The sequence below is a fragment of the Desulfovibrio sp. 3_1_syn3 genome (assembly GCF_000145315.2).
Taxonomy (GTDB): Bacteria; Desulfobacterota; Desulfovibrionia; order Desulfovibrionales; family Desulfovibrionaceae; genus Desulfovibrio; species Desulfovibrio fairfieldensis.
In genome coordinates this window covers 2366075-2419967 of record NZ_ADDR02000001.1, presented here as the reverse complement: position 1 = coordinate 2419967, position 53893 = coordinate 2366075, and the positions used below count along the sequence as shown (strand labels likewise).

The 53893-nt window shown below is 56.3% G+C and carries 62 protein-coding genes and 1 other RNA gene (1 of these 63 only partly in view); 31 read left to right on the top strand and 32 right to left on the bottom strand.

Annotation, left to right across the window (positions count from 1 at the left end; all coding sequences use genetic code 11):
* The 3 genes from HMPREF0326_RS10275 to HMPREF0326_RS10265 all read left to right on the top strand — a co-directional run.
* A protein-coding gene (locus HMPREF0326_RS10275; protein WP_008683993.1) for a 30S ribosomal protein S1 crosses the window boundary here: on the top strand, nt 1-1115 show its 3' portion. It extends 352 nt beyond the left edge of the window; the window shows 1115 of its 1467 coding nt (coding positions 353-1467); its start codon lies beyond the left edge, outside the window; it ends in the stop codon at nt 1113-1115.
* Between the two features lie 14 nt (nt 1116-1129).
* A complete protein-coding gene (locus HMPREF0326_RS10270) occupies nt 1130-2560 on the top strand; it encodes a DegQ family serine endoprotease (protein WP_008683995.1) in 1431 nt (476 codons plus the stop codon).
* Nucleotides 2561-2805: 245 nt separating this feature from the next.
* Complete coding sequence (locus tag HMPREF0326_RS10265; RefSeq protein WP_008683997.1) at nt 2806-4455, top strand: phosphoglucomutase; 1650 nt, start codon at nt 2806-2808, stop codon at nt 4453-4455.
* A gap of 456 nt (nt 4456-4911) precedes the next feature.
* Here the strand turns inward: HMPREF0326_RS10265 and HMPREF0326_RS10255 are convergent, their stop codons facing one another.
* Entirely contained in the window at nt 4912-5646 is a 735-nt protein-coding gene (locus tag HMPREF0326_RS10255) for a pseudouridine synthase (protein WP_008684003.1), read from the bottom strand.
* 441 nt (nt 5647-6087) lie between these two features.
* Here HMPREF0326_RS10255 and rdgC point away from each other — a divergent pair, with 441 nt between their 5' ends.
* From rdgC to HMPREF0326_RS10215, 9 genes are all read left to right on the top strand, one after another.
* Complete coding sequence (gene rdgC, locus HMPREF0326_RS10250) at nt 6088-6711, top strand: recombination-associated protein RdgC (RefSeq protein WP_008684004.1); 624 nt, start codon at nt 6088-6090, stop codon at nt 6709-6711.
* Between the two features lie 168 nt (nt 6712-6879).
* Complete coding sequence (locus tag HMPREF0326_RS10245) at nt 6880-7407, top strand: hypothetical protein (protein WP_008684006.1); 528 nt, start codon at nt 6880-6882, stop codon at nt 7405-7407.
* A 15-nt stretch (nt 7408-7422) separates the two neighbouring features.
* Nucleotides 7423-8460 (top strand): ABC transporter permease, encoded by a 1038-nt coding sequence (locus HMPREF0326_RS10240; RefSeq protein ID WP_008684008.1) that lies wholly within the window; start codon nt 7423-7425, stop codon nt 8458-8460.
* Nucleotides 8460-9296, top strand: a complete 837-nt coding sequence (locus tag HMPREF0326_RS10235) for an ABC transporter permease (RefSeq protein ID WP_008684010.1) — start codon at nt 8460-8462, stop codon at nt 9294-9296. Before HMPREF0326_RS10240 ends, HMPREF0326_RS10235 begins: the two co-directional genes overlap by 1 nt.
* A gap of 109 nt (nt 9297-9405) precedes the next feature.
* Nucleotides 9406-11001: a DNA repair protein RecN gene (locus HMPREF0326_RS10230; protein WP_008684011.1), complete on the top strand. Its 1596-nt coding sequence runs from the start codon at nt 9406-9408 to the stop codon at nt 10999-11001.
* Nucleotides 11002-11368: 367 nt separating this feature from the next.
* Complete coding sequence (locus HMPREF0326_RS10225; RefSeq protein WP_020990507.1) at nt 11369-11908, top strand: hypothetical protein; 540 nt, start codon at nt 11369-11371, stop codon at nt 11906-11908.
* A gap of 49 nt (nt 11909-11957) precedes the next feature.
* Nucleotides 11958-12336: a transfer-messenger RNA gene (ssrA, locus tag HMPREF0326_RS16160) on the top strand.
* 104 nt (nt 12337-12440) lie between these two features.
* Nucleotides 12441-12797: an Arm DNA-binding domain-containing protein gene (locus tag HMPREF0326_RS10220; RefSeq protein WP_008684013.1), complete on the top strand. Its 357-nt coding sequence runs from the start codon at nt 12441-12443 to the stop codon at nt 12795-12797.
* Between the two features lie 70 nt (nt 12798-12867).
* A complete protein-coding gene (locus tag HMPREF0326_RS10215; protein WP_020990505.1) occupies nt 12868-13830 on the top strand; it encodes a tyrosine-type recombinase/integrase in 963 nt (320 codons plus the stop codon).
* 13 nt (nt 13831-13843) lie between these two features.
* Here HMPREF0326_RS10215 and HMPREF0326_RS16835 read toward each other — a convergent pair whose 3' ends face one another.
* Nucleotides 13844-14086: a hypothetical protein gene (locus HMPREF0326_RS16835; protein ID WP_147568414.1), complete on the bottom strand. Its 243-nt coding sequence runs from the start codon at nt 14084-14086 to the stop codon at nt 13844-13846.
* A 344-nt stretch (nt 14087-14430) separates the two neighbouring features.
* Between HMPREF0326_RS16835 and HMPREF0326_RS16155 the strand changes: the two genes are divergently transcribed.
* Nucleotides 14431-15185 (top strand): IS5 family transposase gene (locus HMPREF0326_RS16155; RefSeq protein ID WP_147568413.1). Its coding sequence is split into 2 segments (ribosomal slippage): nt 14431-14755 and nt 14755-15185, totalling 756 coding nucleotides; the frame shifts between segments, so codons are not numbered across the junction.
* On the opposite strand, the gene HMPREF0326_RS16830 is transcribed toward HMPREF0326_RS16155, so the two are convergent.
* Nucleotides 15152-16213 carry a hypothetical protein gene (locus HMPREF0326_RS16830; RefSeq protein ID WP_008684017.1) on the bottom strand — a complete coding sequence of 354 codons (1062 nt, stop codon included), beginning with the start codon at nt 16211-16213 and terminating at the stop codon, nt 15152-15154. The genes HMPREF0326_RS16155 and HMPREF0326_RS16830 overlap by 34 nt on opposite strands.
* A gap of 72 nt (nt 16214-16285) precedes the next feature.
* On the opposite strand from HMPREF0326_RS16830, the gene HMPREF0326_RS10205 reads away from it, so the two are divergent.
* Nucleotides 16286-17017, top strand: a complete 732-nt coding sequence (locus HMPREF0326_RS10205; protein ID WP_147568412.1) for a hypothetical protein — start codon at nt 16286-16288, stop codon at nt 17015-17017.
* Between the two features lie 49 nt (nt 17018-17066).
* On the opposite strand, the gene tnpA (HMPREF0326_RS10200) is transcribed toward HMPREF0326_RS10205, so the two are convergent.
* Nucleotides 17067-17522 (bottom strand): IS200/IS605 family transposase, encoded by a 456-nt coding sequence (gene tnpA / locus HMPREF0326_RS10200; protein WP_008686514.1) that lies wholly within the window; start codon nt 17520-17522, stop codon nt 17067-17069.
* Nucleotides 17523-17844: 322 nt separating this feature from the next.
* On the opposite strand from tnpA (HMPREF0326_RS10200), the gene tnpA (HMPREF0326_RS10195) reads away from it, so the two are divergent.
* Nucleotides 17845-18297, top strand: a complete 453-nt coding sequence (gene tnpA, locus HMPREF0326_RS10195) for an IS200/IS605 family transposase (RefSeq protein ID WP_020990503.1) — start codon at nt 17845-17847, stop codon at nt 18295-18297.
* A 70-nt stretch (nt 18298-18367) separates the two neighbouring features.
* Here the strand turns inward: tnpA (HMPREF0326_RS10195) and HMPREF0326_RS10190 are convergent, their stop codons facing one another.
* The 9 genes from HMPREF0326_RS10190 to HMPREF0326_RS10155 all read right to left on the bottom strand — a co-directional run bounded on the left by HMPREF0326_RS10190 (nt 18368) and on the right by HMPREF0326_RS10155 (nt 23938).
* Nucleotides 18368-18781: a hypothetical protein gene (locus HMPREF0326_RS10190; RefSeq protein ID WP_020990502.1), complete on the bottom strand. Its 414-nt coding sequence runs from the start codon at nt 18779-18781 to the stop codon at nt 18368-18370.
* Nucleotides 18782-18930: 149 nt separating this feature from the next.
* A complete protein-coding gene (mobV, locus tag HMPREF0326_RS15575; protein WP_008684024.1) occupies nt 18931-20229 on the bottom strand; it encodes a MobV family relaxase in 1299 nt (432 codons plus the stop codon).
* A 2-nt stretch (nt 20230-20231) separates the two neighbouring features.
* Nucleotides 20232-20900 (bottom strand): DUF6475 domain-containing protein, encoded by a 669-nt coding sequence (locus HMPREF0326_RS10180; protein WP_008684025.1) that lies wholly within the window; start codon nt 20898-20900, stop codon nt 20232-20234.
* Nucleotides 20887-21396 carry a hypothetical protein gene (locus HMPREF0326_RS15570; protein ID WP_008684027.1) on the bottom strand — a complete coding sequence of 170 codons (510 nt, stop codon included), beginning with the start codon at nt 21394-21396 and terminating at the stop codon, nt 20887-20889. Before HMPREF0326_RS15570 ends, HMPREF0326_RS10180 begins: the two co-directional genes overlap by 14 nt.
* Before the next feature lie 112 nt (nt 21397-21508).
* A complete protein-coding gene (locus HMPREF0326_RS10170; RefSeq protein ID WP_008684029.1) occupies nt 21509-21961 on the bottom strand; it encodes a hypothetical protein in 453 nt (150 codons plus the stop codon).
* Nucleotides 21954-22175, bottom strand: coding sequence for a helix-turn-helix transcriptional regulator (locus HMPREF0326_RS10165; protein ID WP_008684032.1), 222 nt, complete (start codon nt 22173-22175; stop codon nt 21954-21956). The genes HMPREF0326_RS10170 and HMPREF0326_RS10165 overlap by 8 nt, the downstream gene beginning before the upstream one ends.
* A gap of 163 nt (nt 22176-22338) precedes the next feature.
* Entirely contained in the window at nt 22339-23274 is a 936-nt protein-coding gene (locus tag HMPREF0326_RS16825) for a hypothetical protein (RefSeq protein WP_008684034.1), read from the bottom strand.
* 126 nt (nt 23275-23400) lie between these two features.
* Nucleotides 23401-23706 carry a type II toxin-antitoxin system RelE/ParE family toxin gene (locus tag HMPREF0326_RS10160; protein WP_008684035.1) on the bottom strand — a complete coding sequence of 102 codons (306 nt, stop codon included), beginning with the start codon at nt 23704-23706 and terminating at the stop codon, nt 23401-23403.
* Nucleotides 23693-23938, bottom strand: coding sequence for a CopG family ribbon-helix-helix protein (locus HMPREF0326_RS10155; protein WP_008684036.1), 246 nt, complete (start codon nt 23936-23938; stop codon nt 23693-23695). Before HMPREF0326_RS10155 ends, HMPREF0326_RS10160 begins: the two co-directional genes overlap by 14 nt.
* A 154-nt stretch (nt 23939-24092) precedes the next feature.
* Between HMPREF0326_RS10155 and HMPREF0326_RS16820 the strand changes: the two genes are divergently transcribed.
* Together HMPREF0326_RS16820 and HMPREF0326_RS16815 are read left to right on the top strand one after the other, a co-directional pair.
* Nucleotides 24093-24701, top strand: a complete 609-nt coding sequence (locus HMPREF0326_RS16820; RefSeq protein ID WP_020990500.1) for a hypothetical protein — start codon at nt 24093-24095, stop codon at nt 24699-24701.
* 19 nt (nt 24702-24720) lie between these two features.
* A complete protein-coding gene (locus HMPREF0326_RS16815) occupies nt 24721-24945 on the top strand; it encodes a hypothetical protein (RefSeq protein WP_147568410.1) in 225 nt (74 codons plus the stop codon).
* Between the two features lie 304 nt (nt 24946-25249).
* Here HMPREF0326_RS16815 and HMPREF0326_RS10150 read toward each other — a convergent pair whose 3' ends face one another.
* Nucleotides 25250-25597 (bottom strand): hypothetical protein, encoded by a 348-nt coding sequence (locus tag HMPREF0326_RS10150; protein ID WP_008684037.1) that lies wholly within the window; start codon nt 25595-25597, stop codon nt 25250-25252.
* 28 nt (nt 25598-25625) lie between these two features.
* Between HMPREF0326_RS10150 and HMPREF0326_RS16810 the strand changes: the two genes are divergently transcribed.
* Nucleotides 25626-25946, top strand: a complete 321-nt coding sequence (locus HMPREF0326_RS16810; RefSeq protein ID WP_147568409.1) for a hypothetical protein — start codon at nt 25626-25628, stop codon at nt 25944-25946.
* A gap of 171 nt (nt 25947-26117) precedes the next feature.
* Here HMPREF0326_RS16810 and HMPREF0326_RS10145 read toward each other — a convergent pair whose 3' ends face one another.
* Nucleotides 26118-26297 carry a hypothetical protein gene (locus tag HMPREF0326_RS10145; RefSeq protein ID WP_009301618.1) on the bottom strand — a complete coding sequence of 60 codons (180 nt, stop codon included), beginning with the start codon at nt 26295-26297 and terminating at the stop codon, nt 26118-26120.
* A 298-nt stretch (nt 26298-26595) separates the two neighbouring features.
* On the opposite strand from HMPREF0326_RS10145, the gene HMPREF0326_RS10140 reads away from it, so the two are divergent.
* On the top strand, nt 26596-27036 hold the full coding sequence (locus tag HMPREF0326_RS10140) for an acyl-CoA thioesterase (RefSeq protein ID WP_008684039.1): 441 nt from the start codon (nt 26596-26598) through the stop codon (nt 27034-27036).
* A 23-nt stretch (nt 27037-27059) separates the two neighbouring features.
* Here the strand turns inward: HMPREF0326_RS10140 and pdxR are convergent, their stop codons facing one another.
* Nucleotides 27060-28484, bottom strand: coding sequence for a MocR-like pyridoxine biosynthesis transcription factor PdxR (gene pdxR / locus HMPREF0326_RS10135; protein WP_020990499.1), 1425 nt, complete (start codon nt 28482-28484; stop codon nt 27060-27062).
* A 160-nt stretch (nt 28485-28644) separates the two neighbouring features.
* Between pdxR and HMPREF0326_RS10130 the strand changes: the two genes are divergently transcribed.
* Nucleotides 28645-29592 carry a DMT family transporter gene (locus HMPREF0326_RS10130; protein ID WP_008684041.1) on the top strand — a complete coding sequence of 316 codons (948 nt, stop codon included), beginning with the start codon at nt 28645-28647 and terminating at the stop codon, nt 29590-29592.
* 36 nt (nt 29593-29628) lie between these two features.
* Here HMPREF0326_RS10130 and HMPREF0326_RS10125 read toward each other — a convergent pair whose 3' ends face one another.
* Entirely contained in the window at nt 29629-30009 is a 381-nt protein-coding gene (locus tag HMPREF0326_RS10125; protein ID WP_008684042.1) for a carboxymuconolactone decarboxylase family protein, read from the bottom strand.
* A 105-nt stretch (nt 30010-30114) separates the two neighbouring features.
* Here HMPREF0326_RS10125 and HMPREF0326_RS10120 point away from each other — a divergent pair, with 105 nt between their 5' ends.
* On the top strand, nt 30115-31041 hold the full coding sequence (locus tag HMPREF0326_RS10120; protein ID WP_008684043.1) for a LysR family transcriptional regulator: 927 nt from the start codon (nt 30115-30117) through the stop codon (nt 31039-31041).
* A 44-nt stretch (nt 31042-31085) separates the two neighbouring features.
* Here the strand turns inward: HMPREF0326_RS10120 and HMPREF0326_RS10115 are convergent, their stop codons facing one another.
* Nucleotides 31086-32189 (bottom strand): FAD-binding protein, encoded by a 1104-nt coding sequence (locus HMPREF0326_RS10115; protein WP_008684044.1) that lies wholly within the window; start codon nt 32187-32189, stop codon nt 31086-31088.
* A 322-nt stretch (nt 32190-32511) separates the two neighbouring features.
* On the opposite strand from HMPREF0326_RS10115, the gene HMPREF0326_RS10110 reads away from it, so the two are divergent.
* From HMPREF0326_RS10110 to HMPREF0326_RS10100, 3 genes are all read left to right on the top strand, one after another.
* Nucleotides 32512-35574, top strand: coding sequence for a bifunctional diguanylate cyclase/phosphodiesterase (locus HMPREF0326_RS10110; RefSeq protein ID WP_020990498.1), 3063 nt, complete (start codon nt 32512-32514; stop codon nt 35572-35574).
* A gap of 169 nt (nt 35575-35743) precedes the next feature.
* Entirely contained in the window at nt 35744-35953 is a 210-nt protein-coding gene (rpmB, locus tag HMPREF0326_RS10105) for a 50S ribosomal protein L28 (protein WP_020990497.1), read from the top strand.
* Between the two features lie 57 nt (nt 35954-36010).
* The gene (locus HMPREF0326_RS10100) at nt 36011-36985 is read left to right on the top strand and encodes a rhomboid family intramembrane serine protease (protein WP_008684048.1); all 975 of its coding nucleotides are present in this window, start codon (nt 36011-36013) and stop codon (nt 36983-36985) included.
* A gap of 69 nt (nt 36986-37054) precedes the next feature.
* On the opposite strand, the gene HMPREF0326_RS10095 is transcribed toward HMPREF0326_RS10100, so the two are convergent.
* The gene (locus tag HMPREF0326_RS10095) at nt 37055-38395 is read right to left on the bottom strand and encodes a UDP-glucose dehydrogenase family protein (protein WP_008684049.1); all 1341 of its coding nucleotides are present in this window, start codon (nt 38393-38395) and stop codon (nt 37055-37057) included.
* A 151-nt stretch (nt 38396-38546) separates the two neighbouring features.
* On the opposite strand from HMPREF0326_RS10095, the gene HMPREF0326_RS10090 reads away from it, so the two are divergent.
* The 5 genes from HMPREF0326_RS10090 (at nt 38547) to tnpA (HMPREF0326_RS10070) (ending at nt 43106) form a co-directional block, all read left to right on the top strand.
* Nucleotides 38547-38918 (top strand): holo-[acyl-carrier-protein] synthase, encoded by a 372-nt coding sequence (locus HMPREF0326_RS10090; protein WP_008684050.1) that lies wholly within the window; start codon nt 38547-38549, stop codon nt 38916-38918.
* Complete coding sequence (locus tag HMPREF0326_RS10085) at nt 38918-40549, top strand: NAD(P)H-hydrate dehydratase (protein WP_020990496.1); 1632 nt, start codon at nt 38918-38920, stop codon at nt 40547-40549. Before HMPREF0326_RS10090 ends, HMPREF0326_RS10085 begins: the two co-directional genes overlap by 1 nt.
* Nucleotides 40537-41019, top strand: a complete 483-nt coding sequence (gene tsaE / locus HMPREF0326_RS10080; protein WP_008684053.1) for a tRNA (adenosine(37)-N6)-threonylcarbamoyltransferase complex ATPase subunit type 1 TsaE — start codon at nt 40537-40539, stop codon at nt 41017-41019. The genes HMPREF0326_RS10085 and tsaE overlap by 13 nt, the downstream gene beginning before the upstream one ends.
* A gap of 59 nt (nt 41020-41078) precedes the next feature.
* Nucleotides 41079-42305, top strand: a complete 1227-nt coding sequence (locus HMPREF0326_RS10075) for an aspartate kinase (protein ID WP_035060242.1) — start codon at nt 41079-41081, stop codon at nt 42303-42305.
* A gap of 345 nt (nt 42306-42650) precedes the next feature.
* Complete coding sequence (gene tnpA / locus HMPREF0326_RS10070) at nt 42651-43106, top strand: IS200/IS605 family transposase (RefSeq protein WP_008686514.1); 456 nt, start codon at nt 42651-42653, stop codon at nt 43104-43106.
* Between the two features lie 132 nt (nt 43107-43238).
* Here the strand turns inward: tnpA (HMPREF0326_RS10070) and HMPREF0326_RS10065 are convergent, their stop codons facing one another.
* On the bottom strand, nt 43239-43901 hold the full coding sequence (locus HMPREF0326_RS10065; RefSeq protein WP_008684059.1) for an HAD-IA family hydrolase: 663 nt from the start codon (nt 43899-43901) through the stop codon (nt 43239-43241).
* A gap of 211 nt (nt 43902-44112) precedes the next feature.
* Between HMPREF0326_RS10065 and HMPREF0326_RS10060 the strand changes: the two genes are divergently transcribed.
* Nucleotides 44113-45300, top strand: coding sequence for a hypothetical protein (locus tag HMPREF0326_RS10060; RefSeq protein ID WP_009301631.1), 1188 nt, complete (start codon nt 44113-44115; stop codon nt 45298-45300).
* 70 nt (nt 45301-45370) lie between these two features.
* On the opposite strand, the gene HMPREF0326_RS10055 is transcribed toward HMPREF0326_RS10060, so the two are convergent.
* From HMPREF0326_RS10055 to HMPREF0326_RS17410, 3 genes are all read right to left on the bottom strand, one after another.
* A complete protein-coding gene (locus tag HMPREF0326_RS10055) occupies nt 45371-47275 on the bottom strand; it encodes a methyl-accepting chemotaxis protein (protein WP_008684063.1) in 1905 nt (634 codons plus the stop codon).
* Between the two features lie 915 nt (nt 47276-48190).
* Entirely contained in the window at nt 48191-48784 is a 594-nt protein-coding gene (locus HMPREF0326_RS17415) for a hypothetical protein (protein ID WP_008684065.1), read from the bottom strand.
* Nucleotides 48735-49220: a hypothetical protein gene (locus HMPREF0326_RS17410; protein WP_020990495.1), complete on the bottom strand. Its 486-nt coding sequence runs from the start codon at nt 49218-49220 to the stop codon at nt 48735-48737. Before HMPREF0326_RS17410 ends, HMPREF0326_RS17415 begins: the two co-directional genes overlap by 50 nt.
* Nucleotides 49221-49466: 246 nt before the next feature.
* Between HMPREF0326_RS17410 and HMPREF0326_RS10045 the strand changes: the two genes are divergently transcribed.
* A complete protein-coding gene (locus HMPREF0326_RS10045; protein WP_008684069.1) occupies nt 49467-50813 on the top strand; it encodes a tyrosine-type recombinase/integrase in 1347 nt (448 codons plus the stop codon).
* A gap of 1 nt (nt 50814) precedes the next feature.
* Here HMPREF0326_RS10045 and HMPREF0326_RS10040 read toward each other — a convergent pair whose 3' ends face one another.
* From HMPREF0326_RS10040 to HMPREF0326_RS10010, 9 genes are all read right to left on the bottom strand, one after another.
* Entirely contained in the window at nt 50815-51081 is a 267-nt protein-coding gene (locus tag HMPREF0326_RS10040) for a hypothetical protein (protein ID WP_008684070.1), read from the bottom strand.
* Nucleotides 51082-51181: 100 nt separating this feature from the next.
* The gene (locus HMPREF0326_RS10035; protein ID WP_008684072.1) at nt 51182-51412 is read right to left on the bottom strand and encodes a hypothetical protein; all 231 of its coding nucleotides are present in this window, start codon (nt 51410-51412) and stop codon (nt 51182-51184) included.
* Nucleotides 51413-51414: 2 nt separating this feature from the next.
* Nucleotides 51415-52242 carry a DNA adenine methylase gene (locus tag HMPREF0326_RS10030; RefSeq protein ID WP_008684073.1) on the bottom strand — a complete coding sequence of 276 codons (828 nt, stop codon included), beginning with the start codon at nt 52240-52242 and terminating at the stop codon, nt 51415-51417.
* Between the two features lie 2 nt (nt 52243-52244).
* Nucleotides 52245-52586: a hypothetical protein gene (locus HMPREF0326_RS10025; protein ID WP_008684074.1), complete on the bottom strand. Its 342-nt coding sequence runs from the start codon at nt 52584-52586 to the stop codon at nt 52245-52247.
* Between the two features lie 2 nt (nt 52587-52588).
* Nucleotides 52589-53098, bottom strand: coding sequence for a hypothetical protein (locus tag HMPREF0326_RS10020; protein WP_020990494.1), 510 nt, complete (start codon nt 53096-53098; stop codon nt 52589-52591).
* A complete protein-coding gene (locus HMPREF0326_RS16805; protein ID WP_020990493.1) occupies nt 53095-53259 on the bottom strand; it encodes a hypothetical protein in 165 nt (54 codons plus the stop codon). The genes HMPREF0326_RS10020 and HMPREF0326_RS16805 overlap by 4 nt, the downstream gene beginning before the upstream one ends.
* Nucleotides 53256-53528 carry a hypothetical protein gene (locus HMPREF0326_RS10015; protein ID WP_020990492.1) on the bottom strand — a complete coding sequence of 91 codons (273 nt, stop codon included), beginning with the start codon at nt 53526-53528 and terminating at the stop codon, nt 53256-53258. Before HMPREF0326_RS10015 ends, HMPREF0326_RS16805 begins: the two co-directional genes overlap by 4 nt.
* On the bottom strand, nt 53518-53652 hold the full coding sequence (locus HMPREF0326_RS17520; RefSeq protein ID WP_020990491.1) for a hypothetical protein: 135 nt from the start codon (nt 53650-53652) through the stop codon (nt 53518-53520). The genes HMPREF0326_RS10015 and HMPREF0326_RS17520 overlap by 11 nt, the downstream gene beginning before the upstream one ends.
* A complete protein-coding gene (locus HMPREF0326_RS10010) occupies nt 53649-53864 on the bottom strand; it encodes a hypothetical protein (protein ID WP_020990490.1) in 216 nt (71 codons plus the stop codon). Before HMPREF0326_RS10010 ends, HMPREF0326_RS17520 begins: the two co-directional genes overlap by 4 nt.
* Nucleotides 53865-53893: the final 29 nt, after the last annotated feature.

Sequence of the window (53893 nt, the reverse complement as noted above, 5' to 3'; positions counted from 1 at the left end):
TGGACGGCAGGGTGACCGCCGTTTGTAAGGGCGGTTACACGGTGGAAGTGCTGGGCAAGACGGCTTTCTGTCCCGGCAGCCAGATGGACGCTTCCTCGGGCGACGCCGACTCCCTGGTGGGGCGCGGCATGCAGTTCCTGATCATCCGGGTTGAAAACCGGGGCCGGAACGTCGTGGTTTCGCGGCGTGCGCTGCTGGAACGCGAGCGCCAGGAAAATCTGGACAAACTGCTGGAAACCCTCAAGGAAGGCGACACCGTGGAAGGGCGGATCACCCGCCTGGCTCCCTTCGGCGCGTTCATGGAGCTGGCTCCGGCGGTGGAAGGCATGATCCATCTTTCCGAGCTGTCCTGGTCCCGCGTGGGCGCGGCGGACGAAGCGGTGTCCCCCGGCGACCTTGTCCGGGTCAAGGTGCTCGGCATCAGCAAAAACGACAAGGGCCAGATCCGAATTTCTCTTTCGCGCAAGCAGGCCGAGGGCGATCCCTGGCTGGATGCCCCGGAACGCTTGAGCGCGGGCGCCGTGGTGCAGGGCAAGGTGGTGCGCCTGGCTCCCTTTGGCGCCTTCGTCGAGCTGCTGCCAGGCGTGGAAGGCCTGATTCATGTTTCCGAAATGTCCTGGGCCAAGCGGGTTAACAAGCCCGAGGAAGTGCTCAGCGCGGGCGAGACCGTCTCCGTCAAGATCAAGGACGTCAACACCGAGACGCGGCGCATTGCCTTGAGCCTGCGCGACGCCGAGGGCGACCCCTGGCAGGACGCGGCCCAGCGCTTTGCCGTGGGCTCCACGGTGACCGGCACGGTGGAAAGCCGCACCCAGTATGGCCTGTTTGTGACCCTGGCCCCCGGCATCACCGGTCTGCTGCCCGCAGGCGTGATCAAGAACGCCAAAAACGCCGCTCAGTTCAGCAAGCTGGATAAGGACGACAACGTGACCCTGATTGTTCAAAATCTGGACAGTGCCGCTCGCCGCATCAGCTTGGCCCCGGAAGGCTCCGAAGCCGCCGCGTCCGCCGAGGACAAAGCCTGGAAGCAGCATGCCTCCGCCGGGTCGTCCTCTTCCGGCAACGGAATGGGCATTATGGCACAGGCTTTGCAAAAGGCCATGCAAAAAAAGTAACGAGGAGTGGTTCCATGATTGTAAAAAAATACCTCGCCGCACTGCTTACCGTGGCCTTCCTGGCCTCGGCACAGCTTTCGCAGGCGGCGGATCTGCCCGACTTCAGCGAGCTGGCGGCGAAAAGCGGCCCGGCTGTGGTCAATATAGGCACGGAACGCAAGGCCTCCGGGGGCGGCCCTGAAGATTTCTTCGGTGAAATGTTCCGCAATATGCCCCCCGGCTTTGAAAAGTTTTTTGACCAGTTCGGCGGCAAAGGGCGCGGCGGCAAGCGGCCCCAGCAGAAGCAGAAATCGCTGGGTTCCGGTTTTCTCGTGTCCGCTGACGGCTACATTGTGACCAACAACCATGTGGTGGCCGACGCCGACGTGATCCACGTCACTCTGGATGAAGACAACGGCAAAAGCGAAACCCTCAAGGCCACGCTGATCGGTTCCGATGAGGAAACCGACCTGGCCCTGCTGAAAGTGGACGCCAAAAAGCCCCTGCCGTTCCTGACCTTCGGCGATTCCGACGCGCTCAAGGTGGGTGAATGGCTGCTGGCCATCGGCAATCCCTTCGGCCTGGACCACACTGTGACCGCGGGTATCCTTTCGGCCAAGGGCCGCAATATCCGTTCCGGGCCGTTTGACAACTTCCTCCAGACCGACGCCTCCATCAACCCCGGCAACAGCGGCGGTCCGCTGCTGAATATGGCTGGGCAGGTGGTGGGCATCAACACGGCCATCATCGCCAGCGGCCAAGGTATCGGCTTTGCCATTCCCAGCAATATGGCCGCCAAGATTATCAATCAGATCAAGAGCGGCAAAAAGATCAGCCGCGGCTGGATCGGCGTGAGCATCCAGGACATGGATGAAAACACCGCCAAGGCTCTGGGCATGAAAGAGCCCTCGGGTGCCCTGGTGGGCAGCGTCATGGAAAATGAGCCCGCCGCCAAGGGCGGCGTGCAGGACGGCGACGTGATCATCGCCGTGGACAAGAAGGATGTCGAAGACGCCGCGGCCCTGTTGCGCGCCATTGCCGACAAGGCCCCGGGCAGCACCGCTGTGCTGACCGTGTGGCGCGACGGCAAGAACTTCGACCTCAAGGTGACGCTGGGCGAACGCAAGAGCGGCCAGAACGACGGTCGTCCCGGCATGGGCCAGAAGCAGCAGGACGAAGGCCTTCTGGGCCTCTCGGTGCGCCCCCTCAAGGAGGAGGAACGCCGCGAGATGAAGCTCAGCAAGGATGAAGGGCTGCTGATTGTGGACGTCGATCCCGACAAGCCCGCCGCCGAAGCGGATCTGCGCCCCGGCGACGTGATCCTCAAGGCCAACCTGAAGCCCGTGAACAGCGGGGAAGCCCTTTCCAAGATCGTCAAAGAAGTGGGCGTGAAGCGCGGGGCCATTATGCTGCAGATTGAACGGCGCGGAGATGTGTACTTCCGCACCATCCCCCTCGGCAAGTAAGCGCCCTTCCAATGACAACCAGGGCTGTCTCCCAGTGAGACAGCCCTTTTTTTATGATCGAAAACTCCCCGCTTAGCGGGGAGTTTTCGATCATAAAAATCAAACCGCCCCTTGAAGGGGCGGTGCTGATTATCCATACGTAAAAAAGTGCGGGGAAAGGCAAAGGTCCGTTTGAGCGCTCGCCCAAGGATTGCAGCGCGCTTCGTTCCGGCGTAGAGATAACGTATCTATGCCGGAGGTTCTTTATGGCTGTTGTCCATTGCGACGCGGGGCATTTGCCCGCTCCTGAAAAGCTGGAACGCATCCCCGCGCTGATGAGCGCCTATTACACCGAATTTCCCAATCCCAAGATCCCGGCTCAGCGCGTGTCGTTCGGCACTTCCGGGCATCGCGGCTCATCGGTGCTTCATACCTTCAACGAAGAGCATATTTACGCCATCACTCAGGCCGTCTGCGACTACCGCAAAGCCAAGGGTGTTGACGGCCCGCTTTTTCTGGGCGGGGATACGCATGCCCTGTCCGAGGCTGCCTTCCGCTCGGCCCTGGAAGTGCTGGTGGCCAACGGCGTGAGTGTGCGCATCGCCAGAAACGGCGAGTTTACCGCAACCCCAGCCGTCTCGCACGCCATCTTGCGCTGGAACGCCGGACGGAGCAGCGGTCTGGCCGACGGTATTATTATCACCCCATCTCATAATCCGCCGCGCGACGGCGGCTTCAAATACAATCCTCCGCACGGCGGCCCGGCCGAAACTGAAGTCACGGCCTGGATTGAAAAAAGCGCCAACGCCTATCTGGACAGCGGCAACCGCAACGTCCAGCTCGTGCATTTGCGCGCGGCGCAGAGATCCTCCCTGGTGGAGGAGTACGACTTTACCCGCGCCTATGTGGAAGATCTGCCCAAGGTGTTGGACATGAAGGCCATTGCCGCTTCCGGCCTCAAGCTGGGCGTGGACCCTTTGGGCGGGGCCAGCCTGCCGCTTTGGGAACCTATTGCCGAGACCTATGGCCTGGACCTGACCGTGATCAACAAGAAGGTGGACCCCACCTTCCGTTTTGTGCCCTGCGACAAAGACGGCTTAATCCGCATGGATTGTTCCTCGCCCTATGCCATGAGTCGCCTGCTGGAGATACGCGACGACTTTGATCTGGCCTTTGCCTGCGATCCGGATTCCGACCGCCACGGCATTGTGACCCGTCAGGAACTGATGAACCCCAATCACTATTTGACTGTGGCGGCTTGGCACCTTTTCCGTACCCGTACGGGCTGGCCAAAGGATTGCGGCATCGGCAAAACCCTGGTGACCAGCGCCATGCTGGACAGAGTGGGGAAGGAGCTGGGGCGGCCCGTAGTGGAAGTGCCCGTGGGCTTCAAGTGGTTTGTGCCCTATCTGCTCAACGGGCGGTGCGGCCTGGGCTGCGAGGAGAGCGCCGGGGCTTCCTTCCTCTGTTTTGACGGCTCCCCCTGGAGCACGGACAAGGACGGTCCCTTGATGTGCCTTCTGGCCGCTGAGATCATGGCCAAGGAACAGGCATCTCCCAGTGAAATCTACCAAAAGCTGACCGAAAAGCTCGGCGCACCGGTCTATCAGCGTCTGGACGCGCCCGCCGACGACCGCACCCGCGCGCTGCTCAAGGCTTTGACGCCGGAGAGCGTGCATCTGAAAACCTTGGGCGGCTCGCCGGTGACCAGTGTGCTGACCCGCGCGCCCGGCAATGACGCGCCCATCGGCGGGGTCAAGGTCTGCAGTGAAGACGGCTGGTTTGCCGTGCGCCCTTCAGGCACGGAAGCCATCTGCAAGGTCTACACCGAAAGCTTCAAGGGCGAAGCCCAGCTCTGCGCTCTGCAAAAGGACGCCATCGACTTTTTGGAACGTCTGCTGAAAAAAGAAGGGTAGGGCATGGTGAAAAACGGAGACAGTCAGGCCTGCCACAGCAACTTTCGTGTCGGCATGTTTCCGCGCGTTTTGTGGGCCGCTGTCTGCGCTTTTTTCTGCATCGTGGGCCTGAATGAAATCCGGGATGCATTCCGCGATTCGCAATACCAATGGCTGCCAGCGGCCTGCCGTGGTATTATTCGCCTGCGGCTTATGTGAGCTGCAAGGCCGGAGAGGTTCTCTGGTATCTTATGGGATGGGACTAAGCCGCCGCGCCAAAGAGGCCGCGCCTTTTTCAGATCCATCTGGTCCTCTCGGCGCTCTGGGCCATTGGCATTGCGCAATGCGTTCGGCAATAAAGCAATTGACGTATTTTATGTACGAACTGCTCTGCAAATCCTTGCCATGAAGCGAGCAGGCGGACTTGCTCGCCGTAAACGAGCATTTCAAGTGTTAAATTGTCTTGGAGCAGGGCGGTTACACTTGGGACGGCAAGCCGACGCTTTGCCTGAGGTCGGCCACTTCTCCGGTGGTCAATGCTCTGGCCGCGCCCGGCTTAAGATTGCCCAGAGCCAATGGCCCCTGAGCCACGCGGCGCAGACGCAGAATAGTCAGGCCCAGATCCCGGCACATGCGCCGTATCTGGCGGTTGACGCCTTGGTGTAATACCATGCGCAACAGGGTATTGCCGTTCTCAGCCGTTTTCGCTTCCACATCCACCGGCAGCAAGGCTTGGCCTTCGTCGAGGCGCATGCCCCGGCGCATGGCCGCCAGAGCCGTTTCCGGCACAGACCCGCGAATCAGCACCTCATAGGTCTTGGGCTGGTGATGCCGGGGATGAGTAAGCCGTTGGGCCAGTTCGCCGTCATTGGTCAGCAGCAGCAGGCCTTCTGAAAAATAATCCAGACGTCCCACGGGATAGAGCCGCAGATGACGCACCTCGGGCGGCAGATATGCCATGACCGTGGGCCGCCCCTCGGGATCATTCACCGTGCAGACCGTCTGCACGGGTTTGTGCAGCAACAGATAATAATATTCCTGAGCGGCGGCGAGCTCCCGGTCATTGACCGCGATGCAATCACCTGGCAGTACACGCCGGGCCGGATTTTCCTCCAGAGTGCCGTTGATTCGTACCTGACCCGCAAGAATAAGCTCGTCGGCCTTGCGCCGTGAGCACAGACCGGTGGCGGCGATGGCCTTGTTCAGGCGCACGCCGTTTGTCACGTTGTCCCTGGTTGCACTTTCCGGCGGCGCGCTTGCGGCGCGGCGAACATCAGCCCGGTCGGCGGCATGCGTGCGCGGCGCCTGTGACGGGCGTCGTGTGGAGACGGTGTGAGGCCTTGATTTTCCGGACATGAAGGGCTCCTGGCTGGCTTGTGAGGGCATCGTGCTGGAAGAGGGGGACCGCGTCAAGCGCGATTCCCTGATTCGCCGCTTGGGAATCAAAAGTTTACATAATTATCATTATGGGACATTTATCTCAACTTACGTCGACCCAGGGAAGGGCTCGTCTCCGCCTCATTTGAAGACGTAGATCGCCCGCACCCGCATCTTCGGGATGAACTGCCGGGATGGTCGGGGCGGGGCTTGCCGACAAGGCGGCTCTGACGTACAACACAAACCGGTCTTGTGTTCCAATCCCAAGGAGTTTTCATGGGCTTTGCCAACAGCACCTGCAGTTTTACCCGATTCCGTATTCTGGACCCCGTGTCCTCCGAGCTCTGGCAGCAGATTCCGGATAAGCTCAAGCAATTCGCCTTTCGCGACATTGACGATATTCCTGAAATGCAGGCTCAGGGCTGGGTCAGCTTTGAGGATATGCTGGATTCGGAATGGGCCGCCGCACCGCCTCAGAAAGGAGCTTATATCGTCTTTTCCCTGCGCCTGGACACGCGGCGCATCCCGGCGGGCGTGGTGAAAAAGCATCTGGCCCTGGCCCTGCGTCAGGAAAAAGAGCGTATGCGCGAACAGAACAAGACCTTTATCTCCCGTGAACGCAAAAAGGAACTCAAGGAGCAGGTCATGCTGCGCCTGCGTCAGCGTTTCCTGCCGGTGCCGGGCGAATTCAACGTGCTTTGGGCCACTGACAAAAATGAAGTCTGGTTCGCCTCCACCCAGAACAAGATGATCGACCTCTTCATGGAGGAATTCCTGAAAACCTTTGAGTTGCATCTGGAGCAACTGACGCCGTATAATCTGGCGGCCGCCATGTTGGACGAGGAAAGCCTCATCCGTCTGGACCAGCTTGAAGCAACCCAATTCGCGCTGCTCACCTAGTGTCTAATTGCAAAATTTCGAGCATGATTATGCTCTCAATTTTAGCAGGATCGTCCGCGAAAAAACCTGGTTTTTCGTGGACTCACGGCGGCTTTGCCGCCGTAAAACCCTACGGGTTTTATGTGTCTGATTTTTCAAATTAGACACTAGCAGGGAGAACTCTATAAAATGAATATGCCCATTTCCGGCGAATCCACCGACAGCATCCTGGGGCAGGAATTTCTGACCTGGCTCTGGTACCAGAGCGACACCGCGCCCGGGGCCTTCACGGACAGCGAAGGCGCGCCTTTTGCCGTTTCCATGGAACAGCGCATCGTGGTTCAGGGCGGTGAAGGCGAAGCCAAGGAAACCGCCTCGGTTTCCGGCTCGCTTTCGCCCCTGCGCGAGGCGCGCTTCGGCCTGGGCACGGGCAAGAAGGTCAGCCGGGCCCTGATCCGCCTGGAAAAAGAAGAGCTGGCCTTTCAGCTCACCCTCAAGGCCGAGGACTTCGGCCTGGGCAGCCTCAAGACGCCCAAACTGGACAAGGGCGACAGCGATGACGATCCCGACGCCCTGCTGCTGGAAAAATTTTATCTGATGGAGGTTTGTGTCGGCCTGCTGGACTCCCTGTACGCCCGCTTTCTCAAGCTGCGCCTTTCGCCGGAGTGGCAAAAGGAAGTGGCGGATATGCGCCAGTGGCTGACGCGGACGGAGTAAGCCGCCCTTCCCTCTATGAGTCAGTCCCCTTCCCCTGTCCGCGGCCGTCGGGGCCGCATCGCGGCCATTGCCCTGAGAGCCGCCAGAAAAACCCTCTGGATGTTACTGGTGCTCTGGGGCATCACCCTGATCTCCTTCTGGGTCATCCATCTGGCCCCCGGCTCACCGACGGACATGGAAACCACCTTGAACCCCCTGGCGGGCGAAGCGGCACGCCAGCGGCTGGAAGCGCTCTACGGCCTGGATCGTCCCCTCTATATTCAGTACGGGGACTGGCTGCTGCGCCTGCTGCATTTTGATTTCGGCAATTCCATGTCCGCGGACGCGCGGCCCGTGCTGGACAAAATTCTGGAGCGCTTGCCCCTGACCGTGTCCATGAATGTGATTTCCCTGGTGCTGACCCTGATCATCGCCATTCCCGTGGGCATACTCTCGGCCTGCAAGCGTAACTCCTTGCTGGACCGCAGCGTGACCGTGCTGGTCTTTCTGGGTTTCGCCATGCCCTCCTTCTGGCTGGCCCTGCTGTTGATGATGTTCTTCGGCATCGATCTTCAGTGGCTGCCTATTTCCGGCCTGATGTCCATGGATTACGCCAGCCTGAGCCCTTGGGGGAAACTCTGTGATCTGGCCCGGCATCTGGCGCTGCCCATTCTGGTCTACACCATCGGCGGTCTGGCCGGCATGTCGCGCTATATGCGCGCCTGCATGCTGGAAGTGCTGCGCCAGGATTACATCCTCACGGCCAAAGCCAAAGGTTTGCCGCCGAGCCTGATCATCCGGCGACACGCCCTGCGCAATGCCCTGCTGCCGGTCATCACCCTGCTGGGCCTTTCCGTGCCGGGGCTCATCGGCGGCAGCGTGATCATTGAATCCATTTTCGCCCTGCCCGGCCTGGGGCAGCTCTTTTACTCGGCGGTCATGGCCCGCGACTACACTATGATCATGGGCAATCTGGTGCTGGGCGCGGTGCTCACCCTGGCGGGCAATCTGCTGGCCGACGTCTGTTACGGCCTGGCCGACCCGCGAATCCGCGCCTCCGGGGAGCAGAACTGATGCTGCCCGCCGCCGTAAAGCGCTTGCTCGGGCGCAACCTCATGCTTACCCTGGGCCTGGGCATTGTGCTGTTCATGTCTCTGGCGGCGCTCTGCGCCCCGCTGATCGCGCCCTATCCGCCCACGGCTCAGCATCTGGACAACATTCTGGAACCGCCCTCCTCCCGTTTCTGGCTGGGCACCGACCGTCTGGGGCGGGATGTCTTTTCCCGCCTGCTCTACGGAGGGCGCGTGTCCCTCTGGGTGGGCTTCGTGGCCGTGGGCATCTCCATCAGCATCGGTACGGTGCTGGGCCTGATCAGCGGTTATTTCCGGCGCTGGGTGGATGAAGCCATTATGCGCCTGGTGGACATCATGCTCTGCTTCCCCTCCTTTTTCCTGATCCTGGCGGTCATTGCCTTTCTGGAGCCCGACCTTACCAATATCATGGTTGTCATAGGCCTGACCTCCTGGATGGGCGTAACCCGTCTGGTGCGCGCCGAGGCCCTCAGCCTGCGCGAACGCGAATTCGTGGCCGCCGCACGCTTGGCGGGGAGCCCCACCCGGCGGATTTTATTCCGCCATATTCTGCCCAATGCCCTCGCGCCGGTGCTGATCACCGCCACTCTCGGCGTGGCCGGAGCCATTCTGGTGGAGTCGAGCCTGAGTTTTCTGGGACTGGGCGTACAGCCACCCACGGCCAGTTGGGGCAATATGCTCATGGAAGGCAAAACCGTCATCGAAAACGCGCCCTGGCTCTCAGTTTATCCGGGCCTGGCTATTCTGATCACTGTACTCGGTTATAATCTTCTGGGTGAAAGCCTGCGCGATCTGCTGGACCCGCGTCTCAAGCAATAGCCCTTTTGCCTTGGGCAACCTGTTTTGTTAGTATGAATACGGCGGCATAGGCCTGTGCGGCCTGAAAAGCGGCACATATTTAATCTATCGCTTGAAGTTGTAAACAACCATGCTGGAATATCTGCGCATCCGTAATCTGGCCCTGATCGAAGATATGGAGCTGGACTTTTCGCCGGGCATGAATGTGCTTACCGGCGAAACCGGCGCGGGTAAAAGTTTTATCCTCAAGGCTCTGGGCTTTCTGCTGGGCGACAGGCTGAGCGCCGAAATGGTGCGCCCCGGCGCGCAACGGGCCCAGGTGGAGGCGCTGTTCACCCTTGGCGATCAGGATCTGGTGTTGCGGCGCGAACTGCTGGCCGAGAGCGGCCGCAGCCGCTTATACATCAACGACGCCCTGAGTTCACAGGAAAGCCTGCGTGATCTGCGCGCGCGTCTGGTGACGCACACCAGCCAGCACGGCCAGCAGCAACTTTTGCAGCCTGCCTTTCAGGCCAAACTGATGGAGAGCGCCTTTCCCCGGCCCGAGCTGCTGGAAGAGCGCGACGCCCTGCTCGGCCAACTACAGGAAGTTTCAGCCCGGCGTAAGGCCCTGTCGGCAAAGCAGGCCAGCCTGGCCGACAGGCGCGACCTGCTGGAAATGCAGCAGCAGGAGATAGATAAAGTATCGCCTGAAGAAGGCGAGGAAGAGCATCTGGAAGAATTGCGCGCCCAGGTCCGCTCGCAGGAGCATCTGCGGGAGAATTATGAGAACGCCCTGACGCTGCTGCACGGCGAGGACGGGCCGGGCCTGCTGGATATGCTTGGGCGCTTTGAACGCCTCATCCACGCCATGAGCCGGGACGACGCGGTTCTGGCCCCGGAGGCCGAGGCTGTTGCCGCTCTGCGTCAGCAACTGGTGCACCTGGGCAATCATTTGCGCCGCCCTCCTCTGCCCGATGAGGAGATGGACATGGACAAGGTGGAGGAGCGCCTCTTCGCCCTGGCCCAGCTTAAGCGCAAGCTGCGGCGCAGTCTGCCGGAAATCCTTGCCCTGCGCGGAGAAATCGAAGAGAACCTCTCTTTTCTGGACGTCTGTGCGCTGGACCTCTCGCGCCTTGCCAAAGAAGAAGCCGCGCTGGCGGAAAAACTGGCGGCCGTGGTGGAGCGTATCCGGCCTGTACGCCGGGAAGCCGCAAGCTCTTTTGCCCATAGCCTGGAAGACCAGTTACGCGATCTGGGCTTCTCCGAACAGGTGCGGGTGATTCCCGATTTTGTGCCGCAGGAACTCTGGCAGGGCGTTGCGGACGAACGGGTACGCATTCTCTGGGCCCCCAATCCGGGCCAGCCTCCACAGCCCTTGGACCGCATCGCTTCGGGCGGCGAACTGTCACGCTTTTTGCTGGCCCTCACCAGCGTGCGCCGGGACGCGGAAAGCGCCACATATATCTTTGATGAGGTGGACGCCGGTGTGGGCGGCCTGACCTTGAACAAGCTGGCGGAAAAGCTCAATGCCCTGGCCGAACAGCGCCAGATGTTGCTGATCACCCACTGGCCCCAACTGGCCGCGCGGGCGCGCAAACATTTTCAGATCAGTAAAGTGGTCCGCGAGGATGCCACCTTTACGCTTTGCTCGCCGCTTGACGGCCCGGCCCGGCATGAGGAATTGGCCCGGATGGCGGGCGGCGGCCCTCAGGGGGAAGCCCTGGCGCGCAGTTTGGAAGCCTGATTCCGCTGTTCCACTGCTTTTCTCTTTCGCTCCCTTCCTCCCACACAGCCACTGGCAAATTTTGCCGCACTGCCGGTCTTCCGTCGCTCTCGGACTGAAATCTCCTGTGGAAAAGTCGTCAAAAACGCGCCGTCGGAACCGGGAACGCATACGGCATAGCACTGCTTTTCCCATAGGCTGGGCCGCCTCTCTTAAATTTCTCTAGACTTTTAAGGGCGATGGAAAGCTCAAGCCGTGCTGGCACCTATTTTGCTTAAGTGCGGGGTAAGCACACGCAAGGGAAAAAATAGCCGTGGATGTTCGTGCAAACAGCCGGGGACATCCAAGAGCATTGTATGCCGGAGAAATCACTCCACTGGAGGAGTTCGTGAATACCGACAGTCAGAACCACCTCACCAGCATGGTCCATATGCAGTCCGGCGTTTCCGCCTCGGTTGCGGCGGCTGTGGAGTCCGATTCCGGCGATGTTGCGCCGCTGTCGCTGGGGGGCAGAGCATCCCACGCCCTGCAAAGCCTGAGCCGGGATGGCCGTGAACTTTCGCAAGCCCTGGAGGCGCATTTGGACAGCCTGCAGGAATCGTTCATGGCCCTGTTGCACGGGCAACTGGACGCCGGGAAGCTGGAGCTGGAAGAACGCCTGCATCTTTACCTCTCGCCGGAGGGCCGCCTGGTGGTTGAAGGCAGCGACAACGATGCGGAAAAAGTCTGTGAACTCATTTCCCGCAAGCCCGCCTTGCAACGCCGCTTTCAGGAACTGGCCCGGCTGGCCCTGCTCTCGCATGGCGTGGAAGTGGCCTGTCAGGCCCACACCGCCTTGCGGGAACCGGAACAGGAGGCCGACAACCCCTTGTTCAGCCGCTATCATATGTGTCTCAAGGGCCCGCTTTCGCATTTTTATGTCCGCTGAGCTTGCCAAGCGAGCGCAAGCGACTTATTCTATTCACCTACCCGAATATGGGGGCGCACTGGTTTCGACGTGGATGTAGAAGCCGGAGCGGCAGGCCGAGGCGCCGCTGGCCTCGTAAAAAAGCGGCAACACAGTAATTGCCAACAACGATTACGACTACGCTTACGCTGCCTAGTCAGCGAGGCAACTGACCGCATAGCCGGTCGCGCTGCTCGGGACCACGCCTGATAATCCCGAGCGGCGACATTTATCAGGCTGGCGGAAACCGGCGCTCGCCGGGGTTTTCCGTGAGACTGTCACCGGCGGGCTTGCCGCGTTGCGCTTGGTCAGGGGCCACCAGCGCGGCGAGATTTAATCCTGGCCTAAGCCTGTAGATGCTTCGCGTGGAGTATTCGCGGACGGGGGTTCGATTCCCCCCGCCTCCACCATTGAAAGGCCAAAACCGCTTGAAAGACAAGGGTTTTGGCCTTCTCTATTGTCCGAGCCAATCCGATGAAAACCCATTTCGTACTCAATTGACTTGAGTACGTTTTTGAGTATTTTGCTTTTAGAGATAAAAGATACTCAAATTGCATACTCAAATTTTTGGAAAAGCAGGTGGGATATGGCAAGCGAACCGAAGGAAAAGAAAAGCCGTCTTGAACTCACGGTCAAATTCATCGAAGGATTGAAACCCGCCGAGAAAGAGCAACGCTTTACCGACGCCAAAACTCCCGGCCTGACCCTTGCCGTCAAACCCGCCAGCGACCGCAAAAAGGACGGCTCCAAACTCTGGCGCTTCCGCTATCTGCTCAACGGCACGGCAAAAATGATTTCTCTCGGTGACTACCCTACCGTTTCCCTAGAAAGAAGCCAGAGAACGCGCCCACGAGGTCAGAAAAGCCATTGATAACGGCATTGACCCATCACTGGAAAGGAAGATTGAAAAGCAAACCGCCGCATTCAAGACGTTCAAGGCGGTGGCCGAAGTCTGGCTAGACGACCGCACTGAAAACAAATGGGAAGCCAGCCACGCCAAGCGCAACAAGGAACGCTTTGTCGGCAATATCTTTCCCGTCATCGGCATGAAGAACATTAACGAGCTGACCTTGAGCGATTTTGACAAGGCATTCGTTCCGCTCAAGCGCCGGGGCGCTCTTGAAACGGCGCACCGCATCTGCGCCATGTGCATCGAGATTTTGAACTACGCTGCTCGCTTCCGCTACCTTGCAGACAAGAACATCATTTTCGATTTGCAGCAGTATAAGAAAGAAGACCTTCCCCGCCCGGTCAAGGGCAAGCTGGCCACCATCACGGAACCAGACGAGATAGGCGAATTGCTGTGCAAGATTGAAGAATCGGAAGGACGGCAGACCTACCCGGTTGCTTTGGCGCTTCAGATCGCGCCCTATGTGATGCTGCGCCCCGGTGAGCTGGTCGGCGGCATGTGGGAGGAAATCAATTTTGACAAGGCTGAATGGTATATCAAGGCCGAACGTATGAAGCCCGGATTTGACCATGTGGTTCCCCTGCCCCGTCAGGCCGTAGAACTCCTAAAGCGTCTGCACGATTTCAGCGGCAACGGGAAATTCATCTTTCCATCTTCCAGCCGTGGCCGTGGCGAACACATTACCACGGCAACTCTGCTCATGGCCCTACGGCGCATGAAGTACCAGTCCGGCGATTTCACCACGCACGGATTCCGGGCAATGGCAAGCACCATCTTGAACGGCAACAAGACGCATGAGATAAAGGGCTTTGACCTGCCCCCATATGACCCGGACTTAATAGAAATTCAGCTTTCACACGCCGAGGACAATAAAATCAGAAAAGCCTATAATCGACGCGATCCTTATGCCAGGATTCAGGAACGGCGGGCTATGTTGCAGACTTATGCAGATTTACTCATTTTCCTCAAGCGGCATCGGCCAGTGGGGCTATAGAGAAAGAAAAAGATTACTTCGATTTTCTATTTTTTCTTCTTTGTTTTTTTGCCTCTTTTTTCTTAGCTTTCTCTTTTTTTGCTTTGTGGTGAATTATGCGACTCGATTCAGAAACAACTATACTTTCTCTTTTTTCACTATATGAATTGTTAGCCATTGAAAGTTTAACTTTCTGAAAATACCCTAACTCATCTCGAACTCTCTTTGCCTCTCTAAACTGTTCCTTAGTCCAGTCACTAGAGTCTATATAAGCCATATCTTCACAATAACCACCAAATCGAGTCGGGCTTCGCGGGTCAAAGGCCAATCCTACCGTTATTGAGCATTCTGGATATAAGTCCTTGCACGCAAAGCAATAAGTCATAAGAAAGGATTTTCTATCTTCTCGGTATGAGTCATGGTCTGGATATTTCAATGAGTGAGGTAGAATTAGCAAAACATAACATACATCTGAATTTGACGGCGAATTCAGAACACGAACGCGAAGTTGGGTTGCATCTTGTTCAAAAGCAGGCCAAGCCCACTCTGAAAAGCTATTTGCTAGATTCTGTCGACATTCAAGCTGACGTGTGTTAAACTTGCGCAGCACAGGAGGTTGTTGTGCAAAAACGTCATGCCTTGCGAGATGATCAATGGGAGAGGATATGCGAAGCCTTGCCAGGCAAGGATACCGATCCTGGTCGAACGAGCAAAGACAATCGCCTTTTTATTGAAGCTGTTATGTGGATTGCTAAAACAGGCGCCCCGTGGCGTGACCTCCCGCCGGAGTACGGCAAGTGGTCAAATGTCCACAAACGATTTATGCGTTGGGCTAAAAATGGCGTGTGGCAAATGATTTTTAATACTCTGGCCGTCGATGCAGACACTGAGTGGCTTATGATTGACAGCACCATAGTCCGGGCGCACCAGCATGCAGCCGGGGCTAGGGGGGGCAGCAATGCCAAGCGTTAGGGCGGTCACGAGGTGGTTTTGGAACAAAAATTCATGCAGTTTCAGACGCCTTGGGCAATCCGATGAGGTTCATTCTGACAGGCGGGGAAAAGTCAGACTTTCTTCAAGCATGCCCTCTGCTTGAAGAGCAAAGAGCCGAGGCCGTTCTTGCGGATAAAGGCTATGATGCTGGCTATATAGTCGACGCTATACAAGCAATGGGAGCCGAAGCGGTTATTCCTCCAAAGTTAAATCGTAACACGCCTCGCAATTACGATGTTTTTTTGTATAAAGAACGGAATGTTATTGAAAGAATGTTTGGCAAGATGAAGCATTTTCGTGGGATTGCCACGAGATACAGTAAAACGGCAGTTTCATTTTTGGCTTTTGTTCAGCTTGCAGCAATTTCACTTTGGCTAAAATGAATGTCGACAGAGCCTAATATTGTTCGGCTTATTCTTGACTCTGCTGCCATATATTTTAGGGGTATTATCTCTTCATCATAACATTCTGCCGAAGTATAACCCCAATTTCCTGTAAAAGCATACTGACCAATTCTTTCAATTAATGAATCCCAAAAATAAGAACTTTCAGTATAGTCTTTTATAGCCTTATATATTCCCTTACTTCTAAAATCATCATATATTCCTTCTGATATTATAAACGAATCAATATTTTCAAAACTGTCGAACCCACGAAAATTAAGACTTTCTGATATAGAATCTTCATCTATACTTGATAGATAAAATCCAACTAAATCTTCTTCCCCAGAAACAATTGCTGTTTTTGTTGTTAAAAATGTTTCCTTATCTGTCAAATAGTTTGTAAAATCACTTATTGTGTCAAATTCCCTGAATACTATATCAATACTCTCGTCATCAAAAAAATGAACAAGCCTTTTACTATTATCAGGAAAACCAATATGGAATGGCATTTTAAAATGATCATCTTCACCAACAAGATGTTGAAACAACATTAATGTTCCGCTACTATTACCACCAAATGCTCTTTTAGCATGTTCTGAAATACCACGCGTAACAACGATACGGTGAATTTTAATCTTATCTGCTGGTGGAATTTGAATAGGAAATAATTGAGTACACTTTTTATCAACAAATATTCGAGAGCTAAAATTTTTAATCCATTTTTCAGCTTGGTAGATTTGATATGCGGATTTTAGAAAGGCTTTTTTTACCCATCTGGGCCAAGCGATAGATAAATCCTTTTCAGAAGAAAATTTGACTTCACCTTTATCTGAAAAAATTAGCACATGCTCGTTAAAGACTACCAATAAATCACAAAGCTCCTTGCCTTGTCCTCTAGCCAATCCATCATCAGTGTAGACATTCGGAAATGACCACAAGCTTAGGAAAGATTTTTCGCAGAGTCTCGAAAGTATTCTTTCGGAGTCAGTAACCTGTTCTGATTTTACAATATTTCTAGTTTGCGTCATACGCCCTCGCTAACTTAATACCTTGACTTTAATAAGACGGTATGGTTTTGAAAAACAGGTGCTCAAAACACCTTGACCAGCGACGGCTCCCACCCTGTAAGTTTGTGGGTTTTCTTGTGCCCTTTTTGGGGCGCTAGCTTCCTGCATTATATCTCCGGGTGTGGGCGAAATACAATACCTGGCAACAGGGAAATAGCCCGCCGTCTCGCTGGCGGTTTTGAGCGCCCGGAGTCTTTCATTTTGAAGGCTCCAATCAAAAACTCCAGCGAGGTTTTTATGTCCGGTGCATCATTTGAAAGTACGTCTTCAAGCCCAAGCCTTCCTGATTTCACTAGCTTAGCCCAAAAGCTACAAGAAACCGCCGAAGCTCTTTTGACTATCAGCCAGAATTCAGCCAATGCCCCCGATAAACAAAAAGTTCCGTCCGAACTTGACTCTGGTGACCTCAAGCCGCCATTTGAAATCCGCTCCTACGAAATACCTGATTACATTTTGCGGGATGAGCAAAACTTGCTCACAAAGACCAACGCCCATGACCTGCACGATGCTCTCAACAAAGTTTTCGGGCATATCAATAGTGTAGTGCATTTGATGCAGCAGTATTCTGCAGAAGAGGAAATGGACGGCCTTATCGTCAATGACCTTGCCGAAGTTTTGTTAGTTCCTCTTGATTGGCTTGAACTGATTTGCAGCACGATTACGGGTTTTCGATTAGTCCATCATATGAAGACAGAAATCAAAACCACCCGCATAGCGGGTGGTTTGCTCCAGCCCTATAAGGGCTTGTTACCGGCCAGCGTCTAAAGGCGCTGGCTTTCACTTTGTTCAAGCCCAGTGCCCTTGCCGCTTTGGCTTACCCCTGGAAGGGGTTTTGGTATTCTCGGGTACTTACTCGATCTTGCAGAATATCATGCTTCTCTTGCTGCTGAATGTATTTTTTGACCGTTACCTCATTGAGTCCTACCGTACTGACGAAATATCCTTCCGCCCAGAATTTCCTATTGCCAAATTTGTACTTCAGGTTTGCATGCTTATCGAAAATCATCAATGAGCTTTTTCCTTTCAGGTACCCCATGAAACTTGATACACTGATTTTTGGAGGAATACTCACCAGCATGTGCACATGATCCGGCATGAGATGGCCCTCGATAATTTCAACACCTTTATATTTGCATAAGTCCTTAAGAATTTCTCCGATACTTTCTCGAATGTTGGCAAATATTATTTTCCGCCTGTATTTTGGAGAAAAGACAATGTGATACTTGCACAACCATTTTGTGTGGGCTAAACTTTGAACTCGAGTTCCCATATAAAAACACCTTTCCCTTAAAAATTACGATGGGCTTGAACAACTCTATCGTATGGGAAAGGTGTTTTTTGTATAACAAATTATTTCCACCCGCATAGCGGGTGGATTTCTGTTTCGCTCGCAAACGCTCGCTCAACTGGCTAAAGCCCCTTATAACAAAAGCAGCGGCCCGGAATTTCCGGGCCGCTGCTCTTATTTATGATCGAAAACTCCCCGCTAAGCGGGGAGTTCCAAAAAGGCGAAGCCTATAGCTGTCAAAAAGAAGCTCTCCTTTGCTACAAAAAAGTTGTCCTGACTTCCGTAGTAGCAAAGGAGAGCGACAATGGATGATCAAAGTTTAGAGCACACGCGTTGGAATTGCAAATATCATATCGTGTTTGCACCGAAATTCAGGTGCAAAATTATTTATGGCAAATACAAGAAAGAAATTGGCCTGATATTAAGGAGGTTGTGTGAGTATAAAAAGATTGAAATATTAGAAGCGCATGCATGTATTGATCACGTCCACATGTGCATAAAAATACCTCCCAAGTATAGCGTGGCACAAATCATGGGATACTTGAAGGGAAAAAGCGCGTTAATGATATTCGAGCAGTTTTCGAACTTGAAATATAAGTTTGGGAACCGTCATTTCTGGTGCAAAGGCTATTTTTTCAGCACGGTAGGGGTGAATGAAGCCACTCTTTTGAAGTATATTCGTGAGCAAGAGATACGAGACAAAATAGCCGATCAGCATAGTTTGTTTGAACATAAAGACCCATTTATGGGTCGCTAGGAATAGCGGCGGAAGTCAGGTCTGGCCTCCTTCAGGGGGCGGACGAGTAACAGGCCCTTATAGGGCCAAATCAAACCGCCCCTTGAAGGGGCGGTGCTGATATGTCGCTGAGAGGTGATTTTACCGTACTAGCTTCCGGCGCTGGTTGGTCTTGTGGCAGTATAGGCTTTGTCTTTTCCGGTGTGTCTTCTTTCGGTACATGCATTGTGGCGGGCGTGTCCTTTTTCCGGTCTTTCCCGCGTCGGAACTCGTTCAGATACTTCGCCAAGGTCGGCGGCTTCACCTCAATCCCCTTTTCGTGCAGTTTATCGGCAATCTCCTGCATATCGAAGCCGCGCTTTTTCATCCGTTCCAGTGTCGGGGCCAGGGCGAAAATTGCCTCTTTCACGGTCAGGCTTCGGTTGCCGTCCAGCGTGACTTTTACGGGTTTGAGTTTGGATAGCTCGGCTTTGATTTCCTTGACGCTGCTGGCGGTGATATTCATGCTGTTTGCTCCTGTATTTTGGGCGGGGCCATGCCCCGGATTTGTCTTTTTGCCTTTGGCGGTCGAGCGGCACGGTCGCCCACGTTTCACGAAGTGAAGCATAGCATAGTAAGCTATGCTTTTGACTTCCGCAAAGACGCGGTGCGGATTCATCGGCCCATGCCCATACCGCGCGGCCTCCGTTCCAATGAACGCACCTTGGCAAGCTCGCGCTCTTCCCGCTTGCGTTCAAGCTCCAAGGCTTTTTGCTGCTCAAGCTCCTTGGCTTGGCGGGTTTGTTCTTCCTGCCGTTGGCGCTCCTGCTGCTCACGTTCTTGCGCCAGCAGCCTTTGCTCGGCTGCCTTGCGCTCTGCCTCTTTTCGCTGCTCCTGCCTGTAATCAAGGTGCATTTTATCGGCCTCCGGGTTCCAGCGGAAAAACTTCTCGATTTCCTCAAGTCGGGCTGAAAGGTTATGGTTCTCGTCCATCAGCTTTGTGAGGCTTGCCCCATGCCGTTTTTGCTCTTGGGCTTTATCCACGGTCAGATTCATAACTTGGTCGTTCAATGCCGAGACGGTTTTCTTCAAGCCTTGAATTTCCGTCTCTTGCTGCTGATTTTTCGCGGTTAAAATGCTTCGGTCAGCAAGCGCTTGTTTTTGGCGCTCGATAATTTCATCCGTTGTTTCCCGCACGGCCTTGTGGTTGAACATGGAAGATTTGGGAATTTCCGACTGTGCGGATAATATCTTTTCCGCCTCCTGCGCTTGCCGCTCAATCAACTGCAATCGTTCCTGCAGCTCCGATTCCTCCCGCTGCTTCCGTTCAATCTCGGCTTTGACGTTTTCCGCCTCCCGTTCCAGATTGTGAAGCGCTTCCTGCTGCTGCTTGAACTCTCGCGTGTTCAGATGCTTTTTCGCCGCTCCCGGCTCCTGTTCAACGCCGCGCTGCAAGCTGAATCCCTTGCTTTGCAGATAGGCTGGAAACTCGGTTTGCAATTTTTTGAGACTTTCCCGCGTATAGATTTTGTTCGCGTTCAAGCGTCCATCAGGCGTAATCGGGACATGCAGAAAATGCATGTGCGGCGTTTTCTCGTCCATGTGGACTTTTGCGGAAATGACGTTTTCCGCGCCCACAAACTCCGTAAGGAACTTTTTGCTTTCCTCGAAAAAACGTTTTGTATGGTACGGCGATAGCTGTTCAAAAAAGGCGCTGTCGGATGACACAATCAGGCCGCACATATGCACGGCATCTTTCCGTACAGCCTTGACCAGCAAGAGGTCGTCGATACGATTCTGGATGGCCTCGGCATAGCTCCCTGGCGCGTGATCCTGAAGCTCATAGTTTCTAGCGCTGCGCTCATAATCAATATCCGGGTTACTGTGGCTCTCCCGTTCCCGCTCGTTGTGGCTCTGAATGCCTCGGACGGCCTCTTTCTTGAATTTATCCATATGCAGGACAAGAAACGACATGGCTATTGCTCCAGTCTAAAGGCTTCCAGCACACTGGACACGGCGCGGATTTCGCCGCGTATGTTCTCCGGGTCTTTCGTGATGGCAAGCGGGTTTTTCCCTGCTTCCAGCACGGCGCGAGCCTTATCTTGGTCGCCTATCAGTTTTGGCGGCTCGATATGTTCATGGTAGCCGTTGGCGGAATTGGATATTTCAAAAATGCCGGGAAGATGGCCGGTCAGCTTCACGCCCTGGCGGGAATACGCGGCCCACACTTTAGCAAAGTTTTTACGAAACCAGTTTTCCGACTCTTCCACTCCGCAATCAGCGCACAATTTCGGCCAGCCGCCGTAAGCCTGCACGATGACTGCCTGCGTCACCGAGTCATCAAAAACAACACTGGCATATGCGCCGTGCTTACCGATGGCGGCCAGCACCTTGCCGGCCTCCACCTCTGCCTTGTCTTCGGCGCTGCCGCCGCTGATGTGCTCCAGAAAGTCAGCCGGGGTCGGCATGGACGTATATTTTCGGGTTGCCATGATGGACAGCGCGGCTTTCTGAACTTCGCTAACGTCGCAATGTTCCAGCACTTTGAACCGCAAGGCTATGCCCTGGGCGCTCAAGCTCTGGCCGTAACACTCGGCAACACCCTGAATAAGCACGGAGAACGGCTTGAAATCAGCTTGCGTCATAGACCACCTCCGCGACAACCGGGGCGGAGTTGCCGAAAAGCATCTGTTCCGCCTCCTCACAGGCGGCTTGATTCGCTTCAACGCGCCTCTGCGCGGGAGATACCCATTTCCCCGCTTTCGACGCTGTACGAGCTTTTTCCGTCTCGTTTTCCATTTTCGCGGTGAGCTGGTCGAATTTTGCCTGCAACTTGTCCGGGCTTTGAATATTTGACCTCCAGAAGCCGTCAGAACAGGCCCACTTAATGACCTCGGCCACGAAAGCGGCCTCTTTCATGCGCTCGTCGTTGCGGAGTGCTACGGCGAAGCTCTGCGCCCACTTTTGCAGATTAGGCTCTTTGAGGGTCGGCACGTTGGCTTTGAGTGTGTCCCGCATGAGTACGGCAAGCCGGTACGGCTCCGAGTCTTCCGATAGCGGCTCCGGGGCGGGTTTTGTTTTTTGGGATTTTTTCTCTGGTGGATTTTCCGGCTGCGCGTCCGGGCCGTCAGGCTCAGACAAAGAGACTGAACGTAGTGAAGTCTCTCTTTCTTCCTGGGAAAGAGAGGAAAGGCAGGGAGAGGAAAGGAGAGGTAAGGTAAGGAAAGGGCTTGAAGCTCCCGTTAAGAGTCGTTCAAGGGTGGCTTTTAGGGTCGTTGGACGCCGTTACAACGCCGTAAACGTCTTTTGAAATACCTTTGATTCCGGCATCTTCCAGAATCTTGTAAATCTCCGGGTACGTCTTCGCCATCCGGACCAGCCGGGAAGCATTGGAGCGGTTTTCAGCGTCAGATTGCCATGCGTTATGCTCCTGCCAATCGTGAATCTGGTATGTGCCGTTCACTTTATCAAGCAGTTTTAAAGCCGTTACAACGCAGTTGAACGCCGTTACTTCGCCTTTCCAACGGGCGGCAATCTCAATATCGTCTTCATCCATGCCGGAAAGAATACCGCTCGGTCTGTTCTGCGCGGCCCACAGCCAAAGGCGCATGAGGGCGATTACGCCCTCAAGGCCAAGCTGGCGTTCAAGTTTGATGGTTTTGGGATGGTCGAAAAAGCCGACTGACAGGCGAATATCGCTATTCATGGCTGCTCTCGCTCTGCTGGCCCACGCGTTCAATGAACGCCCGGATATCTTCCGCCCGCCAGACGGTTGTACGTGGGCCGAGCTTCACCGGCTTGGGATAACGTCCCGTGCGACATCCCTCCCACCATGCGCTTTTGCTGATGGGGAAGATGGCAAGAACCTGGGGAAGACGTAGAAAACCGAAAGCAGGAATTGTGGGTTGATTCTGATACATAACAGTCTCCTTGGTAGAAATTGGGTCTACAAGGACAACTGCCTGAAAAGACTGGCGGAAAAAGTATGAAGTATGCTGTGTTGAGACTTGTTGTTGGGAGACTTCTTGACGGGCGACTTATTATTTAAGAATTACGGAGTATTAAGTCGAAAGCCTTAAGCATTTATTGTTCCGGCATCCTGCCGTTGTGCTTGAGATCGCCAGGAATTTTTTCCCATACCTCTCTAGCTGCGACACGGTGAGGTTTATCGCCGAGGCGTGTCATTGCTTCTGTAGTAAAAATATCCCAGTTGGTCTTTCCATTGCTACGGAGCAGGTTAGGCTTCCAGGTATTCCTATCGTTTTCAAATAGTTGTCTTTCTTGAAGCAGTTCTATCGCCAGTTCTTCACATACTTGGTGGGTAGCCTTAATGCGCTCAATATTTTTCCTGCTGCCGGTAGAGGGGGACGCTGTAGTCTGCTTTTGTGGTGTCTCATGTTTAGGTGATTTGATAATGGATTCTACAAGGGCAAAGGTGATTCCTTTCACTTCTTGTTTGAGTGTATAGTCAGAAAAAAATTTGATAGATAGGCGCTTATCAACGGCTACAGAATCAAATAAAAGATTGGAGATGAATCCATAATTGGTTGATTCCATGAAATGGATAACAAGAGGGCCAGATTTTCTTTGCCAGTTTTGTATCAATCTCTCTTCTTCATGCAAAGATGCAAAAAGATCTTTCTTCTCTTCTTCAAATGGAAAGTTCTCAATTCCATATGTGCATTCAATTATATAATCTATTCCCCTTTCAAGTGCATCAATTTTTGTCTTTATTCTTAGTTCGTCAAAAAAAGAATTTATGGAATGTGAGTGTATGAAATAAGTAAAATACTTTTCCGGTAGTGGGCTGGTATCCGGGAATTGGGGGATATCAATGCCATAACATTGAGCATTACTTTTCAAAGACCATAGCCAATGCTCATTATATGCTGTTTCCCATAAGACGAGAGGATAAACGTTGTCCGGCAAGAGTTCTTTATAAAGGCCGTCAACGTCTATTTGGCTTAATTCATAAGCTAGCTTGAGTTTTCCTATGGTTATCAGTTTTGGGTTCAGCATGGATAAAAGGATACTTTAATGAACAGGAAAAGCCAAGGGCGGCGCGGTTTATACACGGGACACCCTACGGGGAAGTGTCGCGCTGCATAAAGCCGTGCCGCCCTGGTTGGTTATGATGGTCTATAGTTATTGCTCTGGGAACTGACGGCTACCGTGCATGACACGCAGAATCTGCACTCTATCGGCCAGCACGCGGTAAATAAGCGCGTATGGCGTGTCTTTGACAAGCCATTCTCTGGTGTTGGGAACTCTCCCCGGCTTGCCCGCGCCCGGAAGCGTGGCGAGGTGTTCAGGCGCCTTGAAGATGCGCTTCACATAGCCCTCTACATCCTCAAAAGCCAAGCCTTCGCCAAGCAGGTAGTCGGCTATGCCGTCCATGTCTTCCGATGCGCTTTCAGTCCATTGAATTGTCAGAGGGCTACGGTGTGACATTGAAGCCCTTGGCCTTTAACCGCGCTCCCATTTCTTCATGGCTGATTACTCTGCCCGCTTCCGCATCGTCTATTCCCTTTTGCACCTCGGCGAGATACCATGCCTCACGCTCAAGGTACTGGGCGACGGCTTCCTTGATAATCCAAGCGCGGGGCCTGTCCATCTGCTCGGCCATCTTGTCGAGTTGCTCACGGATTTCCGGGTCAAACCGGACTGTCGTGACTGGCTGCATATTTACTCCTTGCGTGTTCGCATGTATTCTTATGTATGCTTTGAGCATACATATTCTTGGAAAAAACAGCAAGGCGAAAAAGACTCATTCTGGAGCCTACCCCAAAACCAGGCATCTTTACAAAGAATCTACCGCAAGATAGTTATCGACCAATATGAACAATAGAGAAAACCAAGTAAAAGTTGATTCATCAAAAGGAGGCACCCGTTCCGCTTGTGGGCAAGGTGCTTTATCTATATTGCTTGCTAATGCCTACCAAGAATACAGGCACCTAGCCATAGACAGACAAAATATTCAGCTCACCTACATAAAGACTTATATTACACTTGCAAGTGTTATAATTGGCGCTGTCTTATCAGCTGCAATATTTTTCAAAGTAGCTCAAAACGGGGCGTTATCCCATCCTCAGACACGAACAGAAATCATTTGTCTTTTGTTTGTCGGGATTTCTTTGCTCACGGCTCTAGCCGTTTTTGTATGCGGCGTCGATTTACTCAGAGGGCGAGAAAAGCGCCCTCTCCCATTTGCAAAAATTAAGCTTTCATATGTCTGGGTGAAAGAAAACAAACACCATTTTCCGTCTGAAGAACAACTCGAAGTTGAATTACTTGAGTCTTTGCTTCAACCCGTAGTAGATGGTATAGAGGATTTACTGATTATCGTGGCTCGGGTTGGAAAACGATTAAGGATTATGTCGTTGGTGTTGATCATCTCGACATTTTCTGGTTTGATCGGATTTGGTATTCGTATATTTAGCAACTAATTTTATTGGGGGGAACATTATGGCAGAGAACAATAATAACCAAGCTTCCAATCAGGCTTCGTCATCACAGCCTGCTCAACCGACACCACAGCAACCTGCACCTGCTCCTAATCCTGGAACCACACTTGCAATGGATGGTTCCCCGTTCCCCAAAGCCCCAAATCCTGGCCTTACCTTGTTCACTGAAAGCTTTAATGGAAACTTGAATACGCGGCAGCAAGGTGGCGATAAAGACAAGAAATGAACCGGAGTCATGTCTGCAATCGAACTCGATTCCGTATCACGCTACCGAACAGAGAAATTTTTTATTTGAGTATGAATTTGAGTAATTTTTAAAAATAAAAATTTTATCTCTTTTATATTCAGTAATTAAGAGATATTTTTGGTGGACCCCGCCTCCACCACCCCCTGTTTCAGCAAGACTCACGGTGTTTCAATGAAACCCGTGAGCCTTTTGTTTATGGGCTTTATCCAATTGGGCGCGCAAGCGCGCAAAAAGGCCCCCCGGCTATGTCGGGAGGCCTTTCTCTAACAAATTTAGGAGCCGCCTAAGAGGTTACCCCGATAGTCCTACTACAAACTAATTCCCAATCCACAATCGTGGAACAAGCAAGACTCAGCCTGTCCAAGGGTTTTTGGAGGTTTTGCGCAAGCAGAAAATAAGTATAATCTTCATCGTTATTGTTTTCCGCATAGCCCCGCATTAGCTCTATCATCAAATAAAATTCATTGTAGATTTCCCGCAAAGCGTGGGCGAATCTATCCGTTTCGTATTCTTCCAATAATTCCTGTTCTTCCTCAACGCTTCTTATCGGGATGTAATATTCCCGGTACTGGTCGCCGTCTCTGGGATTGCCTGGGCCGGATGGGGAGGGATGGAAAATTTGTTCAGACATAAAAGCTCCGAGATTTAGTAGTGGGCATTTGGAAATGAGTAATGCCGGGACTCAACTACGTTCTCGGAACGCTGCTCTTATTCCCCTTGCAGGTATTGTATTAGGAGCTATCGACCCGGCAATAGATGCTGTTTGGGCTACCCCAAAAAGAAACCCAGCAAGTATGCCGGGCAGAGCACACCATTTTATCAGCGGTGTGAACGCTGCCGAGAAAGTAGTGCTAAGAGGCTATGCCTTAAAAGCTAAAAAAGTCAAGTACTGGCCATTGAAGCAAAGAAGGTTGTCCTGCACAATTTCATTATCTTTTATCAAGATTCAAAGCCGGCCCGGACAAAAAGTCTCATCTTGATATGAAACCGCAACCGGAAAAGCGGTCGTACCAGAAGCCGGATCATCCGAACATGCGTCCTCCGGAACCGCGTGACTAGAAATTCCAACGAATAATGAAGAGCCCCCGGTTCCACCGGAACCGGGGGCTTGCGCAGATAAGGACGATCCTCCAGCGCTCCGGCCTTCTTGATTATTCCTTCTCATTCTTTGGGAATACGGTGGAAAAAACCTGGCATGCATCGGCTACCGCGTCTTTGGGGGACAGCTCCCGGTCCAGCGCCAGCATCAGGCAGGCTGAATGGGCCAGGGCAAGACGAGTTTCACGGTCGAAGGCAGCTACCAAGGTTTCGCATTCCGCTTCCATCAACATAAACACCCTCCTTTGAATAATATCATCAGATGGGTCTGATGGTTTCAATATAGCAAAACATAGACAGATTGCTATAGAAAAATAGTATTCCCCGGTATTTCTTTTTTGCTCTATCCAACCGGGAACCTTCTATTTATAACGGCGATTCTGCCGGATCAGGAGGTACGGAATGATCCTGTAAAAATGCCCTGATGAAAGCAGGTGACAGGACCGTTGAAGTAGTGAGGATCTTATGAAATACTGAAAGGATACGAGAGCGGCCGTTCGTTTTCGTCCCCTATGGACCAGGGAGAAAGTAATGCGCATATTTACACAAGAAATTATAGTCGAAGCTCAGGATATCGACATTCAGAAGCGTGTGAGCAATCTGTGCTATGTGCAGTGGATGCAGGATTTGGCAATACAGCACTCCACTTCCGTGGGCTGGAGCATGGAGCGCTACGAGGCCGTGGGTCAGAGCTGGGTGGTCAGGCAGCACACCATTACCTACAAGCGCCCGGCGTTTCTGCGCGAAGTCATCACGGCGGCCACCTGGGTTTCTGCATTCGCGCCACGGCAGAGCCTGCGCCGCTATCTGTTCTGGCGCGGCGCGGACAAGACGCTGCTTGCCGAGGCGGAAACCAACTGGGTCTATATCGACCTTAAAAGCGGCAGGCCGATCCGACTGCCCGACGAGCTGCGCGTAGCGTTTGAAACAGTTGAAGACAACAGCGAGGTTTTGAGGCTGTTGCGGAAATAGGGATTGCAAACGCGGTCGCGTCTCTAACGGGCGGCAAGCCCCTCCTTGAGCAACTCCACGCCCCTGTCCAGCTCTTCCTCGCTCAAGTGCGCATAGCCCAGGATAAGTTCGTGCCCGTGCGCGTCGTCCCGGCAGAGGGAATATGCCTCAACCGGCACGACCGAGACGCCGCGCTGATGAAGCCGGGCCAGAAGCTCCTTTGTAAAAACAACACCCGGAAAAGCCGCCACCAGATGCAGGCCCGCAGCCTGTCCCCTGAGCTCGAAGCGATCGCCGAAGTGCCGCGCCAGGCTTTGCAGCAGGCGCGCCCGTTTGCGCTGATACAGCTTTCGCATTTTCCAGATATGCCGTTCCAGACCGCCCCCGCTGATGAAAGCGGCCAGCGCATGTTGCGACAGGGCGTCTGTGTGCACGTCCGTGTATAGCTTTTCCCGCCTCCAGGGCTCTTGCAGAGTTTCCGGCACGATGGCGAAGCCCAGGCGCATGGCCGGTGCGAGTATTTTGCTGAATGAACCCAGATAGACCACTGTCTCAGGAGCGAGTTCATACAAAGAACTGAGGGGAGCGCCTTCATAGCGGAATTCGCTGTCGTAATCGTCCTCCACAATGCGGCATCCAAACTCTTGGGCAAAACTGATCAGGGCCTGGCGGCGTTGCACCGGCAGCACACCGCCCAAGGGATATTGGTGTGATGGCGTCACATAGGCAAAGGCGATGCGTGCCGCTTTTTGCCGACTGAATGTCTCCAGGGCGGAAGTATCCATGCCGCGCTCATCGGCCCGCAGCCCCTCCACGGCGTATCCGGCCCTGGCGACGACCTCCAGCAGTCCCGTGTGGACGGGATCTTCCACCAGCACCGTGTCGCCATCCCCGCGCAGGAGCCCGGCCACAATCCGTAAACCCTGCGTGGAGCCGGAAGTGATCATCACCCGTTCCGGCGGCACGCGGATGCCGCGCACCCTGAAAAGATAGGCCGCAATGGCTTCACGCAACTCCCATACGCCGCCGGGACTGCTGTAGCGAAAGGCGCGGCCGGGCAGACTCTCACAAATGCCCCGGTACAGTCTGCCCCACTCCTTTTGAGGAAAGTTCTCCAGGGCCGGAATGCCTGAACGGAAATTGATGCAGCCTGTTTCAATAACGTGGGCTTGCGGCCGTCTTTGCACCGGGAGGGGGACGGCGGTTCCCGGCTTCAGCATGACGGCGGCTATGCCGTGGGCAACGCGGGTTCCGGAGCCGTGGCGCGCTTCCAGATAGCCTTCGGCAAGCAACTGCTCGTATGCCTCAAGCACGGTGTGCCGCGCTATTCCCAGGTCTTTGCCCAGGGTGCGGCTGGAGGGCAGTTTTTCTTCCGCTTTCAGATCGCCGCGCAGAATCAGGGCCTTTATCTGCTCGTAAACCTGCCTGCTCAACGGCACGCCGATGCCAGTTTGCAGCTCCAGCCACATAATCAACCACCTCAAGTGGTATGGTCAAAGTTCTTTGAAAGTGGATCTTTTTTATCCACTTTGTCCACACTACAGTGGCTGCCGGAAAGAGGCAAGGCGGCTCTGGCAAGGATGCCGGAGCCTTCCCTCGGATTTTTTAGCATCACATCCGGGCTGGACAATGAAAAACAAGCGAATAAAGGCGTATCTTTTTCTCGCAACGGCTATGAGCATTGCGGGAAGCGCCGTAGTGGCCGGAAAATGCATGGTCGCGTCGATGCCGGTCTTTCTCGCCGCGGAGCTGGGCATCTTCGTCAGCCTGCTGATCCTGCTGCCTTTGGCCTTCCGGCAGCGGCGCGGTCCATGGAAAACAGACGGCAAAACCCATCTTGCGCTTCTGTTGCAGGCCCTGTTCGGGATCGTTCTATACCGTGCATTCATCTTCCGGGGGCTGCGCCACACCACAGCGGCGGCGGGCGGGCTCATCAGCAGCGCGGCCCCGGCGCTCATCGCGCTTCTGGCCTTTGTGCTGCTGCGCGAAAGAATATCCGGAAAGCGCGTGATCGGGGCCATCAGCGTGTCCATCGGCATTCTGGCCGTCAATCTCCATCCTTTTTTGAATGACGCCTCACAGGCGGCCGATGCCATTCTGGGGAACTGTCTGATTCTGGCCGCCGTTCTCTGCGAATCCGGCTTTTCAGTCATGAGCAGGGCAAAATGCGGGCAGCTGACGGCGCTGCGCAGAACCGCGCTGATTTCCCTGTACGCCTTCCTCTGCCTGCTGCCCTGCGCCGTGTATGAGGCCAGAGAATATGATTTTGCGGCCATGCCGTTTTCCACGGCTCTCTGCATCGGCTATTACGGAATTTTCGTGTCCTTTCTGTCCTATGTGTTCTGGTTTAAAGGTATTGCCGTTGTTCCGGCGGGAATTGCCGCTTCGTTCACCGGCTTGGTTCCGCTCACCGGCGTGTTGCTTTCGTGGGCGGTGCTGCATGAGAGTATCAGCGGAGCCTACTGGTTTGGTCTGTTGTTTGTGCTGCTGGGGATCGGGCTCGCATGCCTGCCGGACAAGAGGCGCCCCGCAGGCGCGCCGGACGGGAGCGATGCACACGCTTCCGGCGGCGGCTGAGCGCCGCGAAGCGTTCACCCGTCCGGATTGCTTTGCTCAGGCCTCAGCGTGAACCTCAAAAATCTCCCTGGCGGCGAACAGGCCGTTCAGAGCCGCCGGGAATCCGGCGTATACGGCCATCTGCATAATGACTTCCACAATCTCTTCCCGCGTGCAGCCCACATGCAGCGCGGCGGCGATATGCACCTTGAGCTGTGGACTTGCGTTGCCCAAGGCGGTCAGGGCGGCGACCACCGCGATTTCCCTGCTCTTCAGATCGAGTCCGGGACGGGCGTAGATGTCTCCAAACGGAAATTCAATGAGGTAGCGGGCAAAGTCGGGCGCGATATCCCGCAGGCTTTCCAGCACGACTTCGCCGCCCTTGCCGTCCACTTGACGCAGAATGTTCAGACCGGTCGCGTAACGTTCGGAATGCATGTCTTTCTCCTTTTTCCCCGTTATAGGAGGCTGTCCAGGCTTTTCATCGTGCGTTGTTTGCGATACCTTTCAGGTATGACAAATATTCCGCCCAATGCATCAGACATGCACGCACTGCGCTGTTTTGCCGTCGCGGCCGAGGAAAGCAATCTGCACCGGGCGGCGCAACGGCTGCTGATCTCCCAGCCTCCCTTGAGCCGCTTGATCAAAAAGCTGGAAGAGCGCCTGGGGCTGACGCTCTTTGTCCGGCATACCAAGGGGCTGACCCTGACAAAGGACGGCGCGCGGGTGCTGGAGATCATCCGGCCGCTTTTGCGCCTGCAGGAAAAAACCTTCGCGCGGTTGGCGGATCTGGCGCAGCCCGTGGGAAACATTATTGCTCTGGGTCTGACCACCGCTTTTGAACAGGGAGTTTTTTCCGGCATGGAAGCGCATCTGCGCGGCCGGTACGGCGAACGGCTGCGCGTGACGCGGGAAACCTCGCCCCGTCTGGCGCGGGCCGTGCGCAGGGGCGGGCTGGACGCGGCGCTGGTGGCTCTGCCTTTGGAAGCCCCCGGCCTCGCCCTCCGGCCTTTGCCGTATGCCGAACCGCTGCAGGCGGTTCTGCCCGAAAGCTGGCCCGAAGCCCGGCATGGCAGCCCGCCTCTCAGGGCGTTGAGCGGCAAGTCTTTGTTCTGGTTCCGCCGGGAGAGCAATCCGGCCTTTTTTGATCATATGCGGGGCGTGTTCGCGCATGTGGGCTTTGCCCCCACCTATCTGGAAGAACCGGCGGAATATGATGTTCTGCTGGCGCGCATTGCTTCCGGCGAGGGCCTGGGACTGCTGCCGGTTTCCTTTGCGGTCATCCAACGGAAAGGCCTTGTCTTTGCTCCGTTGGCGGAAGCCGCGCTGCTGCAGGTTCAGCTTGGTCTGGCCGTGCTGCCGGGCAGGGAAGAGCTTGCGGACGAGCTTACTCGGGAGCTGAGCGCGGTGAATTGGCCGCATCAGCGAGCCGGAGCTGATTCGCTGTGCCCCCCACTTTCAACCCTGTGACGCTCTCCCCAACGTAAGCACCTGCTGAACCGCTCCTTTCCGGATCAGGACTCTAGGCAGCGCAGATGCCTCAGCCCGGAGCGCATGACCAGGCGGCGCAGAAAGGGGCGGTAAAGCACCTGCCGCTTAAGGCATTTCCCCCAGAGTTCCAGGCGCAACGGCCGCAAAAGATGGTCCTGCCAGCGGCAGACATTCTTGAAATACGCGTCGGATGACCTGCCCTCCCCAGCCAGCCGCAGACTGCGGTATAACAGCATGGCCGTGCGAAAGGCGTAACTGAAGCCCTCGGCGGAGCTGGGGCTGATGTAGCCGCCCGCCTCGCCGAGCAGGCAGGCCGTGCCGTCCGGCAGCACGCCGGAGGCGGGCGGACCGTCAGGTCGGAGAATCAGGGTGCTTTCACGGCTGAGCGGGTCTCGCAGATCATAGCCGAAGGGCCTGATCTTTTCCTTGAAACGCAGAAATGTCTTCCCCGCGCCGGTTGTTGCCGGAATGGCCGCGCCGAGAAGATATTCCTGTCCCTTGGGCAGGCCCCAGGCGTAATAATCCGTGATTTCCGGATCGAAAAAAGCCGCGAAATGGGGCTTGCGCGATTCAAGGGCAAAGCGCTCCTGAATGGAGATATAGCATGTCGGGCGCAGCTGGGGAAACAGCTTTCGCCGCACCACGGAATTGGCTCCGTCAGCGCCCACGATGAAGCGGCAACACAGGTGCGTGCCGTCTTCGCAGAGCACGCCGTATCCGTCCCTTTCCCGGTGCAGCTTTTTTACCATGACAGAGGAAAATTTCCGCACGCTGTCGCCTACAGAGGCAAACAACCAGCGGTCAAAGGCTTCGCGATCCAGATTCAGATAAAAGCGTTGGTAGTTTCTTTCCAGGCCGCTGGGCAGATCCAGAGTGCGTACCGCGAAAAGCTGCGGTGTTACCAGAAGGCGCGACGGCAGGGCCATGTCCATGCGGGCCAGGGCCTTTTGGGCAGCCGGTGCCATGAGGCCGCCGCAGCTCTTGATTCGCCCGGTTCCGGTGTAAGCGCTGTCCAAAGCTCTGGCGTCCAGCAGAGCGATGCGCAGACCCGGCAGCCCGGCGGCGAGACGGGCCAGACAAGAGCCCGCCGGTCCCGCGCCGACGATAATGATGTCGAAATCCTCCACAGTCGGCCCCCTTGGCAGTTGCAGCAGATTGGAATGCGGCCTCCTACCCCGAAGCGGGGCGCAGGTAAATCCCTTGCTGTAATCAAAGCGGGGGCCGACTGGGACAATCTGCAAAGCCGCCACTAGCCAGTGCCATAATTGATCTTATACCTACCCTTGGGGTTGCAGCACGATTCTCCACGAGAAAATTTTTTCGTTTTTCCTTCTTCTTTGTCACTATCGTGACGGTGAGAATCTCCGAGTAACTCCGGACTTTTTACTTGACGAAAGAGAGTCGGGCCCGGAGAATGATTTTTTACTAAATAGCATCAAAGGGACAGAAATGGACCATATGCGCAACGATGCCGCGCTGTTCGGCTTTATTGATGCCCTAACCGGTCGATTGGATTATGAAAAATCCCTGACCGCCCTTCTGCCGTCACTGGTCGAAGTTCTACGCACATATTTGCCGCTCAACGCCTTGATTGTTCTGCGCCGGGACAAAGACGACCTCCACCTCAGCCCGGTTGCCTGGAGTGTCTTGCCCGATCTGTCAGAAGAAAAGCTCTGCCGGGCATTCAGCGGGCAGGAAATTTTTGAATGCTTGTGCGGCCTGCAAGGTCAGCCTGAGGCCACGGCGGATGCGCTGCGTGACTGCCTGCCCAATTCTCTTCAAAAAAATTTTCAGGGCATGGCATTGCCGTTGCGGGATCAGGACAGGCAGGCGCCGGGCTTTGTGCTTTTCAGCCGCGCGCCGGATGACCAACCTTGGGATGCCGAACAGCGCCGTTATATGGAATTGTTCGCCATGCTGCTGGGGCTTTTCACCGCCGGCCAGACCTACTGCTCCCATCAGACCTTCCATAACCGTATTTTCAATGCCGCCATGGACCGGGTAAAGGTCTGCATTTACATCACGGATCCCCAGACGGACCGCATCCTCTATATGAACCAGTTCATGAAGGATATCTTCCAGCTTGAGAAGCCCGAAGGTGAAATCTGCTGGCAGGTTTTGCAGAACGACAAATCGCAGCGTTGCGAATTCTGCCCCGTGAATCATCTGAGCGCTCATCTTGACGATCACTCCGTATACCGCTGGGAAGAACATAATATACGGACGGGCCGTTTTTTTGAAAATTACGACAGCCTGATGCGCTGGAGCGACGGTTCACTCGTGCACTTGCAGCAATCCATCGATATCACCGACAGCAAACGCCTGCGGCGCGAGGCCTCCCGCGACGATCTCACGGGCCTGCTGAATCGCCGGGCCGGTCTTGAGAGGCTGACCCAGGCTATCGACGAAGCCAGAGCTGGAGACGCCTCGCTTATCGTGGCCCTTCTTGACGTCAATGACCTTAAAAATATCAATGACACCCTCGGGCACATGGTCGGCGATGCGGCCATCAACCTCGTGGCGCGGGAAATTGAAGCCGGTCTGTCCGGGGTCGATTTCTGTTTCCGCCTGAGCGGCGACGAGTTCGTGGTCGTTTTTCATGAACTGGACCGCCACACGGCGGCCTCCAGCCTCAAAAATGTGCTTCATAATCTGGAAACGAGAAGAGCCGCGCTGCACCTGGAATACGAATTGAGTTTCTGCTTCGGCTGTTTTGAGGTACACCCGGACATGCAGCTGGCCTTGACGGCTATTCTCTCCAAGGCCGATGAAAGCATGTATGAGCAGAAAAAACAGGCTCATATCAAACTGGCCGCCCGGCGGCTGCGCGAAGCATGCCCCGTCGCCGTCGAGGACAGCCTGAGCTGCGGCGCCGCCCAGCTTTACGACGCCCTCTCCCGCAGTACGGACGCCTATGTCTATGTCTCCAAAGTGCCGTCGGGCGTCTTCCGCTATTCCAAAGCCATGGTCAATGATTTCGGCCTGCCGGGCGAAGTTGTGCCCAATGCCGCCGCGGTCTGGGGCGAGCGGGTCCATCCCGACGACAGGGCCGCCTTTCTTGAATCCAACCAGATCATCGCCGACGGCCGGTCCGACACGCATTGCGTGGAATACCGGGTCAAAAACCGCGACGGGCAATGGGTCTGGGTACGCTGCCGAGGGTATCTGGAACGGGATGAAAACGGTGATCCGGCGCTTTTTGCCGGTTTCATCACCAATCTGGGCCAGAAAAACAAAATCGACCATATTACCGGCCTGCACAACAAGATAAAATTTGAAGAAGACGTCACAGAGGCGATACATAACCGCCCGTCCGCGCCTCTGCGCCTCATGCTGCTGGGCGTGGACAACTTCACGCACATTAATGACCTGCACAACCGGATGTTCGGCGACGAGGTGTTGCGGATCATTGCCCAGAAACTCCAGGTCATGCTGCCTGAAACCGCCTCGCTTTATCGCCTGGACGGGGATGTGTTCGCCGTCGTCCTCTACGAGGATTCGGACGACGCGCAGAAGCTCTACGACGCCGTGGCCGAAAGTTTTCGCTATCAGCAGGAATATGACGGCAAAAAATACTTCTGCCCGCTTTCCGCCGGTTATGTCCGCTACCCTGAAGACGCCTCGAGCCATGAAGAATTGTTGCAGGCCGCCTTATGCGCTCTTGCCAGCTCCAAACGGAACGGGCGCAACCGGATCACTTTTTTCAACAAGCAACTCGGCAGGGACCAGAAGCGCGCTCTGGACCTTACGGAGCTGTTGCGTGAGAGCATCGAATGTCAGTTTGAAGGCTTTGAGCTTTTCTATCAACCGCAGGTTACGGCGATCGGAGGCCGCCTGGTGGGCGCCGAGGCCCTGGCGCGCTGGAACTGCAAAAAATACGGTGCGGTCTCCCCTGCCGAATTTATTCCGCTCATGGAGCACAGCGGCCTGATCGTGCCTTTCGGCCAGTGGGTCTTCAAGGAGGCCCTGCGCCAGTGCAAGGAATGGACGCAATGGCGGCCGGATTTCGTGATCAGCGTCAACCTTTCCTACTTGCAGGTCGTTTCCAGCGATATGCTGCCCTTCATCAAAACTACCCTGGAAAAGACCGGCCTCAATGCCGCCAATGTGGTAGTGGAATTCACCGAAAGCTGCATGATCCGCGAAAATGCGGTCCTGCAGGAGATTTTCAGAAAAATCCGCAGCCTGGGCATCCGCATCGCCATGGATGATTTCGGCACCGGCTATTCCTCGCTGAGCATGCTGAAGACCTCCCCGGCCGATACCGTTAAAATTGACCGCGCTTTTGTGCGCGATATCCTCAACAGCCGCTTTGACGCCACATTCATCCGCTTTGTCGTGGCACTCTGCCACGATCTGGACATCAAGGTCTGCCTGGAAGGCGTGGAACGGGAAGAAGAACTGCAACTGGTGCGTCCCATGAAGTTGGACTATATACAGGGCTACTTTTTCGGGCGGCCCATGCCCGCCACGGTTTTTCAGAACCGTTTCCTGAACGGCGGGGCGGCATAGTTGCGGGCTTGCTTTTCTTTTTAGGAAAAGTCTTGCCTTTTTCCGCCCCATGCGCTACAGAATCGTTTCGCGCGGTCATGCCCGCTAATGAATGCTGTTGTCGTCACAGCGCCGGGCCACGGTTTTGCCGCATTGAAGTGAACTGTTTTTTGCATATACGGAGGATTGTATGAGCAAGGAATGCGATTTCTGCGGCAAAAAGCCCCAGGTCGGCAATCTCGTGAGCCATTCCAATATCAAGACCAAACGCCGCTTCAACCCTAATTTGCAGCGCGTGCGTCATCAGTTCCCGGACGGCAGCGTGCGTACCCTGACCGTTTGTACCCGTTGCCTGCGTTCGGGTGCCGTGACCAAGCCCGCGGCGCACAAGCAGGGTTAGTTTTTTTAGGCTGTCGCAATAGGCCCCGTCAGTCCGCTGTCGGGGCTTTTTTTATCAATGCCCGCATACTCCCCTTCCCCACTCCGTCTTCATGCCCGAAGCCGTTGGGCCGTCCGGCGCAGGCCGGGCAGCCTGCCGTCCTTCTGGCGCAACATTACCGGCCCTACCGGCCTGGCCGACTATACCCAGCGGCGCGATTGGCGACTTGTGCTCAGCGCCTGCAGCATACCGCATGTGCTGAGCGTGTTTCAGGGACGGGAATACATCTATGTGCCGCCTCTGCTGGAACAGGCGGCGCTCAGGGAAGTGACGGATTTCGATGCCGAGCGCGGGGGGTCTGCCCCTGCTCTGCCCCCTTTGCCCGTGCATCCCTATGGCGGCCTAACGGCCTTTTTCCTTTTGCCGCTGATCCTCTGGCACGGCCTGCGTATGGGCTGGTGGCCCGCACCGGATTTTCTGCCGCCGCCGCAAACCTGGTTCAGTGTCGGCGTGCTGGACAACGTGCTGGTGCGTGTTTACGGGCAATTCTACCGTCTGGCCACGGCTCTGACCCTGCACGCCGACCTGCGCCATCTCTGGGGCAATGTGGCCTTCGGCGCGCTTTTTCTGGCCCTGCTGGCGCGCCTTACCGGTGTGGGCCGGGCCGTCTGGCTGACAATGCTGGGCGGCATCCTGGGCAACGCTCTGACCGTGCTCCTGCGACCCCGGGCCGTCGTGAGCCTGGGCTTTTCCACGGCCCTGTTTGCGTCGGTGGGCGCTCTGGCCGGTCTGATGGCCAGCCGCGAAGCGCAACGACGCAAGGCTGTCCTGCCCATTGCGGCGGGCGCGGCCCTGCTGGCCATGCTGGGAACGGAAGGTGAAAATACCGATTACGCGGCCCATGTGGCAGGCTTGGTCTGCGGGTTGGCTTTGGGCCTGGCTGAAGGCTGGCGTTTACGGCGCGGTTGGCCCGCACTGCCGCAGATTCCGGCTGGCCTGTTGGCCCTTGCGCTGCCCGTACTGGCCTGGTGGTGGGCTTTCAGCACCATGTAAGGAGATATGAAACGAGCAGCGGCCGGGACTTCACAGCCCCGGCCGCTCACGTTCTGATCGAATAAGGGGCTACACAGCCGCCGTGGGGCGGCCGATGCAAAAATAGGCAAAGCCGCGCTCGGCCATGGCCGAGGGAGAATAGAGGTTGCGTCCGTCAAACAGCAGGGGCGCGGTCAGCAGGGATTTGACGCGGTCAAAATCCGGATTGCGGAACTGGTTCCACTCCGTCACCACCAGCAGGGCCTGGGCATCCCGGCAAACGCCGTACTGGTCGTCCAGAATCTCCACTAGGGCATTATCCTTGAAAATACGGCGCGCGTTATCCGCGGCCACAGGGTCGAAAGCGCGGATCTTCATGCCCGCGGCGGTCAGCGCGTTCACAATGCTGATGGAGGCCGCCTCGCGCATGTCATCGGTATTGGCCTTGAAAGCCAGTCCCCAGAGCGCCAGGGTTTTGCCTTTGACGCCGCCCTGGGGCGCGAAATAGTCCTGAATGCGTTCGGCCATATGCTTTTTCTGCCGGGCGTTGACCGCTTCCACGGCATTGAGCAGCATGGGCTCCACCCCGGCGCTTTCCGCCGTCTGGATCAGGGCTTTGACGTCCTTGGGGAAGCAGGAGCCGCCGTAGCCCACGCCCGGATAGATGAACTGGTAACCGATGCGCGAGTCAGAGCCGATGCCCGTGCGCACGTCGCGCACGTCGGCTCCCACCTTTTCGCAGATCGTGGCGATTTCATTGATAAAGGAAATCTTGGTCGCCAGCATGCAGTTGGCGGCGTATTTGGTCATTTCCGCGCTGCGCACGCGCATCACGATGAGCTTTTCGCGGGTACGGGCAAAGGGAGCGTACAATTCGCGCATAATGGAAGCAGCCCGCTCGGAATCCGTGCCCAGAACCACGCGGTCCGGTTTCATGAAGTCCGAAATGGCGTCGCCTTCCTTGAGGAATTCCGGATTGGACACCACGTCCACCCGCAGGTCCAGGCCGCGCGATGCCAGTTCTTTCTCGATAATGCCGCGCACCATGTCGGCGGTGCCCACGGGCACGGTGGATTTGTCCACCACCACCAGTTCCTTTTGCATATGACGGCCGATTTCAGCGGCTACCTGGCGCACGTAACTCAGATCGCAGGAGCCGTCCGGCTGCGGCGGCGTGCCTACGCAGATAAAGGCGCAGTCCGCGTCGGCAATGCCCTGTTCAAGGCTGGTGGTGAAGGACAACCGGCCGTCGGCGCGGCTGCGCTGCACCATGGGCTCAAGGCCGGGTTCAAAAATATGCACGGAACCGGCATTGAGTTTTTCCACCACGGCGGGGTTCACGTCCACGCAGGTCACGGTATTGCCCATTTCCGCAAAGCAGGCGGCGCTGACCAGTCCCACATAGCCTGTACCGACAATGCACAATTTCATGGTATGCTGTTCTCCCTGTGTTCTCCGGCCTTGCGCCACGCTTGACGTCCCGGCCTTGAACGGGTCAGAATAGTGTTCTTGAATATCATAGTATATGTTAATTTTTTTCAGCGGGCAACCGTCGGGTAAGCAGACTGCCGGGGGTAGAGTCATGATCGTCGGACTGGGCATCGATATTGCCGAAATGGCGCGCCTTGCCAAGGTGTACGACAAATTCGGACGCCGCTTTCTGGAAAAAATTCTTACCCCGGCGGAGCTGGCTGCCCTGCCCGCTCAGGCCCTGCCCTACATCGCCGGGCGCTTTGCGGCCAAAGAAGCGGCGGTCAAGGCTCTGGGCACGGGCTTCAGCCAGGGCATCGGCCCCCGGCAGATTGAAACGGGTCGCACTGCGCTCGGGGAACCCCTGCTCCGCTTTCTGGATCAGGCCCTTGAGCGGGCCCAAAGCCTGGGCGTCCGGCACTGTCGTCTCTCTATCAGTCATGAGCGCAGCGTGGCGGTGGCCGTCGTCATTCTGGAGGCATAATGCGCAGTCTTCGCGAATTTCCGAACGCTCTGCCCCCCTTGCCGTTTCCCGAGGAAATGCGGGCCTGGGACGCGGCGGCGATACGGCTGGGCCTGCCGGAAGTCATGCTGATGGAAAATGCGGCCCGGGCGGCCTTTGACGTGCTGCGCGCCTATTGCCCGAAACTTGCCGGGCAGACGGTCTGGCTGTTCATGGGCAGCGGCAACAACGGCGGCGACGCCGCCTGCCTGGCCCGCCATCTGTTGGATGCCGGAGCGCGGCCGCTGGTACTGCACGCCAAGGCCCTGGGCGCTTACAAAGGCGTTACCGCCAAACACATCCGTATAGCCAGGGCCGCCGGGGTGCCGTTCTCTTCGCTGGGCCGCCACGATTGGCACGACCGGCATGAGGCTCCGGCCATCATGGTGGACGGCCTACTGGGCACCGGCTTCAGCGGTGAGTTGAGGCCCGCCCTGCGGGAGGTTATTGAACGCATCAACCGGCTTGCGCCCTCCTGCTTTGTGCTGGCCCTGGATATTCCCTCCGGGCTTAACGGCGTGAGCGGGCGGCCTTCGCCCCTAGCGGTCCAGGCCACGGCCACGGTCAGCTTCGCGGCGGCCAAGCCCGGTTTGGTCCTGCCTTGGGCGCGTCCCTGGACCGGCCGCCTGCATGTCCGCGCTATCGGCATTCCGGCTGTGGTGCGCGCCACGAGCCCCTGCAGCGCATATCTCCTGGACGGGCATTGCCTGAACGCCCTGCCCGCGCTGCCGGAAAACAGCTATAAAAACAGTTTCGGCCATGTGCTGGTGCTGGGCGGAGCGCCGGGACTCAGCGGCGCGGCTCACCTGGCTGCGCGGGCCGCCTTGCGCGCGGGTGCCGGTCTGGTGACGGCGGCGGCCCCTGCCGCATCGCTGCCGGAGATCAAAAGCGGCTGGCCGGAAATCATGACTCTGGCCTTGACCGAACCCGGCGAGCGCCAATGGCCCGGCACGCTGTCCGAAGAGTTCAGGGAACTCTGCGCGCGTTGTACGGCCCTGGTCGTGGGCCCCGGCATGGGGCGCGGTGAGGATGCCGCCCGCTTCCTGGCCGCCCTGCTGGATATGCCCCGGCGTCCGCCCACGGTTTTCGACGCCGACGCCCTGGTACTGCTGGGCCGCCGCCCGGATTTGCTGGAACGGATAACAAGCCGTGACATCCTGACGCCGCATCCCGGCGAGGCCGCCGCCCTGCTGGCGTGCGACACGGCCGTTGTCCAGGCCGACAGACCGGTCGCTCTAAGCACTCTTCGCACTCGTTGCGCGGGAGTTATAGTTCTGAAGGGCGCGGGCACTCTCGTCGGCCAAGCTGACGCGCCTCTGCTGATCAGCCCCTACGATGTGCCCCAGCTGGCTATGGGCGGCTCGGGCGATGTACTGGCGGGTTGCTTAGGCGGACTGCTGGCACTCGGCGACGCCTCGGCCCGGCCCAGTCTGTGTACGGCGGGTCTGGGCGTGGCCTTGCATGCTTTGGCGGGACGGGCCTGCGCCGCCTTCTGGCCGGAACGCGGCAACAGGGCCTCTGAACTGGCCGACACCCTGCCTCGGGTGCGGGCGCGTTTCGCGCACGGCAATCCGGGCCAGGCAGAATGGGAGGTGCTGCCGTGGCCGGAATAAGACTGGACAATCTTGAAGAGACGCGCCGTCTGGGACGCTGGCTGGCCGATCATCTGCCGGGCTCCGGCGTGCGGGCGCTGCTGCTGCGCGGTCCGCTGGGCAGCGGCAAAACCACTCTGACCAGCGCGCTGGTCCAGGCTTTGCCCGGCGGCGACAAAGCGGAAACAGCCAGCCCTTCCTTCACACTCTGTAATCACTACCCCACCACACCGGCAGTACTGCACTGCGATCTGTACCGCAGTATCGGCGGCCTGCCCGATGAAATTCTGGACGGTCTGGAAGATCCCGCCGTCCTGACCGTGGTGGAATGGGCCGAATACCTTTCTCCGGCGGATCTGCCGGAAGAAATTCTGGACATCTCGCTGAAGGCATGCGAAAAAAGTCGCCTGTTGACGCTGCAAGCCTACGGTTCCAGCGCTGCGAAGCTTTTGTGCGACCTGTGCGCGCAGTGGCCGGAGGGCGACGGATGAGTCCCGATGTGCAGGGAACGTCTGCACACTGTAACAAATCGTGGACAATGGATACAGGCATGAAAATTCTCGTACAGAAATTCGGCGGCACTTCCGTGGCTACTCTGGAGTGCATGAAACAGGTGCGTGAAAAGGTGCAGGACGGCCTCAAGCGCGGCAGCAAGGTCGTCGCCGTGCTTTCGGCGCGCTCCGGGGACACCAATAAACTGCTGGCCCTGGCCGATGAGTGGTCGCCCGCGCCGGACAAGGCGGAATGCGATGTGCTGGTTTCCACCGGCGAGCAGGTTTCCATCAGCCTTTTCACCATGCTGCTCAAAGATGCCGGAATCCGCGCCCGTTCATTGCTGGGCGGGCAGATTCCCGTCACCACGGACGACGATTTCGGCCGTGCGCGCATTCTCGCCATTGACAGCAAGACCCTGCGCAACTACCTCGACCAGTACGATGTGCTGGTGGTGGCCGGTTTCCAGGGCTGCACCCAGGACGGGCGCATTACCACCCTCGGCCGCGGCGGTTCGGACACCTCGGCCGTGGCTCTGGCAGCCTCTCTGGATTCGGCGGAATGTGAAATCTATACGGATGTGGACGGCGTTTACACCACGGACCCCAACATCTGCTCCACTGCCCGCAAAATGGACCGCGTGGCCTATGAGGAAATGCTGGAAATGGCCAGTATGGGGGCCAAGGTTCTGCATATCCGTTCCGTGGAATTTGCCAAGAAATACAAAGTCCCTGTACGCGTGCGTTCCACATTCAGTGATGATCCCGGCACTCTTGTCACCCAGGAGGACTCCAGCATGGAAGCTGTACTTGTTTCCGGCATTGCCTATGACAAAGACCAGGCCCGCGTGACCCTGCGCGATCTTCCCGACGTGCCGGGAATGGCTGCGGCGGTATTCGGCCCGCTCTCTGAAAAAGGCGTTCTGGTGGATATGATCGTCCAGAATACCAGCCAAGACGGCCATACCGACATGACCTTCACCATCTCCCGCAAGGACCTGCCGCAGACCCTGGAGCTGATGACCGAAGTGGCCCGGAAGACCGGAGCCTCAGAAGTGCTGCACGACGTGAGCGTGGCCAAGGTTTCGGCCATCGGCGTGGGCATGCGCAATCATTCCGGTGTGGCGGCGCGGGCTTTCGCGGCCCTGACCCAGGAAGGCATCAATATCCTGATGATCAGCACCTCGGAAATCAAGATTACCATCCTTATCCAGGAAAAATACGTTGAATTGGCCGTGCGTATTCTGCACGACACCTTCGGGCTGGACTGGGACATCGGCTGTTAGCCTTTTAGAGCGTTTTGATGTTGAAAATGTCTCAACGCTCTGTGCGGATTTTCCGTGAAAATCCGCACCGCGAAATTATTGCAAGGCCAATTTACTCCGCCGTTAAGCGATAATTTCAAGCGCAAATTGCTCTACCCCGCGAACGTAAAAATGATGCGTCCCGCTGTCTATAGACAGCGGGACGCTTTTTCATAAGGGGCTTTAGCCAGTTGAGCGAGCGTTTGCGAGCGAAACAGAAATCCACCCGCTATGCGGGTGGAAATAATTTGTTATACAAAAAACACCTTTCCCATACGATAGAGTTGTTCAAGCCCATCGTAATTTTTAAGGGAAAGGTGTTTTTATATGGGAACTCGAGTTCAAAGTTTAGCCCACACAAAATGGTTGTGCAAGTATCACATTGTCTTTTCTCCAAAATACAGGCGGAAAATAATATTTGCCAACATTCGAGAAAGTATCGGAGAAATTCTTAAGGACTTATGCAAATATAAAGGTGTTGAAATTATCGAGGGCCATCTCATGCCGGATCATGTGCACATGCTGGTGAGTATTCCTCCAAAAATCAGTGTATCAAGTTTCATGGGGTACCTGAAAGGAAAAAGCTCATTGATGATTTTCGATAAGCATGCAAACCTGAAGTACAAATTTGGCAATAGGAAATTCTGGGCGGAAGGATATTTCGTCAGTACGGTAGGACTCAATGAGGTAACGGTCAAAAAATACATTCAGCAGCAAGAGAAGCATGATATTCTGCAAGATCGAGTAAGTACCCGAGAATACCAAAACCCCTTCCAGGGGTAAGCCAAAGCGGCAAGGGCACTGGGCTTGAACAAAGTGAAAGCCAGCGCCTTTAGACGCTGGCCGGTAACAAGCCCTTATAGGGCTGGAGCAAACCACCCGCTATGCGGGTGGTTTTGATTTTCTGTTTCCGGCTCAGGCTCCCGGCGCATCGGCCAGCAGTAACTTTTCCAGATCGTCCACGCTGGCGCACAGATACTCCGCACGGGCTTCCGTCAGTTCCTCGCGCGGGCCGTAGCCATATAAAACGCCCGCGCAGGCCATGCCCACGTTATGCGCGCCGCGCACGTCGTATTTGCGATCCCCGACCATCAGGCAGGGATTCATGTCCTCAATACCCAACTGTGTACAGGCATAGCGCAGGACTTCCGTTTTGTTGTTGCGCGGGCCGTGCAGTTCAGCCCCGGCCACAAAGGAGAAAAAGCCGTCGATCCGGAAATGCTCCAGAACCCGCCTGGCAAAGGGTTCCGGCTTCGAGGTGGCGACGCAGAGTCGGCGGCCCAGAGCCTGAAGCCCGCGCAAAAGGTCCGTAATGCCGTCATAAAGGCTATTTTCAAAAATCCCCTTGACGCTGTAGTATTCACGATATTTTTGGATAGCCAGATCCACGCGCGCTGTGTCATTGTCGAAAAAAGGCGCAAAGGAATCGTGTAGCGGCGGTCCGATAAAGGGGATCAGCTGTTCCGGCGGCACATGAATATGAAAAAAATCCAAAGCATGCTCCACGGAACGGATGATGCCGGGCTTGGAATCCGTCAGCGTGCCGTCCAGATCAAAAAAAATATCTGTGTACGTCATGAAAAGCCTTGTCATGGATAAAAGATAAAAAAACAGCTTTGCTAATGTGCTAAATAGACATCCAAGGCGCCTCCGTCAATGCGATAGCCTTGAGCGGCGTGCGCTCACCGCGTGGACAAAACCGTGCCCCGAGGCTATCTTTCGCAAAAAGTCGGTCTGCAAACGGTGCGTGGCAATATCGTTCGTTTATGGTGTTGAGGCAGGAGGAAATATGAATCGGCGCGCTTTTTTATGGATGACCCTGGGCACCCTGGCGGGCGCTGGCTGCGTATCCCGTACGCAATCCGGGGTCGGCACGACAGACTCCGGCCTGCCGCCCACTGATGCCGGTGCGGCGTACAGTCCGAATTCTTCCTCTGAAGCCAAGGAGATTTTTAAGGAATTCACGGACGCGACCTGGGATGCGCCTTCCCCCCTACCGGAAGATGTGGCGGAAGATACGGAAGAAAGCCGTTGGCTGAGCAATGCCGCTACGGAAGTATCCGGAGACAGTGCCGCCCAACCACCCGCCGCGCCGGAAACGGGCACAGTACCCGCCCACGGCGCTCAAAAGGGCAGATTGGCAGCCAAGCCTGCTGAGAAAACCGCCCCTGCCGCCCCCAAACAGTCTGCTGGACGCGCGGACGCGGCATCCGGCCGGAAAGCGCCCATCCCAAAAGAGAACAAGCCCGCTGTTCCTTCGGTCGCTTCACGTGCCCGCGTGGGCGACGTCCGCAGTGCGGTGAACGGCGTCATCACGATCCACCCCGGCGAAGTGCTCCAATTTGAAGCCCAGGGCTACTGCCTTGATCCGGACCGCCCGGCCCCATCAGAAGGCGAACCCATGCGTTTTGTGCCCATGGCCGGCCTGATCAACTTCCGTTTGCGCCGCCTCTTTTATAAAGTGCTGCACATGGCTGGCAGGCAACATGCGGATTATGCCGCCGATTTTCAGAATGTGGTCTGGGCCATCCGTACGGCGGACGCCAAACAAAATTCCTGGGGCGATGAATTGGGCAGCGCTGAAAAGCGCCTGCTCAATGCGGCCATGCCCGGCGGCGCTGCTCTGCTGCGGCAGGTGCGCCGCACGGCCACCGGCAGGACCGAAGGCGGCCGGGGGCTCGCTCCGCTGGTGCCGGGGGTGAATTTTTCCGCCGACAGCCGGGTGCATCTGGAGCAGCTTTTCCGCCAGACGCCTCCGGGAGCCATACCGCACAGCGATGCCCAATTTTCCATGCTTTCGGCCGGGGTCGCCGGGCGGGCGGAAAATCTCGGAAGGCTGCGCGTGCGCTGGCAAATAGCCAACAGCTCAAATAAAGACTTCGCCTTTGACGCCGCCCAGTGGGCGCTGGACCCGCAACGGAAAGTTCAGCGAGAAGCCCTGCCTCCGCCCTCCCAAGGCGTAGTGGTCAAGGCCTGAACATGTTGCCGCCTGTCCCATGCGGCAAGCCGTTTTTCGTGAACTGCAGCATGGGACAGGCATCGCCGGATCAGCGGCTCGCTTCTTCACTAAGCGGGGGGCAGGCCTCCGCGTTCATCTTGATCTGCTCCGTGGAAAGGGTCAGAGGCTGCACCCATTGCAGGCCGCAATACTGGTCATCCTTCCAGACAAGGATGGCCTGCTCATGCAAATGCCAAGGCGACTGCTCCACTACGATCTCCACCTGTTCATCCTGTTTTACCCGCAAGGGGTCCAGATGCTGCACGCAAATGCCGGTAGTGCTGATGTTGACCACAAAAAGGCGCACCTTCCGTCCCTGACATTGGAGATGGCCTTCCGTGGGGCTTTCCAGTGAAATGCGCTCGGCCCGGCGTTTTTCATCGCGCATGGAATCAATAATACGCCTGAGCTGCTGGGAAAGATCGCCCAACTTGCGCACCTCTTGCGCGCTCTGGGCCATGTTGGATGCGGATTCCCGCGCGCCCGCGTTCAGGCTCTGCATCCGCTCCCGGATGCTGTCGGTAACGGAACTCTGTGTTTCGGCGGCGGACGCGATGGAATGGATTTCAACAGCCGTCTTGCGGGCCACTTCCAGAATGCGGTTGAGGATTTCACCAAACTTGCTGATGAATTCCTCCGATTCCGTGGAAAGCTCCACCGCCTGACCCGTGGCCTGTGAACTTGTCTGCGCGCTGGACTGGATGGCCTTGATGGCCCGCGCCACGTCCCCGGTGGCCTGCATGGTTTTTTCCGCCAGTTTGCGCACCTCATCGGCCACCACGGCAAAACCCCGACCGGCCTCTCCGGCCCGCGCCGCTTCAATGGCCGCGTTCAGTGCTAATAAGTTGGTCTGGTCCGCAATGTCCTCAATGAGTGTGATCACACGGCTGACGTTGAAGGCGTGTTCGTTCAACTGTTCCATGGTGCTCGCCAGCGTGTTGGTTTGCGCCGTAAGCCGTCGAATGCCCTCAATGGCCTGTTCCACCATAACCGCACCGCGCTCCGCTTCCTCCTCCGAAGCCTGTGCGTTGTGCGTGGCGTCCGCCGCCCGCTCAGCGATATGAGTCATGGCGGCGCTCATCTCCTCCACCTCGCTGACGGTCCGGGTGGAGGCTTCATCCTGCTCGCGCGCTATGCCTGAAGTGGTGGCAAGCTGGGCAATGACGGTATCGAAAAGCGAGGATTGGCGTTGGGCGATATCCTGCGCATCATGGGCGGAGTCGGCGATGGTGTCGTGCAGCGCCGCGATGCGCTGGCGGTTGTTATATTCTTCCGTAATGTCAAAAACCATGTCGATAAAACCGATATGCTCGCCCAGGCGGTTGTTCAAAGGCACCACCATGGCTTTGAGCGTCCCCATGCCGGGCTGGTGAAAAACCACATCCTTAATGCCGCGTAGATAACATTCCAAAGCGCAGTGCTCGGTGTTGCAGACGGCCGCTCCCCAGGTGGAGCACTGTTTGCCCAGCAGATCCGTGCAGAGCATGCCGAACTGCTTTTCGGCCGCTGTGTTCACAAAAGTGAAATTGCGGTTACTGTCCAACGTCGCCAGAGGATTGGGCAGAGAGTTGAGGATATCCCTGTATTGTGAGGACTGATCCAGTACGATGTCGAGTGCCTGATTCAGATCTTTGGCCATGTCCCCCAGCTCGCTATCGGCCATCTCCTGCCAGCGGGCTTCAAAATTTCCAGAGGCCAGCGTCCGGGCAAAAGTTTTGCCGCGCTGGATGGGTCTGCCGATATCCATGCCCACCCAAAATCCCATGAGCAGCACACAAACGCAAAATACAGCGGCCCAACCCCAGAGCCAAAACACGTTGTCGGCCTGGGATGTGGACTGTCCCGGCATTTGCTGCAAGCCGGACATGGCTATGCAGACCAGCGTGACGATAAACGCAACGCAAACCGCATTACAAGCCAGAAGCTTGTAATGAACCCGTAATGACCTCCACATGATGTTTTACCTCTTTCGGATAGCGCATTAAAGAACTCCTGAGAAATATACAGCATATTTTTCAGGCATGGACGGCAAAAAATATTTTCTCCTGAATATAGCGGCTATTATTCCCCCCTCACAGTAGCCGCATAACCACACAGCTATATTGCGTACAGTGAACTCGGATCGTGTCCGGGTTTGTGTAAAAGCATCCCTTTTCCACTCCATATCTGCCTTTGACCGCCATAGCGCATGGCGGTCAGGTTAAGCGGGACACCCCAAAAATATCCGGCTGGCCAAAAGTCCATCCCACGTCAAAGTATAGCTTTTTACTCAGATTATACTCATAAAAACATTTTCTAATCCTATCGGCATCAAAAATTATCGCTATAGGCTAACGCCTTTCAAAGGGGCAATCTGCGGGAAAAAAATCATCATTCTTTGGCCGCATGACTATTTTTTGAGCGATTTTGATAACCTAGTTATTTAGAAAGCTATATATAATTTATATAGTTATTTATTTCAAATTTTATATAAATTATAAGATAAACACGCTTCGCTTGCTGTTGCATCTGAAGGCACATGTACCAGTCTTGTCAGCCTATGATTATGAGGTACTGGGGTATTAACGTCTCGAAACAGGAAGAAATACGGCGTGGCCGCGCGCTATGCTGCATAGCAAATATTCCAGTCCGGGAGTGTCATTTAGATCCTTTCCATGGGATTGGATCGACACGCTCGAATAATGGCCTTGCTGGTCCGTGAAGAAGGAATCAGTGCGGCTGGTGCCTGTGCTTGCCGGGCTGGATGCCAGTGGCAGAAAGAAATACGCACAGCCGAAGAAGAGATGGCGTTGGGGAAAAGCGGAGACAATATCCCCTAAGGGAAAGGAGCAGAAGGCTTTCAGAGAGTAACTGAGAGTCCAGGGAAGGACTACTCCGCTATTTCTTTGGCGGATGGCCTCCGACCAGTGCCGTCCACGCCAAAGCGAGTGTCCAGAGCCTTATTGTCGCCGGGTTTGTTAAAGTAACCGTCTCGCGTGCGCCAAGGCTGCCCCATGGCCAACAGCTTTCCCGCAGTCACGAAATGATATCCTCTGCCGCGTAATTCACGCACCACACCTGACAACAAGGCCGCTGTGCCCTTGGGCACGCGATTGGCATGAAAGAGAAGAATGGAACCGGGACGCACCCGGCGTGCCACATCCGCAGCCAGTTCTGGGCGGCTGTTATCCGCCATGACCTCAGCCACCACATCCCATTGGATGACCTGCAGCCCCAGATGGGCCAGAAGTGTCAGGGCCTGATCCGTACAGCGCCCGTACGGCAGGCGAAACAAATTCGGTACAGCGGCGATGTCCGGCAAGGATGCGCCTTTTTCCGCTGCGCCCCGGAGGATTTCCCCGCGCAGAATTTCATATTCCGCCTGCGTCCAGAGAGCCTGATCGCGCATGTTTTGCGGATCCATAATCCCGAAATTACCGTGCGACCAGGCATGGTTGCCGATCTCGAACAGAGGGTCGGCCATGACCTGCTTGGCGCGCTCCGCATGGGCGCATCCATTTGCCGCCCATGAACAGCGTGGCCGGGATATGCTCGCGCCGCAGGAAATTGATGGCGTCCGCGTCGTAGCCCGTGGTGGTTGTTGCCAGTTCGCAGAGATCAAATGTCAATGCCACGGCCTTCACACCCTCAGGCAGCATCACCCGCCGAATGCTCCCCTCTTCCTGAGGCGGCAGGGGCGGCAACTGCATACGCGGCAGACGTCGTTCCGGTGGGGCGCTGTTGTTGGGCAGGGCACGCCGCTGATCGGCGGGCGTGGCCTGCCAGAGATGTTCAAAAGTGTGTGCATCCTCAATGTTGGCTGGCTTATCGGTCCGGCTCCAGACCGCCAGAGGAGGCAAACAGCAGGCCACAACGACGCAGAAGATAAAGCAATAAAGCCGGATTTCGGTATTCGCCATGAGTGTTCCCTTTTCCGACGCTTGCATTGCCGGCCGTATAAAAAAACAGGCAGCCGCAAAAATGCAACTGCCTGCGTTCATGACTGGTGCGCCCGGCAGGAATCGAACCTGCGGCCTACAGCTTAGGAGACGGTCGGCATAGCATTTCAGGGATTCCCTATCTGACTTAACTGCTTGTATAAGAAGCAGTTCTGATGCATTCTTATTCCCAGCTTTTCCCGTCAATGCTAGGAAGGTGGGCACCACATGGGCACCAAAGAAAATCAAAACATGGCCCGGCTGCCCTGGGGCAGTGTCCAGGGCAAAGAAGGAGTCGTTTATCGAGAACACCCTACACGCAAGCATGGTAAACGCCCGGACAGATACATAGCCATACGCTACCGCAGTGGCCAGGGCAAGCGAGCCCTGGAGGCCTTGGGCTGGGCGTCGGATGGCTGGACAGTGGACAAGGCCGTGGCTCTGTTGCGCGAGTTGAAGGAAAACATCCGCCTGGGCCGACGGCCTCAGTCTCTCAAGGAAAGGCGGGAGATGGCCGAAGCCGCCAGGCTTGAGGCCGAGCGCACTGCCGCCAGGGCAAAGCTGAGAAGCATCACCTTCGGCGAACTGGCGGAGCTCTATAAGGCATGGGCCAAGGAGCGCCGCGTCAGCGCCGGAAGTGTGGAACAGGTTCTGGACATGCACATCCTGCCCGTTTTGGGTGATCGCGTCGCTGCGGAAATCACCCCCGCAGACGTGGAGGCCCTGCGCAAACTCGTGGCGGACAAGCATCCGCTCACGGGCAGGAATAAAAATACGCCGGGAGCCTGTCTGTCGCCGCAGACGGTCTTGCACGTCCTCAAAACCGTGCGCGAGGTTTTCAATTTTGCCCTGGAGACGCCCGCGCCGCACGAGCCGGGCGTTATGCTGTTTTCGGGGATGAATCCGGCCATAATAAGCCGCCGAGGGCGCGGCATCCATGTGCCGAAAAATGACGCCCGCAGGCTGAGGATTTTGAACGACAAGGAGATCACCACTCTGCTCGCTTATCGGGGCAGGCGCAAAGAGGCTTTCGCGGATCTGCACGACATGATCCTGCTGTCTCTGGACATCGGCCCGCGTGCCGGCGAGCTGGTCCACATCCGGCGCGAGTCGTGCGACCCGGTAACGGGCGCTGTGCGCATCTACAAAGGGTCCAGGGACAACGATACCACCAAGGGCGGCGCGTCCCGGCTGCTGTTCGCCGGTCAGCTTTTTCCCGAAGCCTGGGAGATGCTGCGCAGCCGACTGAGCCAGCCCGGGAATGGACCGTATCTTTTCCCTGGTCCCGGCGGAAAGGCCCGCGACTCCAACGGGCTCAACCGCGCCATGCGGCGCATCATGGAAAAGCTGAAATTCAATGAGGGCGTGGACGATCCGCGCAATACGGTAGTCTGGCACACGTTGCGCCATACTTACGCGACCAAGATGCTCGAAGCCGGGACCGACATTTACACCCTCAAGGAACTGATGGGGCATGCCTCGGTCACGACAACGGAGATATACCTGCATCTGTGCGACCGGGCCAAGCGCGAGCAGGCCTTGGCCCGTATTGCCCTGACCCGGAAGCACAAATGACTTAAAGCTGCGGGACGACAATGGTCTTCACCCCTTTGCTTTCGAGGTATGCCAGGAAGAAGGGCGTCGGATAGACGACGGATTCACCTATTTTCTGGCGCACAAGCGGTCCCTTGCTGACTGCGTCGTCGTTGGCGAGTTTCTTCGGGGATACAGCGCCACCCGTGAAGTAGGCTACCCTCTTCCGGGCGATGAAGGGCGGGAGTTGCTCCAGGTATGGCGCCAGATCGGTGAGTTCCGGATTCGGGGGTAACGGCTTGTTATTCATCGTGGCTATCCTCTTGGGACTGGTGAGCCTTCATAGGCTTATAAAACACCATCCAGTGCGTTCTGTTTTTTGCCGTCGTCGTACGACGCGCTTCCCGGTTTCATGCCTTGATTTCCTCCAGCAGACTTTCCATGTCCTCAAGGTCTGAGTGTATGGAGTACAGGCTATCTGCCGTCTCTTCCATTTTCTGCCCGCGTTCGCTCCCCTGGAGGCCTACCGGAAGATTGTCGAAAGCCTCTTGCTCCTCGGCGATTACTGTATCAAGAAGCTCCCGCGCGGCTGAGATATGCTCCATAGCCTCATCAATGCGTTTACGGCGGTCGTCATTCATGGCTAACACATCCTCAAGGGAAAGCGGTTCAGGGTTTTTTGAACATTCGGAGATAACCAGAGGCATTCCCTCCGATCTGAGTTGCCCGAAGATTTTGTCATCCGTACCGCCATCGTCCAATCTCCATACAGGCGTTCATAAAGAGGCGAGGTGTAACCGGAAAGCACAACCATGCCCGACAGGCTCCGCAAGACCTCCGCAAGCTGTTCATGGTCCGCATCGGTCATCTCATAGCGGTAGCAATCGCCGTGGCTTGTCCGACTCCCTCGGGGGTATGGAGGGTCCACATAAAAGAGTGTTTCATCATTGTCGTAGCGCCGCAAAACCGAGAGTGCGGGCTTGCACTCCACGGTCACGGCCCGCAGGCGGCTCACAAAGGCAGTGATGCTGTCCGGGTAACGGGACCACTCGGAGGACGGAAGGGAACTGGCCGCCCGTTTACAGCGGAAGCCGCTTTTGTACTGCGAGGAGACAGAGGCGCTGCCGAAGCCCATGTATGCCCGGACCAGTGTGCGGCGGGCCTGCTCCACGGGGTCATCGGAAGCTGAATACGACAAATCATATTCGACGCGGGCAAAGGGTGTCAGTTCCAGTATCTTTTTCAGCCGCGCGGCACCGGGAGGGTCACGCAGCACTCGAAAGACGTTGACGACTTCTTCATCCAAGTCGTTATAGACCTCCTGCGCCGATGGAGACTTGCGCAAGAGTACGGATGCTCCTCCTCCGTAGGGTTCCACATACGTGTGGTGCGGAGGGAAATGGCCGATTATCCACGGGGCGAGCTTCCACTTGCCGCCGTGGTATCGCAGGACAGGGCGGGTTATCTCCATCCTTATCCCTCCGCCTTTTCCACGAACACGGACTTGCCCTCCGCGATCCAGCTCTCAGGGATGAGGATATGGTGGGCCTGGGCGCAGTGCGGACACTTCCATTCCAGCTCAAGAACTCGGATGGCCCCCCAGGAGCTGACATCCGCGATGCTGCATGAGCCCCATGTCTCTTTAGCCGCGCGGCGCATGGAGATTTTGGCCACGTCGCCGATACGGACGGGCAGCGGCGGATTTTGGGGCGAGCGAAACATGCCGTCCGCAGGCGGTTCGGCCAACAGGCGCAGATGCTTATAACGGTAGTCAGCCTTCTTGGCCGGAGGGGGTACGTCTTTCCATGTGACCATAACTATCTCCATACTGCTCCCGCCAGCACATTGCAGACGGGCCGGGCTTTGCAGGTGGAACATTCCGGGCCACGGCTCCATCCGCCGCAGCATTGGCCGAGGAGCGTGAGGACTTCGACCGTCTCCTGGATGTCGTAACACCACAGGTTCACCATGCCGTGGAGCATGAGACCCGGCGCTTCCAAGGGGCCGCGCACACCGAGCACCGGCGTTCCCGCTCCGGCGGCGAAGCCTACCTCCACACCCGCGTCCTGGCCGGACGCTCCCAGGTAAATCACCACATCCGCGTGGCGGCAGGCGTCGGCGCAGAACTCGAAAACCTGGCCGCCCTGTTGCTCCGTGTCGAACCAGCGGCGGCGCTGCTCGGGGGTGAGTTCCGATGGGGGCGTGCCCTTGTCCGTCCAGTCCAAAATCTGAACGTCGGAGATGCGGGCGCGCAAGGCGTCGTGGAAAAGGCGCACGGCGTGGAGCAGGCGGAAGGAAGCCGCGGTATAAACGGTGAGCGGCCTCATATCACCTCCAATTCGTCTTCCCATGCGCTGAGTTGCAGGCCGGACGAAAATTCAATGATGTAACGGGAGGCCGCGCCGTAGTCGTAATCCACGACAGTGGCGGCGAAGTAGCCACGATAACCGGGAATGTAGCGGACGCTCTGACCGATGGCGTATTTCATTGACGTACCTCCCTGGCCAGATCGGCCCGATAGGCGGCCATCTTTTCAAGAACGCGCTGGCATCCTCTGACCGAGGCGTCAACAATGTCCACCGGGTTCACCCGGCCCAGAATCAGGCCGCAAGACTGCGTTTCGTCCTCATGGAAGGTGGTAAAGCTGATATACAGGCCGCGCGCGTCCGGAGCGTTCAAGGCCGTATCCAGGGCCTCATGCAGCCGGGCTCTGTCCTGGACGCTGACACTCAGCGGGGTGATATTGTTATCGGACATGGTGCGGCTCCTTTCCATTTTTGCAGGCGCGGGCCATGCGGCCCAGGCGGCGCTGTTCGGAAAATTCGCCCCACAGGCCCAGGGCGAGGCCGATAACGGCGAGGATGGCGAGTACGATGATCATGCCCGCACCTCCCGCATCGCTGTCGTTCCCATCTGCAAGCCGCTTTGCGGCAAGGACGGCGGCGTCCTGCGGGGATACGGCAGGATAATGCCGCGCAGCAGGGCCAGAATGCCGCTGTGGGTGGCTCGGACGCGCACCTTGTCCCCTCCAAGGTTGACGATGTAACAGGCGGCCTTGACAGGCCGTGCCGTGGTGAAATACTCTTTCGACATCTGATTCCCCTTTTGGCCCTTGAGCTGCT

What these genes read in the sequence shown, in the direction of transcription:
- HMPREF0326_RS10270 (WP_008683995.1), top strand. Translation starts at nt 1,130, where the DNA reads ATGATTGTAAAAAAATACCTCGCCGCACTGCTTACCGTGGCCTTCCTG.
- HMPREF0326_RS10265 (WP_008683997.1), top strand. Translation starts at nt 2,806, where the DNA reads ATGGCTGTTGTCCATTGCGACGCGGGGCATTTGCCCGCTCCTGAAAAG.
- rdgC (WP_008684004.1), top strand. Translation starts at nt 6,088, where the DNA reads ATGGGCTTTGCCAACAGCACCTGCAGTTTTACCCGATTCCGTATTCTG.
- HMPREF0326_RS10245 (WP_008684006.1), top strand. Translation starts at nt 6,880, where the DNA reads ATGAATATGCCCATTTCCGGCGAATCCACCGACAGCATCCTGGGGCAG.
- HMPREF0326_RS10240 (WP_008684008.1), top strand. Translation starts at nt 7,423, where the DNA reads ATGAGTCAGTCCCCTTCCCCTGTCCGCGGCCGTCGGGGCCGCATCGCG.
- HMPREF0326_RS10235 (WP_008684010.1), top strand. Translation starts at nt 8,460, where the DNA reads ATGCTGCCCGCCGCCGTAAAGCGCTTGCTCGGGCGCAACCTCATGCTT.
- HMPREF0326_RS10230 (WP_008684011.1), top strand. Translation starts at nt 9,406, where the DNA reads ATGCTGGAATATCTGCGCATCCGTAATCTGGCCCTGATCGAAGATATG.
- HMPREF0326_RS16835 (WP_147568414.1), bottom strand. Translation starts at nt 14,086, where the DNA reads ATGGCTTATATAGACTCTAGTGACTGGACTAAGGAACAGTTTAGAGAG.
- HMPREF0326_RS16830 (WP_008684017.1), bottom strand. Translation starts at nt 16,213, where the DNA reads ATGACGCAAACTAGAAATATTGTAAAATCAGAACAGGTTACTGACTCC.
- tnpA (WP_008686514.1), bottom strand. Translation starts at nt 17,522, where the DNA reads ATGGGAACTCGAGTTCAAAGTTTAGCCCACACAAAATGGTTGTGCAAG.
- tnpA (WP_020990503.1), top strand. Translation starts at nt 17,845, where the DNA reads ATGGATGATCAAAGTTTAGAGCACACGCGTTGGAATTGCAAATATCAT.
- HMPREF0326_RS10190 (WP_020990502.1), bottom strand. Translation starts at nt 18,781, where the DNA reads ATGAATATCACCGCCAGCAGCGTCAAGGAAATCAAAGCCGAGCTATCC.
- mobV (WP_008684024.1), bottom strand. Translation starts at nt 20,229, where the DNA reads ATGTCGTTTCTTGTCCTGCATATGGATAAATTCAAGAAAGAGGCCGTC.
- HMPREF0326_RS10180 (WP_008684025.1), bottom strand. Translation starts at nt 20,900, where the DNA reads ATGACGCAAGCTGATTTCAAGCCGTTCTCCGTGCTTATTCAGGGTGTT.
- HMPREF0326_RS10170 (WP_008684029.1), bottom strand. Translation starts at nt 21,961, where the DNA reads ATGAATAGCGATATTCGCCTGTCAGTCGGCTTTTTCGACCATCCCAAA.
- HMPREF0326_RS10165 (WP_008684032.1), bottom strand. Translation starts at nt 22,175, where the DNA reads ATGTATCAGAATCAACCCACAATTCCTGCTTTCGGTTTTCTACGTCTT.
- HMPREF0326_RS16825 (WP_008684034.1), bottom strand. Translation starts at nt 23,274, where the DNA reads ATGCTGAACCCAAAACTGATAACCATAGGAAAACTCAAGCTAGCTTAT.
- HMPREF0326_RS10160 (WP_008684035.1), bottom strand. Translation starts at nt 23,706, where the DNA reads ATGTCACACCGTAGCCCTCTGACAATTCAATGGACTGAAAGCGCATCG.
- HMPREF0326_RS10155 (WP_008684036.1), bottom strand. Translation starts at nt 23,938, where the DNA reads ATGCAGCCAGTCACGACAGTCCGGTTTGACCCGGAAATCCGTGAGCAA.
- HMPREF0326_RS16820 (WP_020990500.1), top strand. Translation starts at nt 24,093, where the DNA reads ATGAACAATAGAGAAAACCAAGTAAAAGTTGATTCATCAAAAGGAGGC.
- HMPREF0326_RS16815 (WP_147568410.1), top strand. Translation starts at nt 24,721, where the DNA reads ATGGCAGAGAACAATAATAACCAAGCTTCCAATCAGGCTTCGTCATCA.
- HMPREF0326_RS10150 (WP_008684037.1), bottom strand. Translation starts at nt 25,597, where the DNA reads ATGTCTGAACAAATTTTCCATCCCTCCCCATCCGGCCCAGGCAATCCC.
- HMPREF0326_RS10145 (WP_009301618.1), bottom strand. Translation starts at nt 26,297, where the DNA reads ATGTTGATGGAAGCGGAATGCGAAACCTTGGTAGCTGCCTTCGACCGT.
- HMPREF0326_RS10140 (WP_008684039.1), top strand. Translation starts at nt 26,596, where the DNA reads ATGCGCATATTTACACAAGAAATTATAGTCGAAGCTCAGGATATCGAC.
- pdxR (WP_020990499.1), bottom strand. Translation starts at nt 28,484, where the DNA reads ATGTGGCTGGAGCTGCAAACTGGCATCGGCGTGCCGTTGAGCAGGCAG.
- HMPREF0326_RS10130 (WP_008684041.1), top strand. Translation starts at nt 28,645, where the DNA reads ATGAAAAACAAGCGAATAAAGGCGTATCTTTTTCTCGCAACGGCTATG.
- HMPREF0326_RS10125 (WP_008684042.1), bottom strand. Translation starts at nt 30,009, where the DNA reads ATGCATTCCGAACGTTACGCGACCGGTCTGAACATTCTGCGTCAAGTG.
- HMPREF0326_RS10120 (WP_008684043.1), top strand. Translation starts at nt 30,115, where the DNA reads ATGCACGCACTGCGCTGTTTTGCCGTCGCGGCCGAGGAAAGCAATCTG.
- HMPREF0326_RS10110 (WP_020990498.1), top strand. Translation starts at nt 32,512, where the DNA reads ATGGACCATATGCGCAACGATGCCGCGCTGTTCGGCTTTATTGATGCC.
- rpmB (WP_020990497.1), top strand. Translation starts at nt 35,744, where the DNA reads ATGAGCAAGGAATGCGATTTCTGCGGCAAAAAGCCCCAGGTCGGCAAT.
- HMPREF0326_RS10100 (WP_008684048.1), top strand. Translation starts at nt 36,011, where the DNA reads ATGCCCGCATACTCCCCTTCCCCACTCCGTCTTCATGCCCGAAGCCGT.
- HMPREF0326_RS10095 (WP_008684049.1), bottom strand. Translation starts at nt 38,395, where the DNA reads ATGAAATTGTGCATTGTCGGTACAGGCTATGTGGGACTGGTCAGCGCC.
- HMPREF0326_RS10090 (WP_008684050.1), top strand. Translation starts at nt 38,547, where the DNA reads ATGATCGTCGGACTGGGCATCGATATTGCCGAAATGGCGCGCCTTGCC.
- HMPREF0326_RS10085 (WP_020990496.1), top strand. Translation starts at nt 38,918, where the DNA reads ATGCGCAGTCTTCGCGAATTTCCGAACGCTCTGCCCCCCTTGCCGTTT.
- HMPREF0326_RS10075 (WP_035060242.1), top strand. Translation starts at nt 41,079, where the DNA reads ATGAAAATTCTCGTACAGAAATTCGGCGGCACTTCCGTGGCTACTCTG.
- tnpA (WP_008686514.1), top strand. Translation starts at nt 42,651, where the DNA reads ATGGGAACTCGAGTTCAAAGTTTAGCCCACACAAAATGGTTGTGCAAG.
- HMPREF0326_RS10065 (WP_008684059.1), bottom strand. Translation starts at nt 43,901, where the DNA reads ATGACGTACACAGATATTTTTTTTGATCTGGACGGCACGCTGACGGAT.
- HMPREF0326_RS10060 (WP_009301631.1), top strand. Translation starts at nt 44,113, where the DNA reads ATGAATCGGCGCGCTTTTTTATGGATGACCCTGGGCACCCTGGCGGGC.
- HMPREF0326_RS10055 (WP_008684063.1), bottom strand. Translation starts at nt 47,275, where the DNA reads ATGTGGAGGTCATTACGGGTTCATTACAAGCTTCTGGCTTGTAATGCG.
- HMPREF0326_RS17415 (WP_008684065.1), bottom strand. Translation starts at nt 48,784, where the DNA reads ATGGCCGACCCTCTGTTCGAGATCGGCAACCATGCCTGGTCGCACGGT.
- HMPREF0326_RS17410 (WP_020990495.1), bottom strand. Translation starts at nt 49,220, where the DNA reads ATGGCGAATACCGAAATCCGGCTTTATTGCTTTATCTTCTGCGTCGTT.
- HMPREF0326_RS10045 (WP_008684069.1), top strand. Translation starts at nt 49,467, where the DNA reads ATGGGCACCAAAGAAAATCAAAACATGGCCCGGCTGCCCTGGGGCAGT.
- HMPREF0326_RS10040 (WP_008684070.1), bottom strand. Translation starts at nt 51,081, where the DNA reads ATGAATAACAAGCCGTTACCCCCGAATCCGGAACTCACCGATCTGGCG.
- HMPREF0326_RS10035 (WP_008684072.1), bottom strand. Translation starts at nt 51,412, where the DNA reads ATGAATGACGACCGCCGTAAACGCATTGATGAGGCTATGGAGCATATC.
- HMPREF0326_RS10030 (WP_008684073.1), bottom strand. Translation starts at nt 52,242, where the DNA reads ATGGAGATAACCCGCCCTGTCCTGCGATACCACGGCGGCAAGTGGAAG.
- HMPREF0326_RS10025 (WP_008684074.1), bottom strand. Translation starts at nt 52,586, where the DNA reads ATGGTCACATGGAAAGACGTACCCCCTCCGGCCAAGAAGGCTGACTAC.
- HMPREF0326_RS10020 (WP_020990494.1), bottom strand. Translation starts at nt 53,098, where the DNA reads ATGAGGCCGCTCACCGTTTATACCGCGGCTTCCTTCCGCCTGCTCCAC.
- HMPREF0326_RS16805 (WP_020990493.1), bottom strand. Translation starts at nt 53,259, where the DNA reads ATGAAATACGCCATCGGTCAGAGCGTCCGCTACATTCCCGGTTATCGT.
- HMPREF0326_RS10015 (WP_020990492.1), bottom strand. Translation starts at nt 53,528, where the DNA reads ATGTCCGATAACAATATCACCCCGCTGAGTGTCAGCGTCCAGGACAGA.
- HMPREF0326_RS17520 (WP_020990491.1), bottom strand. Translation starts at nt 53,652, where the DNA reads ATGATCATCGTACTCGCCATCCTCGCCGTTATCGGCCTCGCCCTGGGC.
- HMPREF0326_RS10010 (WP_020990490.1), bottom strand. Translation starts at nt 53,864, where the DNA reads ATGTCGAAAGAGTATTTCACCACGGCACGGCCTGTCAAGGCCGCCTGT.